Annotated in this window: 54 protein-coding genes, 1 tRNA gene, 1 pseudogene and 1 riboswitch (2 of these 57 only partly in view); of the genes and pseudogenes, 20 read left to right on the top strand and 36 right to left on the bottom strand. The window is 72.2% G+C overall.

Annotation, left to right across the window (positions count from 1 at the left end; all coding sequences use genetic code 11):
- From C1N71_RS03390 to C1N71_RS03350, 9 genes are all read left to right on the top strand, one after another.
- A protein-coding gene (locus C1N71_RS03390) for an exodeoxyribonuclease III (protein ID WP_137755127.1) crosses the window boundary here: on the top strand, positions 1–501 show its 3' portion. The gene continues 333 nt to the left of window position 1, outside the view; only the last 501 of its 834 coding nucleotides appear in the window; the start codon falls outside the window, past its left edge; the stop codon is at positions 499–501.
- Between the two features lie 38 nt (positions 502–539).
- On the top strand, positions 540–1,535 hold the full coding sequence (trpS, locus tag C1N71_RS03385; protein ID WP_137755126.1) for a tryptophan--tRNA ligase: 996 nt from the start codon (positions 540–542) through the stop codon (positions 1,533–1,535).
- Positions 1,536–1,986: 451 nt separating this feature from the next.
- Positions 1,987–2,111: riboswitch (FMN riboswitch) on the top strand.
- 48 nt (positions 2,112–2,159) lie between these two features.
- A complete protein-coding gene (gene ribD / locus C1N71_RS03380) occupies positions 2,160–3,248 on the top strand; it encodes a bifunctional diaminohydroxyphosphoribosylaminopyrimidine deaminase/5-amino-6-(5-phosphoribosylamino)uracil reductase RibD (protein ID WP_137755125.1) in 1,089 nt (362 codons plus the stop codon).
- A gap of 5 nt (positions 3,249–3,253) precedes the next feature.
- Positions 3,254–3,892: a riboflavin synthase gene (locus tag C1N71_RS03375; protein WP_137755124.1), complete on the top strand. Its 639-nt coding sequence runs from the start codon at positions 3,254–3,256 to the stop codon at positions 3,890–3,892.
- Positions 3,889–5,169 carry a 3,4-dihydroxy-2-butanone-4-phosphate synthase gene (ribB, locus tag C1N71_RS03370; RefSeq protein ID WP_137755123.1) on the top strand — a complete coding sequence of 427 codons (1,281 nt, stop codon included), beginning with the start codon at positions 3,889–3,891 and terminating at the stop codon, positions 5,167–5,169. Before C1N71_RS03375 ends, ribB begins: the two co-directional genes overlap by 4 nt.
- Position 5,170: 1 nt before the next feature.
- Positions 5,171–5,635, top strand: a complete 465-nt coding sequence (ribH, locus tag C1N71_RS03365; protein ID WP_137755122.1) for a 6,7-dimethyl-8-ribityllumazine synthase — start codon at positions 5,171–5,173, stop codon at positions 5,633–5,635.
- 211 nt (positions 5,636–5,846) lie between these two features.
- On the top strand, positions 5,847–6,599 hold the full coding sequence (locus C1N71_RS03360; RefSeq protein WP_137755121.1) for a hypothetical protein: 753 nt from the start codon (positions 5,847–5,849) through the stop codon (positions 6,597–6,599).
- 77 nt (positions 6,600–6,676) lie between these two features.
- Entirely contained in the window at positions 6,677–8,074 is a 1,398-nt protein-coding gene (locus C1N71_RS03355) for an MFS transporter (RefSeq protein WP_137755120.1), read from the top strand.
- Positions 8,075–8,214: 140 nt separating this feature from the next.
- Positions 8,215–8,667: a hypothetical protein gene (locus C1N71_RS03350; protein WP_137755119.1), complete on the top strand. Its 453-nt coding sequence runs from the start codon at positions 8,215–8,217 to the stop codon at positions 8,665–8,667.
- A gap of 10 nt (positions 8,668–8,677) precedes the next feature.
- Here C1N71_RS03350 and C1N71_RS03345 read toward each other — a convergent pair whose 3' ends face one another.
- Genes C1N71_RS03345 through C1N71_RS03330 form a run of 4 tightly spaced genes read right to left on the bottom strand, consistent with a single transcriptional unit; the run spans position 8,678 to position 12,247 of the window.
- Positions 8,678–9,604 (bottom strand): 1-phosphofructokinase family hexose kinase, encoded by a 927-nt coding sequence (locus tag C1N71_RS03345; RefSeq protein ID WP_137755118.1) that lies wholly within the window; start codon positions 9,602–9,604, stop codon positions 8,678–8,680.
- Positions 9,605–9,648: 44 nt separating this feature from the next.
- Positions 9,649–10,476: an ABC transporter permease gene (locus C1N71_RS03340; protein WP_254678081.1), complete on the bottom strand. Its 828-nt coding sequence runs from the start codon at positions 10,474–10,476 to the stop codon at positions 9,649–9,651.
- Positions 10,473–11,321, bottom strand: coding sequence for an ABC transporter permease (locus C1N71_RS03335; protein WP_137755117.1), 849 nt, complete (start codon positions 11,319–11,321; stop codon positions 10,473–10,475). Before C1N71_RS03335 ends, C1N71_RS03340 begins: the two co-directional genes overlap by 4 nt.
- Positions 11,318–12,247, bottom strand: a complete 930-nt coding sequence (locus C1N71_RS03330; protein ID WP_137755116.1) for an ABC transporter ATP-binding protein — start codon at positions 12,245–12,247, stop codon at positions 11,318–11,320. Before C1N71_RS03330 ends, C1N71_RS03335 begins: the two co-directional genes overlap by 4 nt.
- Positions 12,248–12,347: 100 nt before the next feature.
- Between C1N71_RS03330 and C1N71_RS03325 the strand changes: the two genes are divergently transcribed.
- Complete coding sequence (locus C1N71_RS03325) at positions 12,348–14,186, top strand: ABC transporter ATP-binding protein (protein ID WP_137755115.1); 1,839 nt, start codon at positions 12,348–12,350, stop codon at positions 14,184–14,186.
- Here C1N71_RS03325 and C1N71_RS03320 read toward each other — a convergent pair.
- Genes C1N71_RS03320 through gabT form a run of 3 tightly spaced genes read right to left on the bottom strand, consistent with a single transcriptional unit; the run spans position 14,183 to position 17,915 of the window.
- On the bottom strand, positions 14,183–15,016 hold the full coding sequence (locus C1N71_RS03320; RefSeq protein WP_254678080.1) for a DUF4111 domain-containing protein: 834 nt from the start codon (positions 15,014–15,016) through the stop codon (positions 14,183–14,185). The genes C1N71_RS03325 and C1N71_RS03320 overlap by 4 nt on opposite strands.
- 14 nt (positions 15,017–15,030) lie before the next feature.
- Entirely contained in the window at positions 15,031–16,500 is a 1,470-nt protein-coding gene (locus tag C1N71_RS03315) for an NAD-dependent succinate-semialdehyde dehydrogenase (protein WP_137755113.1), read from the bottom strand.
- Positions 16,501–16,553: 53 nt separating this feature from the next.
- Positions 16,554–17,915, bottom strand: coding sequence for a 4-aminobutyrate--2-oxoglutarate transaminase (gene gabT, locus C1N71_RS03310; RefSeq protein WP_254678079.1), 1,362 nt, complete (start codon positions 17,913–17,915; stop codon positions 16,554–16,556).
- 119 nt (positions 17,916–18,034) lie between these two features.
- Here gabT and C1N71_RS03305 point away from each other — a divergent pair, with 119 nt between their 5' ends.
- Positions 18,035–19,501, top strand: a complete 1,467-nt coding sequence (locus C1N71_RS03305; RefSeq protein WP_175414077.1) for a PucR family transcriptional regulator ligand-binding domain-containing protein — start codon at positions 18,035–18,037, stop codon at positions 19,499–19,501.
- A gap of 70 nt (positions 19,502–19,571) precedes the next feature.
- On the opposite strand, the gene C1N71_RS03300 is transcribed toward C1N71_RS03305, so the two are convergent.
- Genes C1N71_RS03300 through C1N71_RS03290 form a run of 3 tightly spaced genes read right to left on the bottom strand, consistent with a single transcriptional unit; the run spans position 19,572 to position 22,818 of the window.
- Positions 19,572–21,776 carry an MMPL family transporter gene (locus C1N71_RS03300; protein ID WP_137755110.1) on the bottom strand — a complete coding sequence of 735 codons (2,205 nt, stop codon included), beginning with the start codon at positions 21,774–21,776 and terminating at the stop codon, positions 19,572–19,574.
- A complete protein-coding gene (locus C1N71_RS03295) occupies positions 21,773–22,336 on the bottom strand; it encodes an isochorismatase family protein (protein ID WP_137755109.1) in 564 nt (187 codons plus the stop codon). The genes C1N71_RS03300 and C1N71_RS03295 overlap by 4 nt, the downstream gene beginning before the upstream one ends.
- A 53-nt stretch (positions 22,337–22,389) precedes the next feature.
- On the bottom strand, positions 22,390–22,818 hold the full coding sequence (locus C1N71_RS03290) for a MarR family winged helix-turn-helix transcriptional regulator (protein WP_254678078.1): 429 nt from the start codon (positions 22,816–22,818) through the stop codon (positions 22,390–22,392).
- A gap of 43 nt (positions 22,819–22,861) precedes the next feature.
- Here C1N71_RS03290 and C1N71_RS03285 point away from each other — a divergent pair, with 43 nt between their 5' ends.
- On the top strand, positions 22,862–23,098 hold the full coding sequence (locus C1N71_RS03285) for a hypothetical protein (protein ID WP_137755108.1): 237 nt from the start codon (positions 22,862–22,864) through the stop codon (positions 23,096–23,098).
- A gap of 42 nt (positions 23,099–23,140) precedes the next feature.
- Here the strand turns inward: C1N71_RS03285 and C1N71_RS03280 are convergent.
- Positions 23,141–23,216 (bottom strand) — tRNA-Thr (locus tag C1N71_RS03280).
- A 152-nt stretch (positions 23,217–23,368) separates the two neighbouring features.
- On the opposite strand from C1N71_RS03280, the gene C1N71_RS03275 reads away from it, so the two are divergent.
- Positions 23,369–25,084 carry an ABC transporter ATP-binding protein gene (locus tag C1N71_RS03275; protein ID WP_137755107.1) on the top strand — a complete coding sequence of 572 codons (1,716 nt, stop codon included), beginning with the start codon at positions 23,369–23,371 and terminating at the stop codon, positions 25,082–25,084.
- 97 nt (positions 25,085–25,181) lie between these two features.
- Here the strand turns inward: C1N71_RS03275 and C1N71_RS03270 are convergent, their stop codons facing one another.
- The 11 genes and pseudogenes from C1N71_RS03270 to C1N71_RS15245 form a co-directional block, all read right to left on the bottom strand.
- Positions 25,182–26,138 (bottom strand): ABC transporter permease, encoded by a 957-nt coding sequence (locus C1N71_RS03270; protein WP_137755106.1) that lies wholly within the window; start codon positions 26,136–26,138, stop codon positions 25,182–25,184.
- Positions 26,135–27,139 (bottom strand): ABC transporter permease, encoded by a 1,005-nt coding sequence (locus tag C1N71_RS03265; protein ID WP_137755105.1) that lies wholly within the window; start codon positions 27,137–27,139, stop codon positions 26,135–26,137. Before C1N71_RS03265 ends, C1N71_RS03270 begins: the two co-directional genes overlap by 4 nt.
- A 77-nt stretch (positions 27,140–27,216) precedes the next feature.
- Positions 27,217–28,887: an ABC transporter substrate-binding protein gene (locus C1N71_RS03260; protein WP_137755104.1), complete on the bottom strand. Its 1,671-nt coding sequence runs from the start codon at positions 28,885–28,887 to the stop codon at positions 27,217–27,219.
- 178 nt (positions 28,888–29,065) lie between these two features.
- The gene (locus tag C1N71_RS03255; protein ID WP_137755103.1) at positions 29,066–29,662 is read right to left on the bottom strand and encodes a TetR/AcrR family transcriptional regulator; all 597 of its coding nucleotides are present in this window, start codon (positions 29,660–29,662) and stop codon (positions 29,066–29,068) included.
- 43 nt (positions 29,663–29,705) lie between these two features.
- Positions 29,706–31,301 carry an alpha/beta hydrolase gene (locus C1N71_RS03250; RefSeq protein WP_137755102.1) on the bottom strand — a complete coding sequence of 532 codons (1,596 nt, stop codon included), beginning with the start codon at positions 31,299–31,301 and terminating at the stop codon, positions 29,706–29,708.
- 54 nt (positions 31,302–31,355) lie between these two features.
- Positions 31,356–32,507: a DNA polymerase III subunit delta' gene (locus C1N71_RS03245; protein ID WP_137755101.1), complete on the bottom strand. Its 1,152-nt coding sequence runs from the start codon at positions 32,505–32,507 to the stop codon at positions 31,356–31,358.
- 1 nt (position 32,508) lies between these two features.
- Positions 32,509–33,138, bottom strand: coding sequence for a dTMP kinase (tmk, locus tag C1N71_RS03240; protein ID WP_137755100.1), 630 nt, complete (start codon positions 33,136–33,138; stop codon positions 32,509–32,511).
- On the bottom strand, positions 33,138–35,852 hold the full coding sequence (gene topA / locus C1N71_RS03235) for a type I DNA topoisomerase (protein WP_175414076.1): 2,715 nt from the start codon (positions 35,850–35,852) through the stop codon (positions 33,138–33,140). Before topA ends, tmk begins: the two co-directional genes overlap by 1 nt.
- Positions 35,853–35,921: 69 nt before the next feature.
- Positions 35,922–36,302 (bottom strand): helicase, encoded by a 381-nt coding sequence (locus tag C1N71_RS03230; RefSeq protein WP_137755098.1) that lies wholly within the window; start codon positions 36,300–36,302, stop codon positions 35,922–35,924.
- Positions 36,299–36,622: a TadE family type IV pilus minor pilin gene (locus C1N71_RS03225; RefSeq protein ID WP_137755097.1), complete on the bottom strand. Its 324-nt coding sequence runs from the start codon at positions 36,620–36,622 to the stop codon at positions 36,299–36,301. The genes C1N71_RS03230 and C1N71_RS03225 overlap by 4 nt, the downstream gene beginning before the upstream one ends.
- Positions 36,619–36,729: pseudogene (locus C1N71_RS15245) on the bottom strand (DUF4244 domain-containing protein); the annotation flags it as partial. The pseudogene C1N71_RS15245 and the gene C1N71_RS03225, both read right to left, overlap by 4 nt.
- A 24-nt stretch (positions 36,730–36,753) precedes the next feature.
- On the opposite strand from C1N71_RS15245, the gene C1N71_RS03215 reads away from it, so the two are divergent.
- Positions 36,754–38,505, top strand: a complete 1,752-nt coding sequence (locus C1N71_RS03215; protein WP_137755096.1) for a recombinase family protein — start codon at positions 36,754–36,756, stop codon at positions 38,503–38,505.
- Positions 38,506–38,605: 100 nt separating this feature from the next.
- On the opposite strand, the gene C1N71_RS03210 is transcribed toward C1N71_RS03215, so the two are convergent.
- Positions 38,606–39,088 (bottom strand): hypothetical protein, encoded by a 483-nt coding sequence (locus tag C1N71_RS03210; RefSeq protein WP_137755095.1) that lies wholly within the window; start codon positions 39,086–39,088, stop codon positions 38,606–38,608.
- An 84-nt stretch (positions 39,089–39,172) separates the two neighbouring features.
- Complete coding sequence (locus C1N71_RS03205) at positions 39,173–40,378, bottom strand: DGQHR domain-containing protein (protein ID WP_137755094.1); 1,206 nt, start codon at positions 40,376–40,378, stop codon at positions 39,173–39,175.
- 140 nt (positions 40,379–40,518) lie between these two features.
- On the opposite strand from C1N71_RS03205, the gene C1N71_RS03200 reads away from it, so the two are divergent.
- Positions 40,519–40,911 carry a (deoxy)nucleoside triphosphate pyrophosphohydrolase gene (locus C1N71_RS03200; protein WP_137755093.1) on the top strand — a complete coding sequence of 131 codons (393 nt, stop codon included), beginning with the start codon at positions 40,519–40,521 and terminating at the stop codon, positions 40,909–40,911.
- Here the strand turns inward: C1N71_RS03200 and C1N71_RS03195 are convergent.
- Positions 40,904–41,986, bottom strand: a complete 1,083-nt coding sequence (locus tag C1N71_RS03195) for a hypothetical protein (protein ID WP_137755092.1) — start codon at positions 41,984–41,986, stop codon at positions 40,904–40,906. The two genes, C1N71_RS03200 and C1N71_RS03195, sit on opposite strands and share 8 nt — an antisense overlap.
- 172 nt (positions 41,987–42,158) lie before the next feature.
- On the opposite strand from C1N71_RS03195, the gene C1N71_RS03190 reads away from it, so the two are divergent.
- Positions 42,159–42,854: a hypothetical protein gene (locus C1N71_RS03190; RefSeq protein WP_137755091.1), complete on the top strand. Its 696-nt coding sequence runs from the start codon at positions 42,159–42,161 to the stop codon at positions 42,852–42,854.
- 119 nt (positions 42,855–42,973) lie between these two features.
- Here C1N71_RS03190 and C1N71_RS03185 read toward each other — a convergent pair whose 3' ends face one another.
- The 7 genes from C1N71_RS03185 to C1N71_RS14865 all read right to left on the bottom strand — a co-directional run bounded on the left by C1N71_RS03185 (position 42,974) and on the right by C1N71_RS14865 (position 47,203).
- On the bottom strand, positions 42,974–43,654 hold the full coding sequence (locus tag C1N71_RS03185; protein ID WP_137755090.1) for a recombinase family protein: 681 nt from the start codon (positions 43,652–43,654) through the stop codon (positions 42,974–42,976).
- Between the two features lie 41 nt (positions 43,655–43,695).
- Positions 43,696–43,857: a hypothetical protein gene (locus tag C1N71_RS14870; protein WP_175414075.1), complete on the bottom strand. Its 162-nt coding sequence runs from the start codon at positions 43,855–43,857 to the stop codon at positions 43,696–43,698.
- 455 nt (positions 43,858–44,312) lie between these two features.
- Positions 44,313–44,660, bottom strand: coding sequence for a hypothetical protein (locus tag C1N71_RS03180; protein WP_137755089.1), 348 nt, complete (start codon positions 44,658–44,660; stop codon positions 44,313–44,315).
- A complete protein-coding gene (locus tag C1N71_RS03175) occupies positions 44,657–45,220 on the bottom strand; it encodes a hypothetical protein (RefSeq protein ID WP_137755088.1) in 564 nt (187 codons plus the stop codon). The genes C1N71_RS03180 and C1N71_RS03175 overlap by 4 nt, the downstream gene beginning before the upstream one ends.
- A gap of 14 nt (positions 45,221–45,234) precedes the next feature.
- On the bottom strand, positions 45,235–45,816 hold the full coding sequence (locus tag C1N71_RS03170; protein ID WP_137755087.1) for a hypothetical protein: 582 nt from the start codon (positions 45,814–45,816) through the stop codon (positions 45,235–45,237).
- A 104-nt stretch (positions 45,817–45,920) separates the two neighbouring features.
- A complete protein-coding gene (locus tag C1N71_RS03165; protein WP_137755086.1) occupies positions 45,921–46,790 on the bottom strand; it encodes a hypothetical protein in 870 nt (289 codons plus the stop codon).
- 257 nt (positions 46,791–47,047) lie between these two features.
- Entirely contained in the window at positions 47,048–47,203 is a 156-nt protein-coding gene (locus tag C1N71_RS14865) for a hypothetical protein (RefSeq protein WP_175414074.1), read from the bottom strand.
- 161 nt (positions 47,204–47,364) lie between these two features.
- Between C1N71_RS14865 and C1N71_RS03160 the strand changes: the two genes are divergently transcribed.
- Complete coding sequence (locus C1N71_RS03160; RefSeq protein ID WP_137755085.1) at positions 47,365–48,000, top strand: DUF805 domain-containing protein; 636 nt, start codon at positions 47,365–47,367, stop codon at positions 47,998–48,000.
- 40 nt (positions 48,001–48,040) lie between these two features.
- Here C1N71_RS03160 and C1N71_RS03155 read toward each other — a convergent pair whose 3' ends face one another.
- Together C1N71_RS03155 and C1N71_RS03150 are read right to left on the bottom strand one after the other, a co-directional pair.
- Positions 48,041–48,883 (bottom strand): pilus assembly protein TadB, encoded by an 843-nt coding sequence (locus tag C1N71_RS03155; protein WP_137755084.1) that lies wholly within the window; start codon positions 48,881–48,883, stop codon positions 48,041–48,043.
- Positions 48,870–49,856 carry a TadA family conjugal transfer-associated ATPase gene (locus C1N71_RS03150; RefSeq protein ID WP_137755083.1) on the bottom strand — a complete coding sequence of 329 codons (987 nt, stop codon included), beginning with the start codon at positions 49,854–49,856 and terminating at the stop codon, positions 48,870–48,872. The genes C1N71_RS03155 and C1N71_RS03150 overlap by 14 nt, the downstream gene beginning before the upstream one ends.
- 337 nt (positions 49,857–50,193) lie before the next feature.
- Here C1N71_RS03150 and acs point away from each other — a divergent pair, with 337 nt between their 5' ends.
- Positions 50,194–52,140, top strand: a complete 1,947-nt coding sequence (acs, locus tag C1N71_RS03145; RefSeq protein WP_137755082.1) for an acetate--CoA ligase — start codon at positions 50,194–50,196, stop codon at positions 52,138–52,140.
- 75 nt (positions 52,141–52,215) lie between these two features.
- Here acs and C1N71_RS03140 read toward each other — a convergent pair whose 3' ends face one another.
- Positions 52,216–52,674, bottom strand: coding sequence for a RidA family protein (locus C1N71_RS03140; RefSeq protein WP_137755081.1), 459 nt, complete (start codon positions 52,672–52,674; stop codon positions 52,216–52,218).
- Positions 52,671–52,823 (bottom strand): DUF4177 domain-containing protein, encoded by a 153-nt coding sequence (locus tag C1N71_RS15240; protein WP_254678077.1) that lies wholly within the window; start codon positions 52,821–52,823, stop codon positions 52,671–52,673. Before C1N71_RS15240 ends, C1N71_RS03140 begins: the two co-directional genes overlap by 4 nt.
- 53 nt (positions 52,824–52,876) lie before the next feature.
- On the opposite strand from C1N71_RS15240, the gene C1N71_RS03135 reads away from it, so the two are divergent.
- Positions 52,877–55,450, top strand: coding sequence for a transglycosylase domain-containing protein (locus C1N71_RS03135; protein WP_137755080.1), 2,574 nt, complete (start codon positions 52,877–52,879; stop codon positions 55,448–55,450).
- 55 nt (positions 55,451–55,505) lie between these two features.
- A protein-coding gene (locus C1N71_RS03130; protein WP_254678076.1) for a metallophosphoesterase crosses the window boundary here: on the top strand, positions 55,506–56,159 show its 5' portion. Its footprint extends 243 nt past the window's final position; only the first 654 of its 897 coding nucleotides appear in the window; it begins with the start codon at positions 55,506–55,508; its stop codon lies off the right edge, out of view.

Here is a 56,159-nt window from a genome sequence, read left to right as displayed (position 1 = left end):
CACTCGGGCGAGGCGGGCACGCCGAAGCAGGAGGACAAGATGCGCTTCCTCGGCTCGATGCTGAAGCGCCTCCCGCAGGTGCGCGCCACGACCGACCTCGCCGTCGTCATGGGCGACCTCAACGTCGGGCACACGGAGCGCGACATCCGCAACTGGAAGGGCAACCGGAGGAACGCCGGCTTCCTGCCCGAGGAGCGCTCGCACCTCGACCGCATCCTCGGCCCCGAGGGGAAGATCGTCACGGGCGCCGACGGCGTGCGGGGCAAGGGCCAGGGATGGGTCGACGTCGGCCGCGCGTTCGCCGGCGACGTCGACGGCCCGTACACGTGGTGGTCGCAGCGCGGCCGCGCGTTCGACACCGACACCGGCTGGCGCATCGACTACCAGCTCGCGACCCCTGCGCTCGCCGCCACCGTCACGCACTACGAGGTGGCGAAGGCGAGCGCGTGGGACGCGCGATGGTCCGACCACGCCCCCGTCGTCGTCGACTACGCGCTCTGAGCCGCTGCGCTCGCGCCCGAGAGATCCAAGGAACCACCATGACCAAGCCCCGTCTGTACTCGGGCATGCAGCCCTCGTCGGGCTCGCTGCACGTCGGCAACCTCATCGGCGCGATCTTCCAGTGGCGGAGGATGCAGGAGGAGTACGACGCGTACTTCTCCGTCGTCGACCTGCACGCCATCACCGTGCCGCAAGACCCGACGGTGCTGCGCGAGCAGGTGCGCACCGTCGCCGCGCAGTACATCGCCGCGGGCATCGACCCTGCGCGCTCATGCCTCTACGTGCAGTCGGCCGTGCCCGCGCACGCGCAGCTCGCCTGGGTGCTCTCGACGATCACCGGCTTCGGCGAGGCCAGCCGCATGACGCAGTTCAAGGACAAGTCGGCACGCCAGGGCGCGGACGCCGCGTCGGTGGGCCTCTTCACCTACCCCATCCTCATGGCCGCCGACATCCTGCTCTTCGACGCCGACGTCGTGCCCGTCGGCGACGACCAGAAGCAGCACGTCGAGCTCACGCGCGACCTCGCCACCCGCTTCAACGCTCGCTTCGGCGACACGTTCGTCGTGCCGAAGCCCGTGATCCAGGGCGAGGCGGCGCGCATTTACGACCTGCAGGAGCCGACGTCGAAGATGTCGAAGTCCGCGGCGACCGACAAGGGTCTGCTGTCGCTGCTCGACGAGCCCACGAAGGTCGCGAAGAAGATCCGCTCGGCCGTCACCGACATGGAAGGCGTCGTGCGCGCCGACCGCGAGCAGAAGCCCGGCGTCACGAACCTGCTCACGATCCTCTCGTCCATCACGGGCACGTCGATCGCCGACCTCGAGCAGCGGTTCGAGGGGCAGCAGTACGGCGCGTTCAAGGCGGAGGTCGCGGATGCGGTCGTCGCCGAGCTCGCCCCGATCCGCGAGCGCGCGCTCGGGCTGCTCGCGGATCCGGCGGAGCTCGACCGCATCCTCGCCGGCAACGCGGCGCGGGCGACGGAGGTCGCCGAGGCGACGCTCGATCGCGCGTACCGGGCGATCGGGCTGCGCTAGCGCGGTCGCGTCGCGGGCACGCTGCTTCGCGTCGGCCGACGCCTCGCATGCCACTCGGCGCGACTGCGGCGGCTGGCTCCGCCGCCGGCACACGAGAGGTCACGGGCCCCGCTGATCGACGACCTCCCTGCGAGCCGGTCGAGGAGGCCCCGAGCGCAGCGAGGAGCCGTCACGAGACCACGCGACGTGCACGCCCGACGCCACCACGCGCACGGCTGGGCAGGAGCGGCCGTCGCGTGGTCTCGTGACGCGGAGGCGCTGCGCGCCTGCGCTCCTCGACCAGCTGGAGGGGACGGCAGAGGTGCAGCGCGCCTACGCTCCTCGGCCGGTCGGAGGAGACGCCGCGCTCCTCGAGCAGCCGGGGCGCGCGCTCGCACGGGCGAGGGTTGCGTCGCGAGACGCTCGGGAATGAAGACCGACGGAGCCGAGTTGTAGGCTCTCGATACACGTCGAGTGCTCACGGGGTCGGTGCAAGTCCGAACCGGCGGTCATAGTCCGCGAACCTCCCATCCCGGGAGGCCGAGCAGGTGGAACTCCTGCACCGACGGTGAGAGTCCGGATGGAAGTGACGCTCCGAGGTGGGACGCCGTCGCGCGCGCCCACGGCCTCGACGCCGGAGGGATCGTGACAACAGGACAGGCGGCAGCGGCAGCGCCGACGCGCGCAGAGCGCGACGCGCTCGACCGCGCGCTCGCCATCGCCGCCCGGGGTCCGCGCGGCCTCAACCCGCAGGTCGGCTGCGTGATCCTCGCCGCCGACGGCACCGTGCTCGCCGAGGGCTGGCACCGCGGAGCGGGCACGCCCCACGCGGAGGTCGACGCGCTCTCGCACCTCTCCGCCGGTGCCGCGCACGGCGCGACGGCCGTCGTGACGCTCGAGCCCTGCAACCACACCGGTCGCACCGGCCCGTGCGCCGTCGCGATCGTGGACGCCGGCATCGCCCGCGTCGTCTACGCCGTCGCCGATCCCGGCGAGGCCTCGTCGGGCGGCGCGGATCGGCTGCGCGCCGGCGGCGTCGACGTCGTGCATGCCGCGGACGACCGCGCGGACGCCCTCGTCGACGACTGGCGATTCGCGATGCGGCACGGCCGCCCGCGCGTGACGGTGAAGTGGGCGCAGTCGCTCGACGGTCGCGCGGCCGCCGCCGACGGCACGAGCCAGTGGATCACGGGACCCGAGGCGCGCGCCCACGTGCACCGGCAGCGCTCGCTGCACGACGCCATCGCGGTCGGGACGGGCACGGTGCTCGCCGACGACCCGCAGCTCACGGCGCGCGTGCCGCTCGTCGACGGCAGCGACGACCCGGGCGCGCCCCAGCCGCTGCCCGTCGTCGTCGGGCACCGCGACGTGCCGCCGTCCGCGCGCCTCCGCGACCACCCGAGGCGGTACGTGCAGGTGCACGGCCTGCCCGGCGAGTGGCTCGCGACGCTCTGGCGGGAGCACGGCATCCAGGCGCTCTACGTCGAGGGCGGGCCGACGCTCGCCTCCGCCGTCGTCGCCGCGGGGCTCGCCGACCGCATCCACTGCTACGTCGCGCCGACCCTGCTGGGCGGACCGCGCACCGCGATGGCCGACGTGGGCGTCGCCACGATCGACGAGCAGCTGCTGCTCGACGACGTGCGGGTGGAGCCGCTCGGCCGCGACCTGCTCGTCATCGCCGTCCCACGACCCGCCACCATCCGACCGGCCGCGACCGCGGCGAAGGAGGGCTGATCCCCATGTTCACCGGGCTCATCGAGGAGATCGGCGAGGTCGTCGCGCTGACGCGCGACGGCGACTCCGCCAGGCTCACCGTACGCGGACCGCTCGCCGTCTCCGACGCGGCGCACGGCGCATCGATCGCCGTCAACGGCCTGTGCCTCACCGTCGTCGAGCAGACCGCCGACGCCTTCACGGCCGACGTGATGGAGGTGAGCCTGCGCATGTCGCAGCTCGGCGACCTCGCCGTCGGCGACCGCGTGAACCTCGAGCGCGCCGCGCAGGTCGGCGACCGGCTCGGCGGGCACATCGTGCAGGGCCACGTCGACGGCACCGCCACGGTCGTCGAGACGGAGGACGGCGACGCGTGGCGTCGCGTGCGCCTCACCCTCGACGGCGACCTCGCGCCCTTCGTGGCGCGCAAGGGATCCATCACGCTGCAGGGCGTGAGCCTCACGGTGTCGGGGCTGAGCGACGAGGACGAGCCCGAGCAGTGGCTCGAGGTCTCGCTCATCCCCGAGACCCTCGAGGCGACGACGCTCGGTGCCCTCGCGCCGGGCGACCGCGTCAACGTCGAGACCGACGTCGTCGCCCGGCACGTCGCGCGCATGCTGCGACTCGAGCGCGCAGGACGCATCCAGACGGGAGCACAGGCATGATCGGCACCATCGAGCAGGCGGTGCAGGCGCTGCGCGCCGGCCGCCCCGTCATCGTCGTCGACGACGAGGGCCGCGAGAACGAGGGCGACCTCGTGCTCGCGGCCGAGCTCGCGACGGCGGAGCAGGTCGCCTTCCTCGTGCGGCACTCGTCGGGCTTCCTCTGCGCTCCCCTCACGGGCGAGATCGCGGACCGGCTCGACCTGCCGCTCATGGTCGAGGCGAACGAGGACCCGCGGCAGACGGCGTACACCGTGACGGTCGACGCCGCCGATCGCACGACGACCGGCATCTCCGCGGACGACCGCGCCCACACGCTGCGGGTGCTCGCCGATCCCGCCTCCGGCCCCGGCGACCTGCGTCGACCCGGCCACGTCGTCCCGCTGCGCGCCGTCGACGGCGGCGTCCGCGTGCGCGCGGGCCACACGGAGGCGACCGTCGACCTCCTCGCGCTCGCGGGCCTGCAGCCCGTCGGCGTCATCGGCGAGCTGGTCGAGGACTCCGGCGAGATGCGCCGCCTGCCCTCCCTCATCGCCTTCGGCGAGGAGCACGACCTCGTCGTCGTGACGATCGAGGACCTCGTCGCGCACCTCGACGGCGGCGCGATCGCGTCGATCGCCGCCGTCGACCCGACCCTCACGCCGCGCGTGCGCTATGAGGTGTGCACGACGGTGCCGACGACGCACGGCGACTTCCGCGTCTTCGCGTACCGCGACCTCGTCACGGGCGCCGACCACGTCGCGATCGTCGCCGGCCACCCCGTCGCCGACGGCGCGCTCGTGCGCATCCACTCGGAGTGCCTCACGGGCGAGGCGTTCGGCTCGCTGAAGTGCGAGTGCGGCCCCCAGCTCGACGCGGCGCTCGACCGCATCCAGGCGGCCGGCTCCGGCGTCGTCGTCTACCTGCGGGGGCAGGAGGGGCGCGGCATCGGCCTCATCAACAAGCTGAAGGCATACCGCCTGCAGGAGGACGGCCTCGACACCCTCGACGCCAACCTCGCCCTCGGCCTGCCCGCCGACGCTCGCGAGTACGGCGCGGCCGCGGCGATCCTCGCCGAGCTCGGCCTCACGCGCATCCGCCTGCTGTCGAACAACCCCGAGAAGGCGGCCCAGCTCGAGCGGCACGGCATCGAGATCGAGGCGCGCGAGCCGCTCGTCGTCGGCGTCGGCGACTTCAACGAGGGCTACCTCGAGACCAAGCGCGACCGCATGGGGCACCTGCTGCCGCAGCGGATCGGCACGGATGCGGCGACCGCGCTGCCGACCGGGACGGGAGACTGACATGGCCGGATCCGGCGCACCCCACCTCCAGCACGACGCGAGCGGGCTGGCGGTGACGATCGTCTACGGGCAGTGGCACGACGTCATCGCCGGCGGCCTGCTGGGCGGCGCGCGCCGCTCGCTCGCCGCGATGGGCGCGACCGTGACCGAGATCCCCGTCGCCGGCGCCTTCGAGCTGTCGGTCGTGTCGCAGGCGGCGCTCGAGCGCGGCGCCGACGCCGTCGTGGCGCTCGGCGTCATCCTGCGCGGCGGCACGCCCCACTTCGACTACATCGCCCACGCGGCGACGGCTGGGCTCACCGACGTCGCTATCCGCACGGGCAAGCCCGTCGGCTTCGGCGTGCTGACGATCGACGACGAGCAGCAGGGCATCGACCGCGCGGGCCTGCCCGGCTCGAAGGAGGACACGGGCGCGAAGGCGGCCGAGGCCGCCGTCGGCGCCGCGCTGGCGATCCGCGCGCTCTGACCCGACGTCCCTCGCGGCGAATCTGCACGTGAGCGCGGCCTCGGGTGCATCCTGCACCTCAGGTGCCGCTGACGAGCGGATTCGATGGACGCCCGGGCACGGTCCGCGGTTGGGGCGCGCTGCCCGATCCGCACGAGACTCGCACGCGACGCGGATGCGGCGCCCCGCCCCCTCCTCGAGCGCTCCCGGACGACGCGCGTAGCGTCGCGGCATGCCCCGCATCCGACCCGCCGTCGCCGTCGCGCTCGCCGTGCTCGTCGCCCCACTCGCCGCGTGCGTCGCAGGTCCGGAGCCCGAGACGACGCACGACGAGCCGTTCATCGACGACGCGCTCGTCTCGCAGGACGACGACCCCGACGACGATGCGGTGCCGACGACGTACCGCGTCGACCATCCCGACCACCTCGCCGCGCTCGAAGCGCTGATCGTCGAGCACGACGCTTTCGGCGACCAGGGCGACGAGCCGATCCACGCCGACGGTCGGCGCACGAGCCTCACCTACTGGTCGCGGCAGACCGGCGAGGCCGTGCACCTCCGGTTCCGCCTCGACGACGACTCGAGCGACTTCGAGCGCGAGGTGGATGCGCTCGTCGCCGGCTGGATCGCGGGCGACGAGCTCGACGTCGAGCACCCGCCGATCCCGCAACCCGGCACCGAGCCCGCGCTCGACCTCGACGCCGGCCTCACGCTCGCGACCGCCGTGCAGTCCGAGGGGCCGCTCGGCGACGGCACCGCCGGCCTGCAGCGCGCGGACGCGACCTCGCTCGCGGCCCTCGCCGACGTCCTCGCCCTCCCCGACACCGAGCGAGACGACATCGAGTGCGTGTGGACGACCACCACGACGGTCATCGCGACGGATGCGCACGCCACGACCGCGACGTTCGAGGCGTCGTCGTGCGGCGCGACGGGACGCGACCAGGCGCTCGGGCAGCTCGTCGCCGAGTGGGCGGCCCACGAAGGCTGACGACCGTTCCCCGCCCGCGTGCGCACCGCCGCACATCCGCGTGGCTAGGCTCTTCCCAGCACTTCTGAAGGAGCCTCATGGCTGACGCATCCCCCGCCACCACCGAGCAGCCCGCGAACACGCGCGGACGGGTCATCTTCGCGAGCCTCATCGGCACGTCGATCGAGTTCTACGACTTCTACATCTACGCGACCGCGGCCGTGCTCGTGTTCCCGGCGCTCTTCTTCCCCGCCGAGAACGAGACCGCGCAGCTGCTCTCGTCGCTCGCGACGTTCGGCGTCGCGTTCGTCGCGCGCCCGATCGGCTCGATCCTCTTCGGTCACTTCGGCGACCGCATCGGCCGGAAGACCACGCTCGTGGCGTCGCTGCTCACCATGGGCATCGCCACCGTGCTCATCGGCTGCCTGCCGACGGCGCTGACGCCCGGCTGGGAGATCCTCGCGCCCGCGCTCCTCGCGCTCATGCGCTTCTGCCAGGGCCTCGGCCTCGGCGGCGAGTGGTCGGGTGCCGCGCTGCTCGCGACCGAGAACGCACCCGCGGGCAAGCGCGCCATCTACGGCACGTTCCCGCAGCTGGGCGCGCCGATCGGCTTCATCCTCGCCAACACGATCTTCATCCTCATCACGTACACGCTCACGCCCGAGCAGTTCCAGGAGTTCGGCTGGCGCATCCCCTTCCTGCTCTCGGCGATCCTCGTCGCCGTCGGCCTGTACGTGCGACTCAAGCTCATCGAGACGCCGGCGTTCACGAAGGTCGTCGAGCGCAACGAGGTCGTGAAGGTGCCGCTCGGCACCGTGTTCCGCCACAACTGGGTGCAGATCATCCAGGGCACGCTCATCATGTTCGCGACGTACGTGCTCTTCTACCTCATGACGACGTTCACGCTGACGTTCGGCACCCGCGCCGCGACCGAGGAGCAGGCGGCCGCGGCGGCCGAGGCCGCCGGTCAGCCGTTCAACCCCGACACGTTCGTGCCGGGACTCGGCTTCCAGCGCATCGACTTCCTGTGGCTGCTCATCATCGGCGTGGTGTTCTTCGGCATCTTCACCCTCGTCGCCGGCCCGCTCGCCGAGCGCTTCGGGCGCAAGTGGATGCTCGCCGCCGTGTCGGCCGCGATCGTCGTCTTCGGCCTGCTGTGGGTGCCGCTGTTCGGCAGCGGCTTCGTCGGCATCATGACGGCCCTCATCCTCGGCTTCACGCTCATGGGCCTCACGTTCGGCCCCATGGCCGCCTACCTGCCGGAGCTCTTCCCGGCGAACGTCCGCTACACGGGCTCGGCGCTCGCGTACAACCTCTCGAGCGTGATCGGCGCCGCGCCGGCGTCGTTCGTCGCCGTCGCCCTGTGGGGTGCCGCGGGCGGCTCGCCGATCCTCGTGGGCATCTACCTGTCGGTCGCGGCCGCGATCACCCTCGTGGTGCTGCTGCTGTCGAAGGACACGCGCGACGCGGACTACGTGAACACGACGTCTGCCTGACGCGAGCGTCCTGCACGACGAACGGGCCCCGACCGCGGTTGGGGCCCGTTCGTCGTCTCGGAGGGGATCCGGATGGCACGCTCCGCGCACGCGCACCGCTCGCTGCGCCGGCGTCCGGACGAGCGGGCTACCGTCGCTGCATGGGCACCTCTCGCACGCGTCCCGCCGTCTCGGCACTGCTGCTCGTCGTGGGCGCCGCGCTCGCCGGCTGCGTCGCCACGCCTCCGAGCCCGCCGCCGTGCGGCGCCGTCTCGGTCGCACCGCTCGCGGCCTGCGACCAGCAGCCGACGATCGAGATCGCCTCGGCGGTCGTCTCGCAGTCGCAGGCGCTGCCGGACTTCGACACCTCGCGCTACCTCGTCGAGGACCCGGCCCAGCTCGATCGCCTCGAGGCGATCCTGAACCCGATGCATCCCGTCGAGGCGACGCAGTGCCCGCCCGGGTCTCGCACGACCGTCGTCGAGGTCGAGCCGGTGGACGCCGATCCCTTCGTGCTCACGACGTCGACGTGCACCGGCGATGCGACCTCCGAGGCGCTCGACGCGCTCGTGCTCGAGTGGCGCGAGAGCGGCACGTTCCCCGTCGCGCCCTGACCGACGCGTCTCAGCGCTCGACCCGCTCCACCTCCACGTGCTGCGCGACCGCGCGGATCGCGGCCGCGTCGCCGGTGCCGAGCCCGTGGTGCGTCACGTTGATGGCGCCGGCGGCGGCGCCGAGCCGGATCGCCTCCTCGACGTCGCGCCCGTCCGCGAGCGCGTACGCGAGGCCCGCCGCGTAGGAGTCGCCCGCCCCCGTGTGGTCGACGACCTGCAGCCGTGGCGCCGTGACGCGCAGCAGGCCGCCCTCGTGCAGCACGAGGGAGCCGACGTCGGCGCGCGACACCGCCACGATCTCCACGCCGCGCTCGCGCAGCGCCTGCATCGCGGCCGCAAGCTGCGCCTCGTCGTCGCCGTCGTCGACGAGCCCGTCGGCCACGAGCTCCTCGTGGCTCACCTTGACGACCGTGGCGCCGCCCTCGATCGCCGCGGCGAGGCGGTCGCCCGCGAGGTCGACGAGCACCCGCCGATCGAGCGCACCCAGGTCGCTCGCGAGCCTGCGATAGACGTCGGCGGGCAGCGTCGCGTCGTCGACGGGGCCGGAGAGGATGACGAGGTCCGCGTCTGCCGCTTCGCGCAGCACCATGGAGTAGAGCGCGTCGAGGTCGTGCCGATCGAGCGGGGTGCCGTCGGTCTCGACGATCGAGGTGCGCCGACCGGATCGGCGGTCGGTGATGCGGACGGGATTGACGCCTCCCACGCGATCGAGGTCGGCGACGGCGATGCCCTCGTCGCCCAGCAGCCGCTCGGCGACGCGTCCCGGCTCGCCGGCGAACGACGAGACGAGCGCCACGTCGGCGCCGAGCGCTCGGAGCATCCGCGCCTGCCACACCCCCTGGCCGCCGACGTGGATGTGCACGTCGGGCTCGTCGCCGTGGCTCTCGATCGCGATCGACAGCAGCGGCGCAGGCGCGAAGACGAGGATGCGGGGCATGCCTCGACGCTAGGCGACCGCGGCCGGGAGCGCCCGCGCTTGCGTCAGCGCAGGAAGAGCGCCTTGAGCCGCGACGTCGTGAAGACGATGCCGAGGAGCGACATGACCGCGAGGTAGCCGACGTGGACGGCGAGCGACCAGTCGAGCACCCCGAGCGTCAGCTGCCGCATCATGTCGACGCCGTGCCACAGCGGCATCGCCATGATCGCCCACTGGATGCCCTGTGGGTAGACCTCGATCGGGAAGAACGTCGCCGACAGCAGGAACATCGGCATCATGACGAAGTACACGTAGTCGAGGTGCTGGAACGTCTTCATGTAGCTCGTGATCGCCATGCCGAGGCTTGCGAACGCGAAGGCGATGAGCACGGCTGCCGGGATGGCGAGCAGGGCGGTCGGCGAGAGGTTGAGCCCCATGATCGTCGTGACCGCCATGAAGCCGCACGCGTAGAGGAAGCCGCGGAACAGCGCCATGAAGATCTCGCCGAGGGCGACGTCGAGCGGCCCGAGCGACGTCGAGAGCATGCCGTCGTAGAGCTTGCCGTAGTGCATCTTGAAGAAGACGTTCATCGTCGAGTCGAAGATGGCGCCGTTCATCGCCGACACCGCCATGAGCGCCGGCGCGATGTACGCCGCGTACGGCACGTCGACGCCCCGGTACTGCAGCGAGCCGATGAGCGTGCCGAGCCCGATGCCCATCGACAGCAGGTAGAACACCGGCTCGAAGAAGCCCGACACGACGACCGTGAGGTTGTTGCGGCGCATCACGTGCATGCCGCGGCCGATGACCGCGCGCGCGTTGCCGGCGTAGATGCCGGAGAGCGGGCCGCGCGGGCGCTGCGTGAGCAGCGGCTCGGATGCGTGGACGGTCACAGGTCGAGCCTCCTGACGAACACGCGCACGGCCAGGAGGAAGCCCACGACGGCGAAGCCCACGAGCACGGCCACGTGCACGACGACGAGCCAGCCCGGCACCGGCGCGCCGTAGACGGCCCAACGGCCGAGGTCGACCGCGTGCCACAGCGGCGAGATCCAGCCGATCCACTGGAGGAAGATCGGCAGCGTCTCGAGCGGGAAGTAGGTGCCCGAGAAGAGCATCAGGGGCAGCGTGACGAAGCGGTCGATGAAGTTCAGCTGGCCGCGGTCCTGCTCCTGATGCGCCGCCCACGCCGTGACGGGCAGGGCGACGGCGAGCACGAGGATCCACGCGATCGGCACGAGCCACAGCACGCGCGGCGACTCGGTGACGCCGAGCAGCCAGATCGCCGCGACGTACACGATCGAGAGCGGGATGACGCGCACGAGCGTGCCGATCGTGTAGCCGACGACCATCTGCGCGGGGCTCACGGGGCTCGAGCGCATCGCCATGAAGATCGGCACCCACTTGAAGCCGCCGAAGATGCCGTAGGTCGACTCCTGCGCCGCGGTCTGCATCGCCGAGCCGAGCACGAGGGCGGGGGCGAGGAAGAGCAGGAAGTCGGCGCCGCCGACGTCCTGGCCGCCCTGCGCGTCGTTCACGACGATCGCGAGGCCGAAGCCGAGACCCGCGACGTACAGGAACGGCGAGGCGAGCCCGAGGCCGATCCACGTGCCGACGTAGGCGCGCATGGCGCGGATGCGCTGCTCGGCGACGAACCACCATCCGAGGCGTCGCGTGCGACGCGCGGCGGCGATGCCGACGGCGACGGCGTCGGCCTGCTGCGTCGTGTCGGCGCTCATTCGATGAGCGATCGGCCGGTGAGCCTCAGGAACACGTCCTCGAGGCTCGAGCGTCGCACGAGGCTCGTGATGGGTCGCAGGTCCTTCGCATGGATGGCCTGCAGCGCGGCGTCGCCGTCGTGCGCGTAGACGAGGATGCGGTCGGGCAGCACCTCGAGCCGGTCGCCGATGCCGGCGATCTCGCGCGCCGCCTCCTCGTTGCGACTCGAGCCGAACCGCACCTCGAGCACCTCGCGCGACGAGTGCTCGCGGATGAGCGAGGCGGGGCTGCCCTCGGCGACGATGCGACCGTGGTCGACGACGACGAGGCGGTCGCACAGCTGCTCGGCCTCGTCCATGAAGTGCGTCGTGAGCACGAGGGTCGTGCCGCGCTCCTTGAGGCGGAAGAGGCGGTCCCACAGGATGTGGCGCGCCTGCGGGTCGAGGCCCGTCGTGGGCTCGTCGAGCAGGAGGATGCGCGGCTCGTTCATGAGACCGCGTGCGATGGTGAGGCGTCGCTTCATGCCGCCGGAGAGGTCGTCGACGCGCGCCTTCGCCTTCTCCTCGAGCTGGGCGAACGCCAGCAGCTCGTCGGCGCGCTGCTGCACGACGGCGCGCGGCAGGCCGAAGTAGCGGCCGTAGACGACGAGGTTGTCGCGTGCACGCAGCTCGGTGTCGAGCGTGTCCGCCTGCGGCACGACGCCCAGCTGCGCGCGGATCTCGGGGCCGTGCTCGTTCGTGTCGAGCCCGAGCACGTCGAGCGTGCCGCCCGTGCGCGTCGAGACGGCGGAGATCATGCGCATGGTCGTCGACTTGCCGGCGCCGTTGGGCCCGAGGAACCCGAACGACTCGCCCTGCTCGATGTCGAAGTCGATGCCATCGACGGCGGTGAAGTCGCCGTAGCGCTTGACGAGTCCTCTGGCGGCGATGACGGCGGGCACGAGCATCCACTGTAGCCACGGCCTCCGACAGCATTCTGAGTGCACGGCGGCCGCCGACGTCGCACGCGTGCTCGACCATCCAGGCGCGGTGGGAGGATGGAGGGCGATGAGCGAGAGACGAGGCTTCCTGCGCCGACCGAAGGACGACGGGCCGAAGGCATCCGTCCGCGAGCTCCTCCCCTACCTCTTCCCCAAGCGCGGACTCCTCGCGGGCGCGCTGGTGCTCTCGGTGCTGGGCGCGGCGACGAGCCTCGCGCAGCCGCTGCTCGTGCAGCAGATCATCACAGCGGTGCAGGAGTCGCAGCCGCTGCGCTGGCTGCCCTGGGTGCTCGTCGTCCTCGTGCTCGTCGACGCCGCGCTCGGCGGCTTCCAGCACTTCCTGCTGCAGATCCTCGGCGAGCACGTCGTGCTGCGCACGCGCACCCAGCTCGTCGCACGCCTCCTGCACCTGCCGATCGCGGAGTTCGACCAGCGGCGCACCGGCGACCTCGTCTCGCGCGTCGGCTCGGACACGACGCTGCTGCGCGCCGTGCTCACGCAGGGGCTCGTGGAGTCCGTCGGCGGGCTGCTGACGTTCGTCGGCGCGATCGTGGCGATGCTCGTGATCGACCCGGCGCTCTTCGGGCTCACGCTGCTCGTCGTCGTCGCCGCGTTCGCCGCGGTGCTCGTCGTCATGCCGATGCTCACGCGGGCCACCCGTGCCGCGCAGGAGCAGGTCGGACACCTCACGAGCGCCCTCGAGCGGGCGATCTCGGCCGTGCGCACCGTGCGCGCCTCGAACGCGACGGATCGCGAGATCGCCGTCGTGGGCGAGCGCAGCGCGGCCGCCTTCGACGCCGGCGTGCGCGTCGCGCGCATCTCGGCGCTCGTCGTGCCGATCGCGGGCGTGGCGGTGCAGGTCGCGTTCCTCGTCGTCATCGGCGTCGGCGGGCTGCGCGTCGCGACGGGCGACCTGTCGATCGCGGCGCTCGTCGGCTTCCTGATGTTCCTGTCGTACATGATCTTCCCGCTGGGCCAGATGATCGGCGCCGTCACCGCGGTCTCGACCGCGCTCGGCGCGCTCGGCCGCATCCAGGAGATCGTGCGCCTCGCGCCGGAGGATGCGGGCGACCTCGTCGTCGACGCGACGCCAACGGCCGACGCCGTCGCGTTCGAGGGCGTCTCGTTCCGGTACCCGGAGTCGGTGGTGCGCTCGCGCCTTGCTGTCGAGGGCTCGCTCGCCGACGACGCGGATGCGCCGATCGAGTCGCCGATCGTGCTCCACGACGTGTCGTTCACGGTCGCGCCCGGCACGCGCACGGCGATCGTCGGCCCCTCGGGCGCCGGCAAGTCGACCCTCTTCGCGCTCGTCGAGCGCTTCTACGACCCGACGGCCGGTCGCATCGTCGTGGGAGGTCGCGACGTGCGCTCCGTCGATCGACGCGCGCTGCGGGCCGGCATCGGCTACGTCGAGCAGGACGCGCCGGTGCTCGCGGGCACCATCCGCGACAACCTGCTGCTCGCCTCCCCCGACGCGACCGACGAGCGGCTCCTCGACGTGCTCGGACGCGTCAACCTCCGCGACGTCGTCGACCGCTCGCCGGAGGGGCTGGACGCCGTCGTCGGCGAGCGCGGCGTGCGACTCTCCGGCGGGGAGCGGCAGCGGCTCGCCATCGCGCGCGCCCTGCTCGCGGCGCCGGGCCTGCTGCTGCTCGACGAGTCGACGTCGAGCCTCGACGGCCGCAACGAGGCGCAGCTGCAGGCCGCGATCGACGAGGTCGCCGCGGGCCGCACGCTGCTCGTCATCGCGCATCGGCTCTCGACGGTCGTCGACGCCGACCAGATCGTCGTGCTCGACGCCGGTCGCGTCGTCGCGACCGGCACCCACGACGAGCTGCTCGCGACGAGCCCGCTCTACCGCGAGCTCGCCGAGCACCAGCTGCTCGTGCCCGCCGAGCAGGGCTAGGAGGCCGCGCCCCGGCGCACGGGGCCGCCCGCCGCGTCGAGGATCGCCGTCATGAGCGCGATCGTCCGATCGCGCCACTGTGCGCGCGGCGGCTCGGACGGCAGCGGCTCGTCGCGCAGGTGCGCGAGCGCGACGTCGACGACGCCCGCCGCCTCCGGGAAGCGTGCGAGCGCGACGACGCCCGCCTGATCCTTCGACAGGATGCGGTGCGTCACGAGCGTCGCGTCGAGTCGGGCGGGGCCGAGCACGCACCACTCGAGCGTCGCGGTCGACATCGGCAGCCGCCGTGCGGCGAGGGCGTCGCGCTGCGCGCGCCAGTACCCCTCGAGGTTCTCCCGGCACCATGCCTGGAGCGCTGCGGGCTCGGGGTCGAGCCCCCAGCCGGCGATGGGACCGCCGCGCAGCACGACGCCGCCGTCGACGAGCTCGCGCCACACCACAGGGTTCACGTCGAACGCCTCGCTCACCGCGAAGCGCTCGCCGACGTGGCTCGCGATGGGTCGGATGGCGCGCACGGGGCGCGTGAGCTCGCTGACGTGCACGAACGACGCGTTGCACGTCGCCGACAGCCCGTGCCCGCGCACGACCCGTGCTGCGATGCGCGGCAGCTGCGAGCGATGCAGGCGCCGCAGCCGCCGCATGTCGCGCCTGCGGATGGCGCCGCCGCCGAGCACCACGAGCAGATCGATGTCGCTCCTGCCCGGGCGGTAGGCGCGAAGGGCGATCGAGCCGGCGATCGCGCAGGCGACGACCCGGCCGGGCAGGAGACGGTCGGCGGCGCGCAGGTACGCCGCCACGGCTTGGACGACCGCGGGGTCGAGCTCGTCCACGCCCATCGTCGGGATCAGGCGTACGGGCTCGGCATGAGCGTGTACTTCGTCTCGAGGTACTCGTAGATGCCCTCGGCTCCTCCCTCGCGCCCGAGGCCGGACTGCTTCACGCCGCCGAACGGACCGGCGGCGTTCGAGACGACGCCGACGTTGAGGCCCATCATGCCCGTGTCGATGAGGTCGATCATGCGCTGGCCGCGCGCGGCGTCCTGCGTGAAGACGTAGCCGACGAGGCCGTACTCGGTGGCGTTCGCGAGCCGCACGGCATCCTCCTCCGTGGCGAAGCGCTGGATGCCCACGACGGGTCCGAAGATCTCCTCCACGGACACGGACATGTCGGCGGAGACGCGGTCGATGACCGTCGGCTCGAAGAACGAGCCCGCACCCTCGATGGCCTTCCCGCCCGTCGTGACGACGGCGCCCGCCGCGACCGCCTCCTCGACGAGGCGGACGGCGTTGTCCACGGCCTTCGGCTCGACGAGCGGGCCGATCTGCACGCCCTCCTCGGTGCCGCGGCCGACCTTCATGCCCTGCACCCTCTCGGTGATGCGAGCTGCGAACTCGTCGGCGATCGACTCGTGCACGATGAAGCGGTTCGCCGCCGTGCACGCCTGCCCGATGTTGCGGAACTTCGCGAGCATGGCGCCCTCGACGGCCTTGTCGAGGTCCGCATCCTCGAACACGACGAACGGCGCGTTGCCGCCGAGCTCCATCGACGCCTTGAGCACGGTGTCGGCCGCCTGCTTCAGCAGTCCCACGCCGACGGGCGTCGAGCCCGTGAACGAGACCTTGCGGAGGCGGTCGTCCGCCATGATCCGCTCGCTGAGCGCCCCCGTGCTGCGCGTCGTCACGACGTTGATGACGCCCTTGGGCAGCCCCGCGTCCTCGAGCAGCTGCGCGAACGCGAGCGTCGTCAGCGGCGTGAGCGTGGCCGGCTTCACGACGGCGGTGCAGCCCGCCGCGATCGCCGGGGCGATCTTGCGCGTCGCCATCGCGAGCGGGAAGTTCCAGGGCGTGATGAGGTAGCAAGGCCCCACGGGGCGGTGCGTGACGATCATCTGGCCCGTGCCCTCGGGGTTCGGCGAGTAGCGGCCCTCGATGCGCACGGCCTCCTCCGAGAACCAGCGCAGGAACTCGCCGCCGTAGGCGACCTCGCCGCGCGCCTCGGCGAGCGGCTTGCCCATCTCGAGGGTCATGAGCAGCGCGAAGTCCTCCTTGCGCTCCTGCAGCAGCTCCCACGCCTTGCGCAGGATCTCGCCGCGCACGCGCGCGGGCGTGCGCGCCCAGTCGTCCTGCGCCGCGACGGCGGCGTCGAGCGCACGCACGCCGTCCGCGACGGAGCCGTTCGCGATCGTCTTGATCGTCTCGCCCGTCGACGGGTCGATGACGTCGATGGTGCCGTCCTCGCCGGGCACCCACTCGCCGTCGATGTACAGCGCGCCGTGCACGCCCTCGAGCAGTGCGGTCTCGTCGTGGTGCGTCATGATGCTCCTTCGCGGATCTGGTCTCAGCCTAGGCGGATGGATGGGCGGCCTGGTCAGGCGTCGGCGATGGCGGCGCAGAGGACCTCGAGGCCCTCGCGCAGCAGCGCGTCGGTGATGGCGAGCGGTGGCAGCAGCCGCACGACGTTGCCGTCGGTGCCGCATGTCAGCAGCACGACGCCCCGAGCGTGGACGGCGGCCGCGACCCGCGCGGTGAGCGCGGCGTCGGGGCGGCCCGTGACCTGGTCGACGAGCTCGATCGCGAGCATGGCGCCGCGTCCGCGGACGTCGCCGATGCGGGGGTCGGATGCCTGCGCGGAGCGCAGCCGCTCGAGGGCGATCGCCTCGATCTCGCGGGCGCGCTCGACGAGCCCGCCCTCGAACGCGTCGATGGCTGCGAGCGCCGCGGCGCACGCGACGGGGTTGCCGCCATACGTGCCGCCGAGGCCACCGGGGTGCGCGGCATCCATGATCTCGGCGCGGCCGGTCACGGCCGACAGCGGCAGCCCGCCCGCGAGGCCCTTCGCCGTGACGACGAGGTCGGGCTCGAAGCCGAAGTGCTCGGAGGCGAACATCGCGCCGGTGCGCGCGAAGCCCGTCTGCACCTCGTCGGCGATGACGACGATGCCGTGGCCGCGCGCCCAGTCGGCGATCGCGGGCAGGAAGCCGTCGGCGGGCACCACGAAGCCGCCCTCGCCCTGGATGGGCTCGACGATGACGGCGGCGATCTCGTCGGTCTCGCACTGCCGCTCGATGCGCTCGATCGCGATGCGCGCCGCCTCGACGCCCGACAGGCCATCGCGGAAGGGATAGGACATCGGCGCGCGATGCACGTCGGCGCCGAACGGGCCGAAGCCGCGCTTGTACGGCATCGACTTGGCCGTGAGCGCCATCGTGAGGCTCGTGCGGCCGTGGTACGCGTGGTCGAAGGCGACGATCGTCGAGCGGCGGGTGGCCGAGCGGGCGATCTTCACGGCGTTCTCGACCGCCTCGGCGCCGGAGTTGAACAGGGCGGTGCGCTTGGCGAAGTCGCCGGGCGTGAGCCGGTTGAGCGCCTCGGCGACGGCGACGTATCCCTCGTAGCCGGTGACGGTGAAGCACGTGTGCGTGAACTGCTCGAGCTGGGCGGATGCGGCGGCGACGACGCCGGGGTTCGCGTTGCCCACGGAGGTCACGGCGATGCCGGAGCCGAGGTCGATGAGCGAGTTGCCGTCCACGTCGACGACGACGCCGCCACCGGCCGCGGCGACGAAGACGGGCATCGTCATGCCGACGCCGCGGGCGACGGCGTCCGCCTTCCGGGCCAGGAGCTCCTGCGAGCGCGGGCCGGGGATCGCCGTGACGAGCCTGCGTTCCTGCGGCAGCTCGGGCCCGCCGAGCGGGGCGGCGGGGGCGGTGGTCTCCTGCAGCGTGGTCACGGTGGGCTCCTCCTGGATGCGGTGCGGCTGCTGCTCACGCTAGGGACGCGCGCGACCGTCCGCGTCTGCCAGATCGGCAGATCGGTGATCGCTTCATGCCTTCATGGCACGATGGACACATGGCGTCCCGCATCCCGGTCCTCGGCACCGTCGAGGCGCTCGTCGCCGAGCCCTCCCTCGCGCTCCTTCCCCTCGTCGACGGCGACGAGCGCGCCACGCGTCCGATCTCATGGATCGCGAGCTCCGACCTGGCCGACCCGACCCCGTTCCTCGCTCCCGACCACGTGCTGCTCACGACCGGCAGGCAGCTCGTCGACGACGAGACCGCCGCCCCGCGCTACGTGCGCGCGCTCGTCGACGCCGGCGTGCTGGGCATCGGCTTCGGCACGGGCCTGCACGCCCGCTCGGTCCCGCCCACGCTCGTCGCCGCCGCGCGCGAGGCCGACCTGCCGCTCTTCGAGGTGCCCTACGACACCTCCTTCCTCGCGATCATCCGCTGGAACGCGGAGCGCGGCGCGGCGCGCGAGCGCTGGGCGTCCGAGGCGCAGCGCGCGGTCGGTGCGGCCGCGAGCCGCGCGGACGCGCCGGACGCCGTCGTGCGGACGCTCGCGCGCGAGCTGGGCGCCGACGTCGCGCTGCTGGATGCGCGCGCCCGCCTGCGCGTCGCCTCCGCCGCGACGATCGACGGCGCCCTCGCCGAGGAGGCGCGGGCCGCGCTGCGCACGGGACGGCGCACCGCGCGCACGACCGCGCGCGACGACGGCGGGTGGATGCTGGTGCAGTCGCTCGGCGCGGGCCTCGCGCACGGCGTCCTCGCCCTCACGGGCTCGACGGCGCTCGACGCCGCCGCCCGCTCGGTCGTGACGACGGCCGCGACGCTGCTCGACCTCGCGCTGTCCTCGGCGCAGCCGGCTCGCGATCGGCTCGCGGCGCTCGAGTCCGCCATCGTCGACGAGGCGCTCGCGGGCGACGCCGCGCGGGCCGGCGCGCTGCTCGCCCGCGCGGGCGAGGCGCTGCCGACCGCGCCCGTGGTCGTGGCGGCGGTCGACGGCAGGGTCGCGATCGACGCCGACGCGGCGGGACCCGTCCTCGTCACGACGCACCACGGCGGCACCGTCGTCGTCGCCGCCGACGCGGATCGGCCTGCGCTCGCGGCAGCGCTCGCCGATGCGACGGTCGGCTGGAGCGCGCCCGCGGGCTGGGACGGCGCGTCGGCGGCGCTCGCGCAGGCGACGACGGCCCTCGCTCGCGCCCGTCGCGACGGCCTGGGCTCGGCGACGTTCGCGCCCGGCGACGACGGCATCCTCGGCCTGCTCGCCGACGACGCGGCGCGCGCGGCGGCCATCGCGCACCTCGGCGACCTGCTCACGACCGACGAAGGGCGCGCGTCGCTCGCGCTGGCCCGCGTCTGGTTCGCGCACGACTGCGCGTGGGACGCGGCCGCCCGCGCGGCGGGCATGCACCGGCACTCGCTGCGCGACCGCATCCTCGCGCTCGGCCGCGAGCTCGGGCTCGACCTGCACGCCTTCGCCGATCGCGCGACCCTCTGGGCGTGGCTGCAGGCCACCGCGGAGCCCAGCGCCTGACGAGCTCCGAGGTGCGGTCGCTGCGCCGAGGTGCGGCCCCGATGGCGACCGCACCTCGCCGCCTGCGACGTCAGTCCTTCGGCGTCGACCGCGACAGCCGCGACGGCCACCACGTCGCACGCCCGATGTCGAGCGCGAGGGCGGGCACGAGCAGCGAGCGCACGAGCACGGTGTCGATGAGCACGCCGAGCGCCACGATGATCGCGATCTGCAGCAGGAAGAGCACGGGGATGACCCCGAGCGCCGCGAAGGTCGCCGCGAGCACGACGCCCGCCGAGGTGATGACGCTGCCCGTGACCCTGAGGCCGGTGAGCACGCCCTCGCGATGGCCGAGCCGCAGCGCCTCCTCGCGCACCCGCGTCATGAGGAAGATGTTGTAGTCGACGCCGAGCGCCACGAGGAACACGAACGAGAACAGCGGCACCGACGGGTCCATCGCCTCGCGCCCGATCGCGTGGAGGATGAGCGCGCCGACCCCGAGCGCGGTCCCGAACGACAGCACGGTCGTCAGGATGAGGAGGATCGGGGCGACGATCGCCCGCAGCAGCAGCGCGAGGATCACGAGGATGACACCGAGCACGATGGGGATGATGAGCGCCCGGTCGTGGATGGCGGTGTCGTTCGTGTCGACGGCCGTCGCGGTGGTGCCGCCGACGAGCGCGTCCGAGAGGTCGGCGTCCGCGAGCGCGGCGCGCAGGTCGCGCACCGTCTGCTGCGCCGCATCCGAGTCGGGGGCCGCGTCGAGCGTGAGCTGCAACAGCACCTGGCCGTCGACGACCTGCGGCTCGCCCATCGGCATCCCGGGCACGGGCTGCGCGTCCCCGACGGGCACCGTGCCGCCCGGCGCGTCCTCGCTCGTCGCCGCGACCGCGTCGACGCCGTCGACACCCGCAGCGACGCTCGCGACCGCGTCGAGGTCGCCCTCGGGCGCGAGCACGTAGGTGGGCGCGCCGGAGCCGCCGGGGAAGTGGTCGGAGAGCACCTGCTGGCCGTCGCGCGCCTGCGAGGCGCCGACGACGAACTCGCTCGAGGGCACGCCGTTCGCCTGCAGCTGCGTCATGCCGACGGCGCCGGCCGCGAGCACGACGGCGGTCACGATCCAGACGGGTCGCGGGCGACGGCCGACGAGGCCGGCGACGCGCGCCCAGAGGCCGACGCGCTCGCGGCGCGCGTGCGTCGGCGCGTGCTCGTGCGCACCGTGGTGCCGCGGCATGACGGGCCAGAACGCGACGCGGCCGACGGCGTAGAGCAGCGCCGGCAGCATCGTGAGGCCCGCGAGCAGCGCCATGGCGATGCCGATGGCGGCGACGGGACCCAGCTGCCGGTTCGACTGCAGATCCGACAGCAGCAGGCACAGCAGGCCGGCGATCACGGTGCCGCCCGAGGCGAGGATCGGCTCGAACGAGCCCTTCCACGCCGCGACCGTCGCATCCCATCGCCTGGCGTGCTGCGTGAGCGCCTCGCGGTAGCGCGCGGTGTAGAGCAGCGCGTAGTCGGTGGCCGCGCCGACGACGAGGATGAACAAGATGCCCTGCGTCTGCCCGCTGAGCTGCAGGATGCCCGCCTGCGCGAGCGCGAAGACCACGAGGATCGCGAGGCACAGCGCCGCAACCGACGTCAGCAGCACGAGGATCGGCAGCAGCGGCGAGCGGTAGACGACGATGAGGATGACGAGCACGGCGGCGAGCGCGACGAGCAGCAGGATGCCGTCGATGCCGCCGAAGGCCTCGGCGATGTCGGCGGCGAAGCCCGCCGGCCCCGTGACGGCGCCCGTGAGGCCGTCGGGCGCGTCGGCGACGAGCGCGCGGATGGCCTCGACGGCCGCGTCGACCGTCTCGGAGTCGCTCGAGTCGACGACGGCGACGATCTGCACCGCCTCGCCGTCCTCGCTCGGGATCGCGGGCGAGGCCTCGACGACGCCGTCGACGCCGGCGACGTCCTCCGCGAGCGTCTGCGCGTCGGCGAGCTGCGCGTCGCTGAGCGCGCCGTCGCCCTCGAGCACGACGATCGCGGGGATGCGGTCGGCCCCGAGGAAGCCGGGCAGCGCCTCCTGCACGGCCGTCGCGTCGGCCGACTGCGGCAGGAAGGCCGCCTGGTCGTTCTCGACGACCTCCTCGAGCCTGCCGAACGTCGGGCCGCCGACGCCGAGGGCCGCGAGCCAGCCGACGATGAGCACGGCGGGGATGAGGGCTCGCAGCCAGCGCGGCACGCGGGAGCGCGTGGGAGCGGGCGCCGGGCGGGCGTCGGATCGCTCGGCGGGGGCGGGGGCGCTCATCGGACGGCGACGCCGGCGTCGGCGAGCTCGGTGAGCGCGGCGGCGCGCGTGCCGGGGGCGACGGCGGCCGTCAGCGCGTCGACGACCGTGACGGTCGGCACGACGGGCAGGCCGTCGAGCGCGGAAGCCTTCACGCAGTGGTCGGTCGCGATGCCGACGACGACGAGCTCGTCGATGCCGCGCTCGTCGAGCACCGAGGCGAGCGTCGCGCCGTCCTCCGTCTCGCCCTCGAACGCCGAGTAGGCCGGCTCGCCCTGACCCTTGTAGACGTGCACGTCGACGAGGCTCGCGTCGAGCGCGGGGTGGTACTCCGCACCGGGCGTGCCCGCGACGCAGTGGACGGGCCAGGTGTCGATGAAGTCGGGCTCGCCGGTCGCGAAGTGCCCGCCGTTGTCGTCGTCGCCGTGGTGCCAGTCGCGGCTCGCGACGACGAGGTCGTAGTCGCTCTCGCGCACGTGCTCGGTGATCGCAGCCGCGACCGCGGCGCCGCCGGCGCACGCGAGGGCACCGCCTTCGGTGAAGTCGTTCTGGACGTCGACGATGAGGAGCGCTCTGGCCATGGAGCAGATACTACGCTGGCTGACGATCTTCCGCGACCCCGAGCACGGCCGGATCAGGACCAGCGCTCGGCGCTCAGCGCCCGCACGATCTGCAGGAGCTGCGCGCGCAGCAGGTCGGGGTCGTCGACGGCCGGCACGGCGCTCGTCTCGAGCGACCACGCGCGCGTCCACGCCGCCTCCCCGGCCGGCGTGCGCGTCACGAGCCGCGAGCGTCGATCCCTCGGGTCGGGCGTCCGCTCGACGTGCCCCTCGCGCTCGAGCCGCTCGAGGGTGCGGGACATCGTCTGCACCTCGACGCGCGCGCGGCGGGCGATCTCCGCCTGCGCGAGCGGACCGTCGGCGAGCAGGTCGAGCACGATGAGCCCCGCATGCGTGATCCCGACGCCCTGCAGCGTGTCGTGCCATGCGTGCTCGACCATGCGCGCCGCCGTCGCGAGCAGGCGACCCGTGGGCCAGTGCTGCATGTCGGGGGCGTCGGGCACGGCTCTCACCGTATCCCCGATCGCCGCGGGGAGCGTGCTCGGCATGGATCGCACTGCCCTGCGTCGCGCGCAGCGCGCCCTGCGTCGCCCGCGCCATGTCGGCAGCCTCGCCACGGCGGTCGTCGTCGGCGTCCTCGCGACGATCGCGCTGCCGTCCGCGGCACCCATCGCCGTGCCGATCGCCGTCGCGGGCGCCGCGATGCTCGCGCTCGTCGCGTGGCCGCTCGGCCCAGGCGGCACGACCGGCTCGCTCCGTCGCGAGCCCACGCTGCCGGAGTGATCGACGACGAAGGCCCCCGCTCACGCGGGGGCCTTCGTCCTGTGGAGCCACCTAAGGGAATCGAACCCTTGACCTATTCATTACGAGTGAATCGCTCTGCCGACTGAGCTAAGGTGGCGTGCGCCGCACGGCGGCACGATCAGCAATGCTAGCGCATCCTCGCGGCGCCGCGAACCGCATCCGGGTCCGCTCGGGGCGCGAAGGCTACGGTCGTGTGACGATCCGCGCTGCAGCGCCGCGCGGCACGATCCGCTGCGGCAGGATGGCGGGATGAGCGAGCCCGCCGCCGAGCCCGTCGAGCCCCACGTGGACGACGCCGCAGCCGCATCCGCCCCTGCCGCCTCCCCCGCGAACGCGGACGAGCACGTGCCGCTGCTGCGCGTGCGCGACCTGCAGGTGACGTTCCGCACGATGGCGGGGACGGTCGAGGCCGTGCAGCACGTCTCGTTCGACGTCGAGCAGGGCGAGACCGTCGCGATCGTCGGCGAGTCGGGCTCGGGCAAGTCGACCACGGCGATGGCGATCATCCGCCTGCTCGCCTCCAACGCCACCATCGCGGGCGGCTCGATCCAGCTCGACGGGCGCGAGCTCGTCGGACTGTCGGAGGCGCGGATGCGCAGCCTGCGCGGCGCGGAGATCGGCATGGTGCCGCAGGATCCGATGTCGAACCTCAACCCCGTCTCGAAGATCGGCACGCAGGTCGCCGAGACGCTGCTCGTGCACAGGAAGGCCACGCGCCGCGACGTGGGCACGAAGGTCGTCGAGGCGCTGTCGGCCGCGGGCCTGCCCGACGGCGAGCACCGCGCGAACCAGTACCCGCACGAGTTCTCGGGTGGCATGCGCCAGCGCGCGCTCATCGCGATCGGGCTCGCGTGCGCGCCGCGCCTGCTCATCGCCGACGAGCCGACGAGCGCCCTCGACGTCACCGTGCAGCGCACGATCCTCGACCAGATCGACGCGCTGACGCGCGAGCTCGGCACGAGCGTGCTGCTCATCACCCACGACCTCGGCCTCGCCGCCGAGCGCGCGTCGAAGGTCGTCGTCATGCACCGCGGCCGCGTCGTCGAGGCCGGCCCCGCATCCGAGATCCTCACGAACCCGCAGCACGAGTACACGAAGGCGCTCGTCGCCGCGGCGCCCTCCGTGGCGGCTGCGCGTGCCGAGGTCATCGAGCACGGCGCCGAGGGTGCCCAGGCCGCCGCCTCCGACGACCTCGTCGTCGTGCAGGGGCTCACGAAGGTCTACCCCGTGCGCGGTGGCGAGGACTTCACCGCCGCCAAGGACGTGTCGTTCACGATCCCCCGCGGTCGCACGGTCGCGATCGTCGGCGAGTCCGGCTCCGGCAAGACGACGACGGCGCGCATGCTGCTGAAGGCCGTCGAGCCCACCTCCGGCTCCATGCTGTTCGAGGGGCAGGAGATCGCGGACCTGAAGGGCGACGCGCTGCGCTCGTTCCGGCAGCGGGTGCAGCCCGTCTTCCAGGATCCGTACTCGTCGCTCAACCCGTCGTTCACGATCGGGCGCATCGTCGGCGAGCCGCTCGACGCGTACCGGCGTGGATCGCGCGCCGAGCGCCGCGCTCGCGTCGCCGAGCTCATGGATCAGGTGGCGCTGCCGCAGTCGATGCTGCGGCGCTACCCCGGCGAGCTCTCCGGCGGCCAGCGGCAGCGCGTCGCGATCGCGCGCGCGCTCGCGCTCAAGCCCGACCTCGTCGTGTGCGACGAGCCCGTCTCGGCGCTCGACGTGCTCGTGCAGTCGCAGATCCTGCATCTGCTCGGCGAGCTACAGCGCGAGCTCGGCCTGTCGTACCTCTTCATCTCGCACGACCTCGCCGTCGTGCGGCTCATCAGCGACCACGTCGCCGTGATGCAGCACGGCGAGATCGTCGAGCAGGCGCCGAGCGAGGAGCTCTTCCAGAACCCGCGGCATCCCTACACGCGGCAGCTGCTGGCATCGATCCCCGGCGCGGAGCTCGGCGCGGCCTGACGCGTCGCCGATTGGCCACTTCTGACGCTCGAGTGGGCAGTGCTGGTTTGCTCCACGGCGTGTCGCGAACCAGTACTGCCCAATCAGCGACGCAGCGCTATGCCTTCCGCTGACGCGGGTCGAGCGCCTCGCGCAGCGACTCGCCGAAGAGCGTGAACCCGAGCGCCGTGATCGCGATGCAGATGCCCGGCAGGAACGCCAGATGCGGCGCGATCGCGAGCTCGTTCTGCGCGTACGTGAGCATGCGACCCCACTCGGCCGTCTCGGGGCGACCGCCGCCGAGGCCGAGGAAGGACAGCGCCGCCGCGTCGATGACGGCCGTCGCGAGCGCGAGCGTCGCCTGCACGACGACGGGGCCGAGGGAGTTCGGCAGCACGTGGCTCATCGTGATCGTGCGTCGCGACAACCCGAGCGTCTGCGCAGCGAGCACGTAGTCCGCCGAGCGCTGCTGCAGCATCGACGATCGCAGCAGCCTGGCGAAGATCGGCACCTGGCTCGCGCCGATGGCGATCATGACGGCCGCAGGGGTCTGCCCGAGCACCGCCGCGATCGAGACGGCGAGGAGCAGGTTCGGCACCGACAGCAGGATGTCGACGACGCGCATGACGAGGTTGTCGACCCAGCCGCCGAACCCGGCGGCGACGAGGCCGAGCAGCATGCCGCCCACGAGGCCGAGCGCCGTGGAGACGAGGCCGATGAGCAGCGACGCCTGCGCGCCCCAGATGAGCTTCGACAGCACGTCGCCGCCGAAGCGGTCGAGGCCGAGCGGGAACTGCGCGAGCTCGCCCGGCACGGGGATGTGCGTGGGCGTGATGTCGGCTCGGCCCGGCAGCGCCGTGCCGGCGTACGGCGCGAGCACGGGGGCGAGGATCGCGACGAGCACGAAGAGCGCGACGATGGCGGCACCGGCGATCGCCTGCGGGTTGCGCCGCATCCTGGCGAACGCGGCGCCCCACACGCTCGTGCCGGCCTCGCGCGGCGCAGGACCGCCCTTCGGCTCCTGAGGCTCCGGCGCGATGCTCGCGTCGCTGGCGGGAGGGAGGACGGCGCTCACTGGACACGCACCCTTGGGTCGATGAACGAGTAGCTGACGTCGACGATCAGGTTGATGAGGGCGTAGCCGATCGCGATGAAGAGGATGAAGCCCTGCAGCACGGGGAAGTCGCGCGCGAAGATCGACGAGGCGAGGAACTGCCCGATGCCCGAGAACGCGAAGACGGTCTCGGTGAGCACGGCGCCCGAGATGAGCAGGCCGACCTGCAGGCCGATGGTCGTCACGACCGGCAGCATGGCGTTGCGCAGCACGAAGCGGTCGCGGATCGTCGACTCGAGGATGCCCTTCGCGCGCGCCGTGCGCACGTAGTCGGCGCCGAGCACGTCCAGCACGCTCGCGCGTGTGATGCGCACGATGATCGCGAGCGGGATGGTGCCGAGGGCGATGCCCGGCAGCACGAGGTGCAGGAAGGCATCCCACGCGGCGTCGAGCTCGCCCGTGAGCAAGCCGTCGAGCACCCAGAACCCCGTGAAGTGCGTGGCGTCGATGCGCGGATCCTGCCGGCCGTCGGGCGGGAACCAGCCGAGCTGCACCGCGAAGACGTACTTGAGGATGAAGGCCAGGAAGAACACCGGGATGACGATGCCCATGAGGCTCAGCACGACCGAGCCGTGGTCGACGAGCCGACCGTAGTGCTTCGCGGCGAAGTAGCCCAGCGGGATGCCGATGATCACCGCGAAGAGGATCGCGAAGGTCGCGAGCTCGAGCGTCGCCGGGAAGCGCCTGGCGAACTCCTCGAGCACGGGGCGCCCGGTCTCGATCGAGACGCCGAAGTCGCCCGTGAGCAGTCGCCCCATGTAGGTGACGTACTGCTCGAGCACGGGGCGGTCGAAGCCGTAGAGCGCGTTGATGCGCTCGACCGCCTCGGGGGTGGCGCGCTCGCCGAGGAGCGCGGTGGCGGGTCCGCCCGGGAGGGCGCGGACCCACAGGAAGAGCAGCAGGCTCAGGCCGACGAGGGTCGGGACGAGGAGCAGCAGCCGCTTGCCGATGACGCGGAGCACACGGGCCTTTCGTCAGGTGCGGCGGGAGGGGCGCTGCGCAGCGCCCCTCCCGCCGATGGTCGAGATGGACCTCGTGGCTACGAGTTCAGCTCGATCATGTTGAACACCTCGTCGTTCACCGGGCTCGTCGGGTACGAGTCGACGCGATCGGAGAACGCCAGCGACGGCGCGGGGTGCGCGAGCGGCACGCCCGGGATGAAGGTCGCGACCTCCTCGTTGATGGCCTCGTAGAGCGGGATCTGCTCGTCGAGGTCCGGGATGCCGCGCGCCTCGGCGAGGTCGGCGAACAGCTGCTCGTTGTCGAAGCCCCACTCGTTCGACTGACTGCCGAAGAAGACGCCGAGGAAGTTGTCGGTGTCGTTGTAGTCGCCGGTCCAGCCGAGCAGGTGCAGGCCGTGATCCGAGCCGCCCTGGATGCGGTCGAGGTAGTCGGGCGACCACGCGTTCGGCTGCGGGTCGACCGTGATGCCCACCTCCTCGAGCTGGGCGGAGATGTTCGTGAAGATCTCCTCCGGGTTCGGCATGTACGGACGCGACACGTTCGTCGGGTAGTTGAACTGGATCGTGAAGCCATCCGGGTAGCCCGCCTCGGCGAGCAGCTCGCGCGCGCCCTCGGGGTCGTACGGGTACTCGGTGACCTCGTCGTTGTAGCCCGCGACCGACGGCGGGATGAACTGGTTGGCGACCTCGGTGCCCTCGGGCAGCGTCTGCGACACGAGCTGGTCGCGGTCGATCGCCATCGTGATGGCCTGGCGCACGCGCACGTCCTGCAGCTCGGGCACCTGCTGGTTCATGCCGAGGTAGAGGATCGTGAAGGGGTCGCGCGACTCGATGAGGTAGCCGTCGTCCTCGAGCGCAGCCGCGTCGGCGGGGCTCACGAGGTCGTAGCCGTCGATGTCGCCGGCCTCGAGCGCCTGGCGGCGCGCGGTCGGGTCGTCGATCACGCGGAAGATGATCTCCTGCACGTCGCCCTGCTCGCCCCAGTAGTCGTCGTAGGCGCTCAGCTGCACCTGCGAGCCGACCTCCCACGAGTCGAACGCGAAGGGGCCGGTGCCCACGGGGTGGCCCTGCGCGTACTCCGAGAGCGTGGGAGCCTCCTCGGTGCCGCCGACGGCGTCGGCGTCGTACTCCTGCAGCGCCGTCGGCGACTGCATCGCGAAGGCGGGCAGCGACAGCGCCGCGATGAAGCCGGCGAACGGCTTGGCGAGCGTCACGGTCGCGACGAGGTCCTCGTCGGCCGAGCACGACGCGTAGACCGCGTCCTCGGGGCTGTCGGCGTAGCCCTTGAAGAGGCTCGTGTAGTAGTAGGCCATGCTCTCGGCCTGCGCGACGCCCTCGAAGTTGTACCAGCGGTCGAAGTTGAAGCAGACGGCCTCGGCGTCGAACGCGGTGCCGTCGTGGAAGGTCACGCCGTCCTGCAGCTGGAAGGTGTAGGACAGGCCGTCGTCCGACTGGTCCCACTCGGTCGCGAGCAGTGGCGCGGGGTCGGCGGTGCCGGGCTCGACGCCGACGAGGCCCTCGAAGATCTGCCGCGAGACGCGGAACGACTCGCCGTCGCTCGCGAAGGCGGGGTCGAGGCTCGCGGGGTCGCTCGACGCGGCGAAGACGAACGTCGAGTCGACGCCGTCCTCTCCGCCGGCGCCGGGCTCGTCGCGCTCGCTCTGCACGCAGCCGACGAGTGCGACGACTGCTGCGGTGCCGCCGGCGAGCGCCGCGATGGCGCGGCGCCGGGATGCGGGTCGGGACACGGTGACCTCCTGGGTCTGGTGCTGTGACGGGCGTACGGCGGAGCCGACCGGTCGGCGGCATCGCACGCGTTCCGACGTACGCTACCCGCGCTCGCGAGCCGTGATCGGCCGTATCGCCAGGTCGTGACCGGACCGTGACACGCGGAACGCCGGACGCCACGGCCCCGTCGCGTCGGCCTCAGACCTGCACGGCCTCCCGCACCATGCGCCGCACCTCGTCGAACGTCGCGCGCACGGCGTCGTCGAGCGACTCGGCGCCGGCGCGATCGACCCAGCGCATCCAGCCCGCACGCAGCGCGCCCATGGCGATGAGCGCGGCGATGCGACCGCGCTCATGGGGCCGATCCGAGCCGTCGAGCCGCGCCCGCCGCTCGGCGAGCCGCACGAGCTGCTGCTCGATCTCGTGGCTCTGCACCATGCGGCGCGCGAACAGCTCGGGGTGCTGCCGCATGACGTCGCGGCGCAGCAGGATGAGGTCGCGATCGAGCTCGCGGTCGCCCAGCACGCGCAGCGCCGTCGTCTCGAGCATGTCGAGCAGGTCGGCGCCGACGGCGGGATCGGCGTCCTCGGGGAAGCGCATGGGTTCGCCCACGAGCGCCTCGTCGCGGGTCGGGAAGTAGTTGAAGAAGGTGCGAGGGCTCACGTCGGCGCGCTCGGCGATCGCGTCGACGGGAGGGTGGAGGTCGCCGCGCTCGAGCGCGAGCTCGAGGGCGGCGCGCTGGATCGCCGCGCTCGTGCGGCGGCGCTTGCGTGCGCGCAGTCCGTCGTCCGTCATGCCTCCATTGTTGCAGTGCCTGCAACCTTGCAGCGAATCGGGCTCAGCAGTCCAGGTCGGCCGTCGGTGCCGTGCCCGTGAGGAAGTACTCGTTCACGGGGTCGTCGACGCACGCGTCGCCCTGGTTGTACTGCGAGTGCCCCTCGGCGTCGACCGTGATGAGCACGCCGCTCTCCAGCTGGTCGGCGAGCGAGACGGACTGCTCGTAGGGCGTCGCGGGGTCGTTGAGGCCGCCGATGACGATGATGGGCTCGGCGCCGGGGGCCGTGATGACGTGGGGCTCGCGCGTCGCCGCGAACGGCCAGGCGGCGCACGTCGACATGCCCGAGAACTGCCGCCACAGCGTCGGCGCCACCTGCTGGATCTCGGCGGCGTTCGCCCGCACCTCGTCGAAGTCGGTCACGGCCGGCGCGTCGAGGCAGTTGACGCCGATGAGCGCCTCGAACGAGTTGTCGGCGAAGGTGCCGTCGGGGTTCACGCCGTAGTAGCGATCCGCCTGCGCGAAGGCCGAGTCGGGGTCGCCGGCGAGCACGTCGGCGAACACGGTCCGCAGCGTGCCCCACTGCTGCTCGGCGTAGAGGTTCGCGGCGATCGCCGTGAACATCGCGCTCGAGCCGAGCCTGCGGCCGTCGGAGGCGTCGAGCGGCGACGCGTCGAGGTCCGACAGCAGCGTGCCCACCTGCTGCATGCCGCCGTCGACGTCGCCAGCCGTGAAGGGGCAGTCGCCGGAGCCGAGGCAGTCGGCCATCCAGTTGCGCAGGGCGAGCTCGAAGCCGCCCGCCTGGAAGCGCGTGCCGTCCGCGTCGGTCGCGTCGGGCGCGACCGCCGCGTCGAGCACGAACCGGCCCACGTGCTCGGGGAAGAGGTCGGCGTACGTCGCGCCGAGCAGCGTGCCGTACGAGACGCCCAGGTACTGCAGCTGCTCCTCGCCGAGCAGGGCGCGCATGAGGTCCATGTCGCTCGCGGCCTGCTCCGTGCCCATGAACTCCAGCGCCTCGCCCGTGAACTGCAGGCAGGCGTCGCCGAACGCGGCGGCGTCGTCGAGCTGCTGCTGCAGCGCCTCGTCCGAGAGCGGATCCGCCGGGCGGTCGTCGGGGATCTCCCACAGGTAGTCGTAGAGCGTGCGCGGGTCGTCGTAGCACGTGATGGGCGTCGAGCGGCTCACGCCGCGAGGGTCGAAGCCCACGAGGTTGTAGTGCTCGAGCACCGAGGGGGCCACGAGGTACTCCCCGTACTGCTCCACGTAGTCGAGGCCGGATGCGCCGGGGCCGCCGGGGTTGTAGAGCATCGAGCCCCAGACCTCGCCGTCCGCGGGTCGCACGATGAGGCTCACCTCGATCGAGCGGCCGTCCTCGGGCGTGAACCAGTCCATCGGGGCGTCGATCGTGCCGCACGTCATGCCGCCGGCGCACAGCGTCCAGTCCACGTCCTGCGTGTAGTACGGCGCGAGTGCCGCCTCCACGTCCTCGCCCGTGGGCGTGAAGTCGAGCGGCTGACCGGCCTGCGGGGTCGAGGGACCGGGCCCGCCGGACGCGCCCGGCGCGATCGGCGGCGGCAGCACGATGCATCCGGAGAGCGCGACCGCGACGGATGCCGCGAGCGCGATCACGCAGGTGCCGCGACGGAGCCTCGATGCCATGATGGTCCCTTCGTCCGCGCTCATGCTACGGCCGGACGCACAGGCTCGCGGTGCTCAGCGCGGATCCGGCGCGGCGACGACGACGAGCAGCGCCTCGAGCGCGAGGAGCGCCGGCACGTTCGCCTCGACGCGCTCGCGCGCGAGCTGGATCGCGTCGAGCACGGCGAGCGTGTCCTCGGGCCGTCGCCCGCCGGCGGCCTGCTCGATGCGGGGCCGCTGCGCCTCGTTGACGAGCTCGTGCGCGACGCCCAGCTGCGTGAGGAGGATGTCGCGGAAGAGCGAGAGCAGGTCGACGAGGATGCGGTCGACCCCGTCGCGCAGCCCGCGCTTGGCGCGCTCCTTCTGCACCGTCTCCAGCTCCCGCAGCTGCCTGCGCAGCTGCGGCGGCACGGTGCCGCCCGGCGCGATGCCCATCTGCCGCAGCGCCTGCTCGCGCTCGGCGGCATCCTGATCGGCGCCGAGCGCCTCCGCGTCGGCGCCGGCGATCTCGACGTAGCGTGCGGCGGCGAGCACGGCGTGCCCAGCGGTCTGCACGCGCAGCGCGATGTCGAGCGTCTCCGCTCGGCGAGCGCGCGCCTCGTCGTTCGTCGCGAGCCTGCGCGCCATGCCGATGTGGCTCTGCGCCTCGCGTGCGACCTGCGCGGCGAGCCCGGGGTCCACGCCGTCGCGCTCGACGAGCAGACGGGCGACGGCCTCGGGGTCGGGCACGCCGAGCGCGACGGTGCGCACGCGGGAGCGGATGGTGGGCAGCAGGTCGGACTCGCCGGGCGCGCAGAGGATCCAGACGGTGTCCTCCGGTGGCTCCTCGAGGGCCTTCAGCAGCGTGTTCGACGTGCGCTCGACCATGCGATCGGCGTCCTCGACCACGACGACCCGATGACGAGACGAGGCGGGCGACAGCGACGCGCGCTGCACGGCGTCGCGTGCGGCGTCGATCTTGATCGTGACGCCCTCGGTCGCGAGCACCACGAGGTCGGGATGCGTGCGCGCCGCCACCTGGATGGCGACGCGCTCGTCGATCGTGCCCGGCGGCGACAGCAGCGCCGTCGCGAACGCGAAGGCGAGGTTCGAGCGCCCCGAGCCGGGCGGCCCCGTGATGAGCCATGCGTGCGTCATCGCCGACGTGCCCGGCGACGCAGCGGCTCGGCGCAGCGTCGCGACGGCGTCGTCCTGACCGATGATCTCGCCCCAGGGATCCGCCGCCATCTCAGCGCTCCAGCAGGCTCGCGACGCGCTCGCGCACGACGGCGTGGATCGCGTCCGGCGCACCGGCCGCGTCGACGACGAGGAAGCGCTCGGGCTCGGCGGCCGCGAGCGCGAGGTACTGGTCGCGCACGCGCACGTGGAAGTCGTCCGGCGCCTCCTCGAGGCGGTCGTACGGCGCATCCTCGCGTGCGGCCATGCGACGCCGACCCTCGGCGGGGTCGAGGTCGAGCAGGATCGTGAGGTCCGGCAGCAGGTCGTCGACGGCCCACAGCGACAGGTCGCGCACCTCGTCGGCGCCGAGCACGCGCCCCGCGCCCTGATAGGCGACGGACGAGTCGAGGTAGCGGTCCTGCAGCACCACGTCGCCGCGCTCGAGGGCCGGGCGCACGAGCGTCGCGACGTGATGCGCGCGGTCGGCGGCGTACAGCAGCGCCTCCGCGCGCGGCGCGACGTGGCCGCGCCGATGCTGCACGAGGTGCCGGATCTCGACGCCCAGGTCGGTGCCGCCGGGCTCGCGCGTCGTCACGACCGTGCGACCCGCATCCCGCAGCCACGCCGCGAGCAGCGCCGACTGCGTCGACTTGCCCGCGCCGTCGCCGCCCTCGAGCGTGAGGAAGAGCCCGCGCGCCACTACTGCTTCTTGGCGGGCGTGCGGCGCTTCGCGGGCGCCTTGCGCGCCGGCTTCTTCGCAGGGCCCTTCTCGCGCTTGATCTGCAGCAGCTCGACCGCACGCTCGAACGTGACCGCCGCGACGTCCTCGCCGCGCGGGATGGTCGCGTTCGTCTCGCCGTCCGTCACATACGGGCCGAAGCGGCCGTCCTTCACCTTGATCGGCTTGCCGCTGACCGGATCCGCGTCGAACTCGGCGAGCGCCGACGACTGCCGCCGGCCGCCGTACTTCGGCTGCGCGAGCCGCTCGATCGCCTGCTCGAGCGTGATCGTGAAGATCTCGTCCTCGCTGTCGAGCGAGCGCGTCTCGGTGCCCTTCGTGATGAAGGGGCCGTAGCGGCCGTTGCGCACCGTGATGGGCGTCTCGGTCTCGTCGGCGGGGTCGACGCCGATCGTGCGCGGCAGCGACAACAGCTGCACGGCCGTGTCGAGGTCGATCGTCTCCGGCGACATGCTCTGGAAGAGGGATGCCGTGCGCGGCTTCGGCGGCTTGGGCGCCTTCTTCGGCTTGCCGGTCTTCGTGAGCTCGGGCTCGGCCGGGGTCTCGGGCTCCGGCTCGAGCTCCTGCACGTAGGGACCGAAGCGACCGTCCTTCACGACGATCGTCTTGCCGGTCTCGGGGTGCACGCCGAGCACGCGCTCCTCGACGGGCGGCGCGTCGAGCAGCTCCTTCGCGCGAGCGAGCGTCAGCTCGTCGGGCGTGAGCTCATCCGGCACGTTGGCGCGCTGGATCGTGCCCTGCTCGTCGATGCGCTCGAGGTACGGCCCGTACTGGCCGACGCGCAGCGTGATGCCCTCGCCGAGGTCGATGGAGTTGACGGCGCGCGCGTCGATCTCGCCGAGGTTGCCGACGACGTCGCGCAGCCCCGGCTTGCCGTCGTGGCCGCGGTAGAAGCGCTCGAGCCACTCGACACGGTCGGCCTCGCCATCGGCGATGCGATCGAGGTCGGCGAGCATCTCGGCCGTGAAGTCGTAGTCCACGTACTGGCCCAGGTGCTCCTCGAGCAGGTTCATCGTCGCGAACGCGATCCACTCGGGCACGAGCGCGCCGCCGCGCACCGACACGAACCCGCGCCGCACGATCGTGTCGATGATCGACGCGTACGTCGACGGGCGGCCGATCTCGAGCTCCTCGAGCGCCTTGACGAGGCTCGCCTCCGTGTAGCGCGGCGGCGGCGTCGTGACGTGGTCCTTGCGCTCGAGGCTCGTCAGCCCCAGGCGGTCCTTCGCCTGCACGTCGGGCAGCGTCGCATCCTGCTCGGCGTCGTCGGCGTAGCGATCGACGTCCTTGCCCTCCTCGTACGCCTGCAGGAAGCCCGGCTCGGTGATGACGGTGCCGGATGCCGTGAACTCGGCGACGCCGCGGCTCGTCCTGCCCGAGGCGATCGTGATGGTCGCGGTCTGCCCGGTCGCATCGATCATCTGGCTCGCGACGGTGCGCTTCCAGATGAGGTCGTAGAGCCGCTGCTCGTTGTCGGTGAGCCTGCCAGCGAGCGACTTCGGCGTCTGGAAGGCGTCGCCGGCGGGCCGGATGGCCTCGTGCGCCTCCTGCGCCGACTTCGACTTGCCCGAGTAGAGCCGCGGGGCCTGGGGCACGGCGCCGTCGCCGTACAGCGAGACGGCCTGCGCCCGCGCGGCCGAGATGGCCTGCGCCGAGAGCGACGGCGAGTCGGTGCGCATGTAGGTGATGTAGCCGTTCTCGTAGAGCGACTGCGCGACCGACATCGTCTGCTTCGCCGAGAAGCGCAGCTTGCGCCCGGCCTCCTGCTGCAGCGTCGACGTCGTGAAGGGCGCCGACGGGCGGCGGCGGTAGGGCTTCGACTCGACGCTCGCGACCTCGAAGGTCGACGCCTCGAGCTCGGTGGCGAGCGCCTCGGCGCCCTCCGCGTCGAGCACGGTGCGCACGCCCTTCACCTGGCCGCGGTCGTCGAAGTCGGAGCCGGTGGCGACGCGCGCCCCGTCGAGGCGCACGAGCCGCGCCGGGAAGTGCTTGCCGTCGGCGTCGAACGTCGCGGCGAGGCTCCAGTAGGCGGCGGGCACGAACGCCATGCGCTCGCGCTCGCGGTCGACGATCAGGCGCGCCGTGGGCGACTGCACGCGGCCGGCCGACAGCCCCTGCCGCACCTTGCGCCACAGCACGGGGCTCACCTCGTAGCCGTAGAGGCGGTCGAGGATGCGGCGGGTCTCCTGCGCGTCGACGAGGTCCATGTCGAGCTCGCGCGTGTTGTCGCGGGCGTGCTCGATGGCCTCCTTCGTGATCTCGTGGAAGACCATGCGCTGCACCGGCACCTTGGGCTGCAGCACCTCGAGGAGGTGCCATGCGATGGCCTCGCCCTCGCGGTCCTCATCCGTCGCGAGGATGAGCTCGTCGGCGTCCTTGAGGGCGCGCTTCAGCTCGGTGACCGTCTTGCGCTTGTCGTCGTTGACGACGTAGTAGGGCTCGAAGCCAGCATCGACGTCGACCGCGAACTTGCCGAACGGCCCCTTCTTCATGTCCGCCGGGAGGTCGCGAGGGCTCACCAGGTCGCGGATGTGCCCGACGGAGGCCATGACCTTGTAGCCCTCGCCGAGGTAGCGCTCGATCGTCTTGCCCTTCGCAGGGCTCTCGACGATGACGAGCTTCGTGCCGTCTGCCAACGCTCTTGTCCTTCCCGCTGACGCGCCCTCACCATACATGCGCCGTCGGACGGGCTCCCGCACCGGGCGGGCGGCGTTCGCCGCTGGCGTGCGACGCGCGGCGCCCGGTCACGGGGCAGCATCCGCGCCGGGCGCCGGACCCGCGACGGCCGTCGCGCGCAGCGGAGCGCCGGACGCGTCGGCGACGACGACCCTCGCGGTGAGCCCGTCGAGCGCGCACGCGGCGAGCACGGCGCCGTTCGCCTCGGCGACGAGCGCGGCACGACCGCACGGGTCGGCAGCGACCCAGCCGGCTGCGGCGTCGGCCGCGGCGAGCGCCGCCGCGTCGGCCGCGCCGTCGAGCCGCGCCGACGCCACGACGAGGGCGCACGCCGCGAGCGCAGCCCCGGCCGCCACGACGGCGGCGGCGACGATCGCGAGCGCCAGCACGGCACCCGCGCCACGCTCGTCGGCGAGCCTGTCGCGCCGGTCGCCGACCGCCCGCGTCACCGGCCGCCCGCGTCCGCGCAGCTCGAGGCGGCGAGCGGCAGGACCCCGCCGAGCGCGCTGCCCCGCAGGGTGACGCAGACGACCTCGCCCGACGCCGCGACCTCGAGCGCGACGTCGCCGACGAAGGGCTCGGGTGCATCGCCGCGCGCGACCGCGCGCGCCGCATCCGCCGCCGCGTCCTGCAGCGCGACCTGCCTCGCGGCCGCGCCGACGCCGCCGATCGCGAGCGCCGCGACGACGACGACCGCGGGCAGCGCGACAGCGAGCTCGGCGGTGACCGCGCCGCGCTCGTCGCGCACGCCGCCCGCGCGCCGCGTCACTGCTGCACGGTCAGCGCGCGCTGCACCATGTCCGTGAGGATCTGGCGCACCTCCTCGCTGCGCAGGATCACGACGAGCAATCCCGCGAAGCCGACCGCCGCGACGGTGGGTGACGGTGGCACACTTAGTGCATGAGCCCTAGGCCGCGCCGCGCATTCGCATACGCCCGCCAGTCTGTCGGGAGTGACGAGGGGATCAAGCAGCAGCGGAAGGCGCTTCGCAAGTACGCCAAACGCAACCGTTGGGAGATCGTCGCGGAGTACGCCGACAACGATGTGAGCGCCAGCCGCGACCGTGGGGACGGCACCGGTTGGGCTCAGATGCTGGCCGGGCTCGCGGCGGGCGAGGCGTCCGCCGTCCTCTGCACGGAGCCCTCGCGCTTGATGCGGCGACTCCGAGACCTTGTGGACCTCCGCGACACGGGCGCGCGGCTCATCGCGACTCGGAAGGGCCTCGACTCGGGTACGTCCGGCGGTGGCTGGATGTGGAGCCAGTTGGTCGTCATGGCCGAGCATGAGATCGAACAGAAGGAGGAGCGCCGAGTGCCGTTCGCTCGCGAGCGTCACAAGGCCGGGCACCCGACGCCGGGCGAGCCGCCCTATGGGTACGCGTGGATCTCAGCGAAGGATCGAGGCAAGAAGGGCCGACGCTGGCGGGTGGTTCCGTCCGAGGCTGCGGTCGTGCGGTGGGCGTTTCTGCGCGCGGCGTGGGAGGTCGAGCGCGGCCCGGTTGATGGGGCTCCCGTGCCAAACCTCGCCGCCATGTGCCGAGCCCTGAACGCGAAGGATCGCCACACTCGCTCGGGAGCCGTCTGGCGCTCGGCGACGCTCCGCCGCATGCTCGTCAATCCCGTCTACGCCGGGCTCTTGCAGCCGCGCCGAGAGGACCGCCTGACGCTGGAGACCTCGACGGGCCGTGAGCGTCGCGGGGCGGAGACATTCGACCCTGCCGACGGCACGCCGGGGCTCTGGGATGCGCTCGTGACGGTCGAGACCGTCACGGCGCTGCGGTCGGCGCTGCTCGATCCCCGGCGTACACGCAACGGCGGCAACGTCGCCCGCCGCTGGCCGCTCTCCGGACTCGCGACGTGCTCCACGTGCTCGGTACCCGTGCGCTCGGGCGTCGACCGGCAGCGGAAGCGCGTGTACCGGTGCCCCGCCGGGCACCTGACTCGATCGGGCCCGCTGCTCGACGAGTTCGCTCGGGCGCTTGCGATCTGGAGACTGTCTCAGCCCGACGCGCACGGACTCGTCAGGCCCGCCGACGGTACCGACCTCGACGCCCTTGACCGGGAGCGAGTCGACCTCACGGGCCGCCGGGATCGACTCGTCGATGCGCTCGCCGAGGGAGTGTTGACGCGCGAGGAGATCGGGCCCCGCTTGGACGACGTGCGGGCTCGGCTCGCCGACCTAGAGGAGCGCTGGGGCCGCGCCGTCAAGCCCTCCCCGCTCTCCGGACTGCTCGGCGCGGATGACGTCGCCGCACGCTGGGACGCGCTGCCCGCGACGGCTCAGCATGCCGCGCTGGGAGCCCTCCTGCGAGTCCAGCTGGAGCCCGTCGGCAAGGGCGTTAGGGCTCGCACATTCGACGATCTGGCGGGCTCCGTGCTAGTCGAATGGGTCGAGAGCGATGCCGTCGAGCAAGCGGCCCGGGCGCATCATGAGCGCGCGCAAGCGGCATGGCTGGCCGGCGAGTTCCCGACGCTCAGCGACGCGCTCGACGCGACGGAAGATGACTGGCAGACGTACCCGACCCGCCTGCCGGTGCCCACGCCCGCCGATCTCGCGAGCATCGTGCCTCGGTTCGTCGGCGGGCTCGGCGACGATACCCGCGGCACGCTCGGCGCTGCGCTCAGCCGTGCGGAGCCAACCACCGAGCCCTAGCCGGCGATCCCGATCGAGACACGCCGCGCAGTGGCTTCGGAAAGCAAGCAAACCCCGCCGCGGCGAGTGTGGAGCCGCCGCGCTCGCGATGCCGACGCTTTCACTGCTGCAGCCGGTGGAAGCTCTGGCACGCTTTCGACCACGTTTGCAGCGGCGTCAGCACGTCCACGATCAGTTGCCCGGCTAGCCGGGTCTCGTAGCCCTCGACGTACGGCTCCCACTGTCTGCGGAGCACGCCCCAGGCGTCCACGTCCGACCATGGCAGCCACCGCCGCTCTCCCCAGTCGATCGGGAAGACGATCGGGAACTGCAGCCCGCCGGGCGTCGCGAGCGGCACCATGCCGTGCATGACGGCGTTGCGGATGATGAACGCACCGTCGAGGAGCACGCGGAGATCGGACAGCCCCATGTCGTCGAGGTAGGCGTCGTGGTTGATCTTGCGCATGCGCTCGTCCAGCGCCGCTGCCCAGACGCACGCCGTCAGCACGTGATGGATCTCGACCTCGCGCTCGTAGCCGTAGTGCCGCTGGAACGCTTCGTCGATCGCCTGCGCGGCGAAGTCGACGGCGGGAGGGGCGAGCATTGATGCACGCTACAGCGAGCTCGGTGAGACGGCCGAAGGCCGGCTCAGAGAGCCGGCCTTCGTGGACGTTGCAGTCGTGTCTGCCTAGAGGTTCAGGTCGTCCGTGGCGCGAGGGATGAGCGCCTGGATCCTGATTGCCAGACGCTTGCGACCGGCGTCGCCAGTCCACTGGGACGCGACGCCCTGGGGACCCGACAGCCAGAAGTCGGCCCCGGTCACGTCGCGTGCGCCGTCCTCGTCCACGACCTCGCCGGTCAGCGTGGGCAGTTCGCGAAGGATCTCTGCGTAGGCCTCGGCGTCGCCGAGACGCTTGCTACGGGCTCGCAGGACCTCGATGATCTGCGGCAGGACCCGATGGAACGCGATGGCGCCCGGACCCTTCTGGAGGACGTAGTCCTTCGGCTGCTCGAACGGCTCGGGCAGGACCTGCTTGATGCCCGCCCAGTATGCATCGAGGATCACAGCGATCTGATCGGCATCAGCCTTCTTGAGGATCGGCATGGCGAGCACGGGCTGCAGCGAGCGGATGAACTGCGACAGGTTGAGGGTGAGGTTGTCTCCCGGCATCTTGCGCACGTTCGCGCGCTGGATCTTGTCAGACCACGCGCCCCCGGAGGCGGCGAGGGCGTCAGCGACGTCCGCACCCTTGATCTTCCAGTCCTGGTTCTTGACCTCGAGGAGTTCAGCCAGTTCGGAGTCCTGATCGGCCATCTTCCGCAGCAGTTCCCACGCGAGGTCGACCTTGACCGACTTCGCGTTGTTGTTGACCTCGTAGAACTCCTTCATCTCCTGGACACTGTCCAGACCGATCGTGAGGGAGATCGGGACAGGGAACTCTGCGAAGTCCTCAGCGTGCGTCTCGACCAGCTGGCCGATCGCGCCGCTGCGGTGCTGCCCGTCGTAGACGTAGAGGCTGGGCCCGTCCGCGGGGATCTCCAGCGTCCCGACTCCGATCCAGTGCTCGCCGGACTTGACCGCCCTGTTGTAGGCGGCTTCGTCCTCGATTGCGAAGGTCACCTTGTCGAGATCTCCCTCTCGCAGGTTGAGGAGGAGCGGATTCGGCATGCGCCCACCGCGGTCCCGGTAGTACTCAGCGGCCTGGCGGATGCGGAACGCCTGCGGCTCGCGCTGGTATCCCTCTCCCGACTTCGAGTCGTAGCCATCCACGGCCGCAGAGGCCGTGAGCGGCGCCGCCGAAGCGAAGCCGAGCAGCATCGGCACGCCGTGCTGGACGGCGATCGAGCCGCTGATCTTGAGTGCGCCGACCTCGGCGCTAGTCGTGTTTCCCACTGTGTGCTCCTTGCTCTCGGGGATCGATAGCTCGACTATGACAGATCTGCGATTGGAGCGCAAGTCAGATCTGCAGACAGCCGCACGAGCAGATCTGTGTCACAGATCTGTCGTTCGGCGGGCGGCGCTACGTTGTTCGAATGAGAGTCGTAGGCGCGGTGGCGGTCCGGGCGGGCAAGGTCATGGCATGCCGCCGCTCGCTCAACCGCGCGTCAGGCGGACTATGGGAGTTCCCGGGCGGCAAAGTCGAGCCAGGCGAGACTGATGCAAGCGCGCTCGTGCGGGAGCTCCGCGAGGAGTTGTCGATCGTTGGCGCCGACATCGGGGTACTCCTCGATCGCTCGACAACGCTCGTCGGGGAGCTAGCCGTCGACCTCGCCTGCTACCGGGTCGAGTTCGATGGCGAGCCGACGCTCGGTCCCGATCACGATGCGTTGGTTTGGGTCCCAGCGGCCGAGATTGGATCCCTCAACTGGGCCGCCCCCGACTTGCCGGCAGTTGCCGCGATCGTTCGCGGAGACCTGCCTACATAGGTTCGCGAACCTCAAACGACTCGGCGTCGCGGTAGGCCAGCTTGATTCCAACGCTCGCAATGAGGCTGGTGAGATCAGCGGACGGGCGTGACGGAAGCAGGATCACGGGTGATGCTTCCAGCCCGAGTGCCCGAGCACTGTGCACGTAATCGAGCACTTGGCCTATCGCCTGGCGCACGTACGCCCGAGCTGTCGACTTCTTGGCCTCGACCACCCAGCCCCGAGACTCGACGTACAGGTCAGGCTCAATCACGCCGGACTCGACGGGTAGCCGCAATCGCGACGGCAGGGTTCCTGCCCTCGTGAGCCAGCGACCGAAGTCGGCTTGGAGCTGAAACTCGACACGTGAAACAACACGCTCGCCGTAGTGCTGAGGCTCGTCCTGAGAGATCACTACGTCGGAGGCTTCGGGCGGTGTCCAGTCGAGGACGCTGACCTCTGCCGGTGCAACGCCCCCATAGCTCGGCAGAAGCTCCGACCGTGCGTCGAGCGGCACGAGATTGAAGATGATCCCCTCGCGTGGCCGGCCGTCCAAATCGGGGATCTCCTCGATCCGGTACGTGGGATCCCCCGTCGTGAATGCGCCCACGTACGTGGCCGTAACCCCGCGAGTCGTAAACATTCGGATCGTGCGACCGTTGCGCGCCGAATCTCTGATCGCGAGGTTGCCCCGCACAAACGGCTGGTCGCCGTACTGCCCCTCGCCCGTGTACGAGTACGAGCCGTCCTCTCGCAGACCCTCGAACTTGTCGTAGCCGTAGCGAGCGCCGGCCACTGGGTCAGTGAAGATCAGAATGTCCCTGATGCCGCGCGGCGTCGAAATCCCGCCCTGGCGCTGACCGCCGTACGCATAGTGCAGCTCTCGGCGCCGCACTGCATCGCCGACCTGCAAGACCCACTCGCGCGGGCCCTGTACTGGTCCGAAACGGGCAACGAGCTCCGCCGACTGCGCATCGTCGAACTCCCAGCGCGAGACACCCTCCGAAAGTCGGCCATAGAGCTCCCGCGCCACCTCTCGCACTCGCTTCTGCGATCGATTGACCTCAAGGGCGATGCTGGCCGGCGTTCTGGGCATGCTGCAGGCTAACCCGGCAGGTGGCGCAAGAGCTGGGACGCTGATGCCTAGCTGAGAAACGCCGGGCAGTGGCTCCGGAAACGGAGCGAACCACGCTGCCGCGGGCATGGAGCCGCCGCGCTCGCGATTGGCCCTCGGATGACTGCGAGCGGCGGGCCCCTACAGTGACCGCATGCGCACTCTCGCCAGCCTCGCGACAGCCTCCGCCGAGCCCGTCCCACCGGCCTCGGTGGCGGATGGCAGCGGTGACGCCTGGATTGTGCCGCTGCTCGCGTTCGTTGGTTCGATCATCGGCAGCGCGATCGTGCCCCTCTTCATCGAGTGGTGGCGCACCAAGCGAGCAGATCGAACGGCGAGCGTCGAGCAGCAGCGGAGCGATGCGATCGAAGCGCGCGAAGCACGCCAGTCTCGCCACGACGCGGCGCGTGCGCTCATCGCCAACATCGCCGAGCGTATCGAGTGCTACAGGCGCGGCGAACAGCCGCCGACCAACGCCATCGCTGAGGAGTTGAGCATCCTCGGCGACATGCGCCTACTGAGCCATCCCCACGGCTCTCAGTTCGTCAACGCTGTCGGCCTCCTCACCACCTTCCACGACGGGCCGGATCTCGTGCAGAGGATGGCGAACCGGCTGTCGATGCTCGAGGAGTATCTACCCGAATGGGTCGAGGATCCTGCGCCGAGCGATGTCCTGGCACTCGCGTTGCTCAAGCAAGCCATCCCCGCCGAACCCATTCTGCGCGCTCACTATGAGGCGATCCTGGCGTCGAGCGCCACGCTGCTGGGCGGCAAGGCGCAGGCGCGCGAGGAAGCCGAAGCGGAGCGGGCGCGAGAGGCAAGCGCAGACGGGGCCCCACCGGCCACGTAGGGCCCTCGCTGCCCGACGCGACTAGTCAGATGGGACCCGTGAGCAGTCTCATGCGTCTCTCGCGATCGGAGTCCAGCTGGATCCCTACCCGGCCCCTCCCGGGGGCCTCTGCGGCCGTCCTACGCGCGCTTGGAGCGAATGCGCTGGGCAGTCGTGGAGCGGAGCACGGCCTGCACGCTCGATGCGGCCCACGATGCGCCGCCGCGGGCCGTGGGGATGCCCTCAGCGGTGAGCGTGCGGGCGATGGCGGAGAGGCCGGTGCCACCGTCGTACATGTCGACGATGCGCTCGACGAGATCGGCGCTCAGCGTGGGCTTGCGGCCCACGTGGACGCCCTCAGCCTTGCGCTGCGCCATGCCCTCGCGGGTGCGGGCTCCGATCAACTCGCGCTCGTACTGCGCCGCGCTCGCGAGCACGTTTGCCGTGAACCGGCCAGCCGGGTCCGACGTGTCCATGTTCGGGGAGAGGAGCACCATGCCCCAGCCGCGTCGTGCTGCGCGGTCGAGGAGCCCGGCGAAGTCAGCGACCGAGCGCGACACGCGGTCCAGGCGAGTGCTGAGGAGGTAGGCGGCCTCGCCGCGGTCGAGGCGGTCGAGGGCGCTGGCGAGGCCGTCACGGCCCTTGAGGCTCTTGGCGCTCTTGCCCGCGTCCTCGACGATCTCGACGTCCCAGCCGCGGCGCTCGCCCTCGGCGGTGAGCATCGCGCGCTGCGCTGCCAGCGATGCGCCCTCGTCGGCCTGTTCGGATGTCGAGACACGGACGTACGCGAGGGCGAGGGGGCGGGCGGTGCGGCTGCTCACACCTCGATGTTACGCAAAGGGTTCCCTTTGCGCAAGCGAGGCTAGCGAGTGTCGCCGTCGGGCTCGTCGGCGAGGGTGAGCCCGCGAGCGATCCCAGCGAGGTACGCGTCTTCCGTCGGCGTGGAGATCCCCTGCTCGGCGAGGTCGGCGCGAGCAGCCTCGATGCGCTCGGCTCGGTCGGCACGCTGGGCTCTCGTCGTCATGCGGGCAGCGTAGCCGGGAGTCGCAGCAGCACGGCGGCCCACTGTTCCAGCGCCGCGAGGGCGTCGAGGTCGGCGTGTTGGCGAGCGGCGAGATCGAGCAGCGTGGCGGGCATGTCGGCTCCTGACGTGTTGGTGATGGTCGGCGGGCCCGTTCACACCCGGCTCACGGGCCCGCCGATCCTGCGGCACAGGGTCCGCAACCTCGCGTACGGACAGACAACCGACGCGAGGGGGCATGTGGGGCGGGGCCGCTGGTGTCAGCCCCAGCGGCCCCGCGAATCGACCGGCCCGAACCCCGAATGTGCGGGGCCGGTCGATGGTGGCGGCGTGGAGTCCGGGGACGATTCGGACTCGTCGGCCGCCGTTGGCCGGATCGTGGACCGCGACACCCAATCAACGGGCGACGATCCGGCGGATGATGCCGTGCAGCGGAGGAGCGGACCGCTGCACGGCGGCTAGTGCTGCCGTGCTCGTGCGAGCAGTCGGCAGAAGTCGTTGAGATCCATGAACACGTGCGTTCCCGCGTCCACGTCGTAGGAGGAGCGCTGGACGATGGCAGCGTGGATACGCGGCCCCTTGCCGGGCACGGCGTGCGCCGCTCGCAGCATCTCCGAGTGCCGGGCGCTGAGCCGCGACGAGACCGTGATGGCGACGCCCGGGATGTCGAGGATGTCGCCGATCTCGGCGGGCTCCTCACGGCTGCGGGCTCGGGCGTTCTTAAACCCGGCTGCGCGGAGGTGGTCGGCGATCTCGGTACGGAACGCGACGCCCTGGCGCACGCCGCGCTCGCCGACGCCGCTCACTTGGCAGCCTTCGTGCTCGCGCTCGCGACCTGCTCGTGCGCGTGGGCCGTCTCCCAGTCCCGACGGCGGGCGTAGAGGCGGTCGTAGAACGTCTTGTAGTCGCTCGGCGTCGGGTTCGTGGCGCGGTGGCCGTAGCGCTCGCTGAGTGCGTCGAGAGCAGCGCCGCGCTCGTCCTCGTCGGCGATCTTGAGCGCGTCGGCGCGGGCCGCCTGGCGGGCCTCTCGCCACTCGTCGGAGCCGTAGACCCACACGGGCTCCCACGACGGCCAGGGGCCCCGGCGGAAGCGCACTCCGGCGTCCAGCTGGGCCGTGAACGTGTTGTTCCCGTCGCGGTCGGTCCACATCTCGGAGGTGACGCGCTCGGGCGTGATGGTGACGTGCTCGCCCGGCTGGTAGTACCGGCCGCCGCTCTCGAAGCGGACGTAGGGCGCGCGGATGTGGATCTGGATCGGCTCGTCGAATCCCGGGTCGGCGACGGGTGCGGGCTTGGCAGCGTCGGCCGCCTCGACCATCTTGCGCGCGGCGTCGAGCAGCGCGTCGGTGGGTGCGGTGGGGCTCATGGTGTGTTCCTTCGTCAGGCGGTGATGGCGGCGAGCGGCGCACGCTCGGCGGTGGCGGTGAGGGGACGGGCTGCAGCCTCGGCACGGTCGGCGTGCTCGGCGAGCGGTCCGGCGAGATCGTCGCGGCCCTGCTCGGCGAGCGAGGCGGCGAGGGCGTGCCCGATCTCCGGGTGCTCCCACGACGTCGAGGCGATGGCCTCGAACACGGCGTCGAAGTCTCGGAGCGTCGAGAGCGTTTCGCCGTCGTCGATCCCCAGGCGGTCGGAGATCATCGCCAGCGCTCGCAGTTCAGCATCCCCGGCGCGCACGGCATCGAGCGTCCGGCCAGCCGCGTGCGCGGCCTCACGGGCGGTGCGTGCGTCGTCTGCAATGGCGGCCACTCGATCGGCGATCGAGCCGAGATCCACGCTGCGCGCTTCACTCGCGGTGCTGCGCATCTCTGGCGCGAGATGACGGCGGAAGTGACGCCCGAGCGCGTCCGGCGATTGCGCGTATCGGCGCGCAATCCGGGCGATGGGCTGCCCCTCCACGTAGGCGTGCTCGACGGCCACGCGCACGCTGGTATCCAGCGAGCAGATGGTGCAACTGCGTGCCATGTCGGGGGCTCCTAGGGCGTCTGTATTCGCGAGGCGTATGGGTGCCTGCCCCAGTACTATCGACCGCTCGAACCCGTTTCGTGCACGGCGCTCGCGATGCCCCGTCAGGCGGCCTGCGTGACTCCAGCTGGAGTGCTGGGGAGCATGGCGAGGAACGCGTCGAAGTCGTCTTCGTCGGCCTGTGCTGCCTCGGCCGCCTGCTCCCGCTCGTGCTGTCGACGCTGCTCGGCGTCTCGCTGCTGGCGGTGCTTCCGACGGAGATCGGCGATGCCCTTGGCCTCGCGCTTCCGGTACTGCGCGGCTGCCGTCAGGAAGGGCACGCCCGTCTCCCTCGCGAGTGCGGCGATGCGATCCCCCTCAGCCGGACGCGGCGTCTTCGACTGGCGCGCTCGGTCGTGCCCGACGATCTCGTGCAGACACGCACGGGCCCGCTGGACGGTCTTGTACGAGACGGGGCGGCCGGGGAGATCCACAGCCCGGTGCATCTCGGCCGTCGTCTTGCCGAGATGCCAGAGCAGTTCCTGCGGCCAGAACTTGCGCGACTGTGCGCCGCCGCGAGCAGCGCGCTTCCGCTGGCGCTCGCGATGGCGCGGGTCGAACTCGCGGAGCACGAACGCGGCTGCCCGCTCGGGGATCCCAGCGTGCTCGTCGTCGGGCTCGTCGCCGTCCGGCCCGTCCGCGTCGTAGTACGTCAGACCGTAGGCGTGCGAGCGGGGACCGCCGCCGCGGTCGTAGTCGTGCTCGATGCGGAGCGCGCCGGGCGCGAGCATGAGCGATCGAAACGCGGCTGCCAGCGTCGCAGCGTCCGGCCGCTCGACTCCCTCCCCCTCCAGCGCGAGGCCGACGGCGCGGAGCCCGGCGCTGTTGAGCCTGCGGAGGACGGCCAGCGAGTACGCCTCGTGCGTCTCCGCGTCGGAGCCCCACACCGGCCAGAGCGGGCCGTCGGCGGCGTAGTGCGCGAGGGCCGCATGCACGCGCTGCTCCCAGGCTGCGGCGGACTCTGCTGCGGGCCCACTCTCCGGGGGAGAGATAGGTGATGTCCTAGTTGCTCCAGGTGATGTCCTAGTGCTCGCTCCAGGTGATGTCCTAGCAGCGGGCCTAGGTGATGTCCTAGCGCGGGGATGGGTGTCGGTCATGCTCGGGGCTCCTGAGTCGGGCTCGCCCGGGTGCGGCGTGCTCTACCTATTACGATCGACCGCCGGGCGCTCTGATGTGCATTGGCGTGGCACCGCTACGCGCGCGCGAGGCTCTCGGCATGGCGTAGAGCGGCGCTCGCGATTCTGGACTGAGGTATGTCTAGCGTTGCGACAGCCGCCATGGTTGCGATGACGTACTCCGCCGTCGCCGCGCCGTCCTCCTCGTCCACGAGCCCCTTGAGCCTGTCCATGTCTTCCTCTCCCCCGCCCGCCCGGATGCGATGCACGGGCATCCAGGGTCCGGGTCGCCGCCGACCGGGCGGGCGCCGAGTCGCGAGCGTGGGGATGCGACGAGCCTGTGGAGCCGCGCTCGCCGAGGTTCCTCGCAGCGGCGCGCTGCTTGACTTGCGGCATGCACGTGCCCCTCGACCAGCCGCACTACGGCGTCGGCCCCGCCGGCATGGTGCGCTTCCTGCGGAAGTACGCGACGTTCCGCGGCCGTGCGAGCCGCAGCGAGTTCTGGTGGGCGCAGCTCACGCTCGCGATCGCCGGGCTCGTCCTGCTCGCGCCGGGAGTCGTCGCGTTCGTCGTCGTCTTCGGCGATCGCATGGCCTTCTACTCGTCGGATCCGGCGACGACGCCGGCGGCGCCGTTCGGCGCATTCGCCGACGCGCTGTGGGCGGTCGGCCTCATCGGCATCGGGGCGCTCGTCGACCTCGCCTTCCTCGTGCCGACGCTCGCGCTCGCGTGGCGCCGCGCGCAGGACGCGGGGCTGCCGGGCGGCATCGGCCTGCTCATCCAGCTCGGCGGAGGCCTGCTCGCCGGCGTCACGCTCGTCGCCGCCGTCGCGCCGCTCGTGCTCGGGTTCCTCGACTCGTCGGCGAAGGGGGCGCGCTTCGAGCCCTCGCCCTCGCCCGCCCTGCCGCCGGGCGTCGACCCGGCCGCATGGCACGCGGAGCGGCTCGCGGCAGCGTCGTCGGCTGCCGGATGGACGGGCGCGCAGGCACGGTCCGCCCCGCAGCCGGTCGCCTGGCCGACCGTGCGCTAGGCGCGAGCGCCGCGGCCGCTCGCTACCACGGTGCGCGGCCTCAGGCGATCGGCGCGATCGCCTGCTGCAGCATCGTGAGCACGAGCGGCACGATCGCCAGGAGCCCGAAGGCCGGCAGCACGCAGACGCCCAGCGGCACGACGAGCCGCACCGACGCGCGCTCGGCGCGCTCCTGCCCGGCCAGGCGCTCGCGCGTGCGCGCCGCATCGGCCTCCGCCTGCAGCAGCCCCGCCGCGGGCACGCCTGCCGCCTGGGCGATGCGCAGCGTCTCCTCGATCGCGGTGCCGTCGACGCCCGTCACGCCGTGCGCTCGGAGCGCGGCCGCGACGATCCCGCGCGCGCGATCCACCCCGACGCCGCCCGCGAGCGCCACGGCGACGAGCTCGAGCTCGAGCCCGGCCGTCGGCTCGCCGTGGGAGGCCACGCGGACGATGCGCCGCGTCCACGCCCACGCGGTCGCTCCGAGCGCGAGCCCGGTCGCGAGCGCGACGAGCCCGACGGGCGAGCCGAGCAGCGCACCGACCGGATCGAGCCCGAGGAGCATGCCGAAGGCGATGCCGACCAGGGGCAGCACCGCGACGACCTTCGCCGTCGAGCGCGGCGCGGCCAGCGCGACGTCGACGGCCCGCAGCGCGGCAGCACGGTCGCGCAGCGTGCTCGCGAGTCGCGCGAGGACGCCCGCCACGGGCGCGCCGGCCTCGGCGGCGACGTCGAGCGCGGCATCGCACAGGGACCACGCCTCGCCGTGCGCGGGATCGCGACCCGAGCGATCGGCGCCGATGCCGACGTAGCCCCACGCCGCGGCGAGCGGCACGCCGCCGGCAGTCACGGCGGCGACGCGCTGCACGAGCGTCGCGACCGCCTCCAGGTCAGCCGCCCGCATCGACGACCTCCAGCCGGTCGTCGCGCATGCCGAGCCTGCCGAGCGCGGCGACGCGCCTGCCTCTCGCCGTGCGCTCGACGTGCAGCACGGCGTCGAACGCGCTCACCGCCTGGCGTGCGAGGGCTGCCGGACCGAGGCCGGCCAGGGCGCCGAGCGCCTCGAGCCGCGCGGGCACGTCGCCGAGCGCGTTGGCGTGCAGCGTGCCCGCACCGCCGTCATGCCCTGTGTTCAGCGCCGCGAGCAGCTCGCGGATCTCGGCGCCGCGGCACTCGCCCAGCACGAGTCGATCCGGACGCATCCGCAGGGCCTCGCGCACGAGCCGTGCGAGATCCACGGCGCCCGCGCCCTCGAGGTTCGCCTGCCGCGTCTGCAGCGCGACGACGTGGTTGTGGCGGATGCGGAGCTCGGCGACGTCCTCGATGGTCACGATGCGCTCGTGCGCCGGCGCGGCCGAGAGCATCGCGGCGAGCAGCGTCGTCTTGCCCGAGCCTCCGGCACCGGTGACGAGCACGTTGGCGCGGGCCGCGACGAGCGCGTCGACGCGCTCCCTGGCGACGAGCGCGAACGCGTCCGACGCCTCGAGCGCGTCGAGGTCGAGGCGCTCGGCGCGCGGCAGTCGGATGGAGAGCTGCGTGCCGTCGACGGCGACCGGCGGCAGCGCCACGTGCACGCGGATGCCGTCGTGCAGCCGCACGTCCACGCACGGGGACGCCTCGTCGACGTGCCGCCCGCCCGCCTCGACGAGCCGGACGGCGAGCTCGCGCACGCGAGGCTCGCCCAACCGCACCCCGGTCGGCTCCGCACCCGCGCCGCGATCCGCCCAGACCCGCCCCGCCGTGACGAAGACGTCGGTGACCGCCGCATCGCCGACGAGCGCCGCGAGCTCGCCGAACTCGTGCATCGGCGCGCCGTCGACCCCGAGCCGGGCGGCGCCCGCGGCGCGCTGCCCTGCCACGAAGGGGATGCCGGCCATGCGACGAGGCTGCCTGCGGCGCCGACCCGACGGACGCGGTCCTGCGAGCGCTGTGGAGACGGCGGGGCTGTGGAGCGCGCCTCGACCGCGACGGGGCCGGACATGGAAGGCGGCGCCCATTGGGGGGAACGGGCGCCGCCGCAGGTGCACGGATCGGGGGAATCCGACGCAGGCCTGCCATGTCGACACGGGATCGACACCCCGGAGCATACTCCCGCGCCCTCCCGCAGCCCATCGGCGGCGGCCGCGCACGATGGGCCCCGGCCCGCCGCGACCGGGCCGACCTCGGTTCGCATAGGGTCGGGATGTCACGTCCGCATGCAAGGGAGCACTCGACATGACCGACCACCTCACGCACCTCGACGACGCGGCGCAGCGCACGTTCCCGCCCAGCGACGCGTTCCGCGCCCAAGCCGTCGCCGACGAGCGACTGCACGAGGAGGCGACCGAGGATCGGCTGGCGTTCTGGGCGGCGAGGGCGCGCGAGCTGCACTGGCACCGCGACTTCACCGAGGTGCTCGACTGGCAGCCTCCGCACGCGCGCTGGTTCGCCGACGGGCAGCTGAACGTGGCCTACAACTGCCTCGACCGGCACGTCGAGGCGGGGCTCGGCGACCGCGTGGCGCTGCACTGGGAGGGCGAGCCCGGCGACCGCCGTACCATCACCTACGCCGAGCTGACTGCCGAGGTCCAGCGGCTCGCGAACGTGCTGCTCGCGCACGGGGTGGGCGACGGCGACCGCGTCGCGATCTACCTGCCGATGCTGCCGGAGGCCGTCGCCGCGATGCTCGCGTGCGCACGCATCGGCGCCATCCACTCCGTCGTCTTCGGCGGCTTCAGCGCCTCCAACCTGCGCATGCGCATCGACGACGCGAAGGCGACGTTCGTCATCACGGCCGACGGCACGTGGCGCAAGGGCAAGGTCTTCCCGCTGAAGCCCGTCGTCGACGACGCGCTGCGCGAGCCCGGCCACGACGTGACCGGCGTGCTCGTCGTGCGTCGCGGCGAGAACGAGGTCGAGTGGGTCGAGGGCCGCGACCGCTGGTACCACGAGGCGATGGCGGAGGTGGACGCCGACCACGAGGCGCAGGGCTTCGACGCCGAGCACCCGCTCTTCATCCTCTACACCTCGGGCTCCACCGGGAAGCCGAAGGGCATCCTCCACACCTCCGGCGGCTACCTGACGCAGGCCTCCTTCACCCACCGCGTCGTCTTCGACCTGCACCCCGAGACCGACGTGTACTGGTGCACGGCCGACGTCGGCTGGATCACCGGCCACTCGTACGTCGTCTACGGCCCGCTCGCGAACGGCGCGACGCAGGTGCTCTACGAGGGCACGATGGACACGCCCGGACCCGAGCGACCCTGGCAGCTCATCGAGCGCTACGGCGTCACCATCTTCTACACGGCGCCGACGGCCATCCGCACGTTCATGAAGCTCGGCCGGCAGCACGTGCAGTCGTCGGACCTGTCGAGCCTGCGCGTGCTCGGCACCGTGGGCGAGCCCATCAACCCCGAGGCGTGGATGTGGTACCGCGAGGTGGTCGGCTCGGGCACGACGCCGATCGTCGACACGTGGTGGCAGACGGAGACGGGCGCGATGATGATCGCACCCCTGCCGGGCGTCACCGCGCTGAAGCCCGGCAGCGCGCAGGTGCCGCTGCCCGGCATCGCCATCGACGTCGTCGACGAGTCGGGTGCGCCGGTCGAGGACGGCTCGGGCGGCCTCCTCGTCGTGACCGAGCCGTGGCCGTCGATGCTCCGCACGATCTGGGGCGACGACGAGCGCTACCGCGAGACGTACTGGGAGAAGTTCGGCGACCGCTACTTCGCCGGCGACGGCGCGCGAAAGGACGAGGACGGCGACATCTGGCTGCTCGGCCGCGTCGACGACGTCATGAACGTGTCCGGACACCGGCTCTCGACCGCCGAGATCGAGTCGTCGCTCGTCGCACACGAGTCGACGGCCGAGGCCGCGGTCGTCGGCGCATCCGACGAGACGACGGGCCAGGCGGTCGTCGCCTTCGTCATCCTCAAGGCGCGGTTCGCGGATGCGCAGTCGGTCGAGGAGTCGGAGGCGGCGCTGCGCGAGCACGTCGCGAACGACATCGGCAAGATCGCCAGGCCGCGTCAGGTGTTCATCGTGCCGGACCTGCCGAAGACGCGCTCGGGCAAGATCATGCGGCGCCTGCTGCGCGACCTCGCCGAGGGACGCGACCTCGGCGACACGACGACGCTCGCCGACCAGGGGGTCGTCGAGGCGATCCGCTCGCAGCTCCGCTGACGCAACACAACTGATCTGAGGTTCTCGGCCCTTTCTGACATCAGAAAGGGCCGAAAACCTCAGATCGAACTGCGGCTAGGCGAACTCGGCGATGAGCTCGACCTCGACGGGCGCGCCGAGGGGCAGCTCCGCGACGCCGACGGCCGAGCGCGCGTGCACGCCGGCGTCGCCCAGCAGCTCGCCGAGCAGCTCGGAGGCGCCGTTCACGACGCCCGGCTGCCCCGTGAAGCCGGGGGCGCTCGCCACGAAGCCCGTGACCTTGACGATGCGCGTGACGCGGTCGAGCGAGCCGATCTGCGCCTCGACCGCCGCGAGGGCGTTGAGGATGCACGTCGCGGCGTAGCCCTTCGCATCCTCGGGCGAGACCTCGGCGCCGACCTTGCCGATCGCGGGCAGCGCGCCGTCGACGAACGGCAGCTGCCCCGACGTGAAGACGTGGTGGCCGGAGACGACGGCGGGCACGTAGGCCGCGACGGGCGGCGCGACGGCGGGGAGGGAGAGGCCCAGCTGCGCGAGCCGGTCGGCGACGCTCACGCCTTCGGCCGCTTCAGGAAGGCGACCATGCCGCCCTCGGCGCCCGTCGCGATGTGCACGAGCTCCCAGCCGTCGGCGCCCCAGTTGTTGAGGATCGCCGTCTCCTTGTGGATGAGGAGCGGGGTCGTCGCGTACTCCCAGGTCGTCATGGGGCCTCCTCGCCTCGCGGGCGCTCATAGGGTGGTGCCGTACCCTCGCTAGCATGCCAGCCCGCTCGACCGCCAAGCATGCGCCCGGGTCCCTGCTCGGGAGCCTCCTCGGCCTCATCGGCTTCTCCGTCGTCGCCGGCCTCCTCGTGAGCGCCACGGTGACGCCCGCCGTGGCCGTCGCATCCAGCACCGCGAACAGCGGGCTCGACATCTTCGAGAACCTGCCGGAGTTCGCGCAGATCGAGGAGCAGTCCGAGGTCTCGACGATCTACGGCACCCTCGATGGCAACCCCGTGCCCATCGCCGAGTTCTACAGCCAGAACCGCGAGATCGTCACGCTCGCGCAGGCCGGCCAGTGGGCGCCGCTCGCCGCGATCGCCGGCGAGGACCGTCGCTTCTACGACCATGGCGGCGTCGACGCGCCCTCGATCGTGCGCGCCGCGCTCGGTCAGGTCACGGGCGGCTCCGGCGGCGCCTCGAGCCTCACGATGCAGCTCGTGCGCCAGCAGATCGTCGAGGTCGCGTGCCAGATCGTGGATCCCGAGACGGACGAGCGGTTCGACCCCGAGCTGTGCGCCGACCAGACCACCGACTCGTACGGCCGCAAGCTGCAGGAGATGCGCTTCGCCATCGGCCTCGAGCAGCGGTACACGAAGAACGAGATCCTCGCGGCGTACCTCAACATCGCGAACTTCGGCAACGCGACGTACGGCATCCAGGCCGCCGCGCAGCGGTACTTCGGCCTCGATGCGTGGCAGCTGAGCATCGCCCAGGCCGCGTCGATCATGACGATCGTGCAGAACCCGTCGACGCTCAACCTCTTCTCGCCCGACAACTACGAGCGCAACGAGGTGCGACGGAACTACATCATCGACGCGATGCTCGACGTCGGCTACATCACCCAGGAGCAGCACGACGAGGCCGTCGCCACGCCCGTCGACGACGCGTTCGTCAACATCCAGCCCGCCGCGTCGGGCTGCATCGCCTCCTACTACGGCTCGACCGGCTTCTTCTGCGACTACGTGCAGGAGCTCCTGAAGCAGCCGCAGAGCGACGGCACGTACATCCTCGGCGACGACGTCGAGTCGGCCACGCGCGCCCTCAACCTCGGCGGCCTGCAGATCTACACGTCGATCGACGTGGGGCTCAACGAGGAGGTCCAGGCGAACCTCGACACCTACGCGCCCAACACCGAGACGAGGCTCGAGCTCGGCGCCGCGGTGACGATGCTCGAGGTCGGCACCGGCCGCGTGCTCGCGATGGCGCAGAACAAGGACTACGCGAACGTCGACGACGCCCCGTACACGGCCACGGGCATCAACTACAACGTCGACAACCGGTACGGCGGCGGCGGCGGCTTCCAGCCGGGATCCGGCTACAAGATCTTCACGCTCGCCGCGTGGATCGAGGCCGGGTACTCGGTGAACACGTCGCTCGACACCTCGCGCCACCCCCGCACCGTGCAGACGTGCGACGGCGCCGTCGAGCGCAACTACGACCCGCAGAACAACGAGGGCTTCTCCTCGCCGCGGCAGGACGTCACCGGCATCTTCGTCAACTCGATGAACACGGGCGTCGCCGAGATGGGCACCCGCGTCCCCGTCTGCGCCGTCCACGACGTCGCGACGCGGATGGGCACGACGCCCGCCAACCAGGACGCGTACACCGACAACTACGCGTCGTGGTTCATCGGAACGGCGGGCAACGTGACGCCGATGTCGATGGCGGAGGCCTTCCAGACCATCGCGAACGGCGGCGTGCACTGCGAGCCGCGTGCGATCGACCGCATCGTCGCGCGCGACGGATCGGAGATCGCCGTGCCCGCGCAGGACTGCGAGCAGGCCATCACCCCCGAGGTCGCCTCGGTCATGCAGTTCGTGCTGCAGGAGGTCACGAACCGCAACCCCGCGAACAACCCGCCGGGCAACGCCCCCGTGATCTCCAAGACCGGCACGAGCGACAACGTCGTGCAGACGTGGACGAACGGCGCCTCGTCCTCGGTGGCGACGAGCGTCTGGGTCGGCAACATCCGCGGCAACGTCGGCCTGCTCGACGCCGCCGGCGGCAGTCGCGCGCTGTGGAACATCCGATCGCAGGTCTTCACGAGCTCGATGGCCGACGCGCTCGCCCGCTACCCCGGCGGCGCCTTCCTGCAGCCCGATCCCGAGACGCTGCAGGGCAACGCCATCGCGCTGCCGAACGTCGCGGGCCAGACGCCCGACGAGGCACGCGCCACGCTCGAGGGCGCCGGCTTCTCGGTCGTGGTCGGCGCCACCGTGCCGGGCGCGCAGGAGGCGGGCCGCGTCGAGTACACCTCCCCCGGCGCCGGCTCGCTCGTGCTGCCCGAGGCGTCGGTCACGCTGCTCGTCAGCGACGGCTCGCAGTACGCGCCACCGGAGTCGGCGATCCCCGACCTCGAGGGGCAGTCGCTCGGGGACGCGAGATCCACGATGAGCGCCGCGGGCTTCGACCCCGCCAACCTGCAGATCACGTGGGCGCAGGCGCCGGGTGGCCAGCGCTGCGAGGTGCTCGACCAGAACCCCGACCCCGGCACGAACGGTCCGCCGTCGTCGCCGGTGTCGATCGTCGTCGGCTCCGACCGCGCCGGCCAGGATCCTGGCTGCTGAGTCGGGCGGGCGCGCCCTCGGCATCGCCGCGGGCGCGCTCGTCGGCGCCGGCGTGGTGACGGCGGCGTACGCGACCCTCGTCGAGCGCACGGCGTTCCGCGTGCGGCACGAGACCGTGCGCGTGCTGCCGCCCGGCAGCGCGCCGATCCGCGTGCTGCACCTGTCCGATCAGCACCTCGCGCCCTGGCAGCGCGGCAAGGTCGAGTGGCTGCGCTCGCTCGCGTCGCTCGAGCCCGACCTCGTCGTCTCGACCGGAGATGCGCTCGGCCATCGCGACGCGATCCCGGCGCTCGCGCGGTCGCTCGAGCCGCTGCGGGGCATCCCGGGCGTCTTCGTGCACGGCTCGAACGACCTGTACGGGCCCGTGATGAAGAACCCGACGCGCTACCTGCTCGGCCCGTCGTCCAAGCGGCTCGCACCCCGCGAGCCCGACCTCGACACGGCGGCGCTCGAGGCCGTCTACGCCGACCTCGGCTGGCTCGACCTCGACAACCACGCGCGGGCGCTCGAGATCGCCGGCACGCGGCTCGAGCTGTTCGGCACGCACGACGCCCATCACGGCTGGGATCGCCTCGGCGACATGCGCGACGAGCTCGCCGCGCTGCGCGAGCGCGCCGACTGGTCGCCGACGACGCGCGGACCCGTCGCCATCGGCGTCACCCACGCACCGTACCGCCGCATCCTCGACGCCCTCGTCGCGGGCGGGGCG

This window comes from Agrococcus sp. SGAir0287, assembly GCF_005484985.1.
In the GTDB taxonomy this organism is placed as follows: Bacteria; Actinomycetota; Actinomycetes; order Actinomycetales; family Microbacteriaceae; genus Agrococcus.
Note: the sequence above shows the minus strand (reverse complement) of the source record. Positions and strands in the feature narration are given on the sequence as shown.

Coding starts and splice junctions, on each gene's coding strand:
- C1N71_RS03170 (WP_137755087.1), bottom strand. CDS start 45,816: ATGGCACGCAGTTGCACCATCTGCTCGCTGGATACCAGCGTGCGCGTG.
- C1N71_RS03135 (WP_137755080.1), top strand. CDS start 52,877: ATGCCAGCCCGCTCGACCGCCAAGCATGCGCCCGGGTCCCTGCTCGGG.
- C1N71_RS03275 (WP_137755107.1), top strand. CDS start 23,369: ATGAGCGAGCCCGCCGCCGAGCCCGTCGAGCCCCACGTGGACGACGCC.
- C1N71_RS03345 (WP_137755118.1), bottom strand. CDS start 9,604: ATGCCCCGCATCCTCGTCTTCGCGCCTGCGCCGCTGCTGTCGATCGCG.
- C1N71_RS03300 (WP_137755110.1), bottom strand. CDS start 21,776: ATGAGCGCCCCCGCCCCCGCCGAGCGATCCGACGCCCGCCCGGCGCCC.
- ribH (WP_137755122.1), top strand. CDS start 5,171: ATGGCCGGATCCGGCGCACCCCACCTCCAGCACGACGCGAGCGGGCTG.
- C1N71_RS03335 (WP_137755117.1), bottom strand. CDS start 11,321: ATGAGCGCCGACACGACGCAGCAGGCCGACGCCGTCGCCGTCGGCATC.
- C1N71_RS15240 (WP_254678077.1), bottom strand. CDS start 52,823: ATGACGACCTGGGAGTACGCGACGACCCCGCTCCTCATCCACAAGGAG.
- C1N71_RS03325 (WP_137755115.1), top strand. CDS start 12,348: ATGAGCGAGAGACGAGGCTTCCTGCGCCGACCGAAGGACGACGGGCCG.
- C1N71_RS03250 (WP_137755102.1), bottom strand. CDS start 31,301: ATGGCATCGAGGCTCCGTCGCGGCACCTGCGTGATCGCGCTCGCGGCA.
- C1N71_RS03330 (WP_137755116.1), bottom strand. CDS start 12,247: ATGCTCGTGCCCGCCGTCATCGCCGCCAGAGGACTCGTCAAGCGCTAC.
- C1N71_RS03295 (WP_137755109.1), bottom strand. CDS start 22,336: ATGGCCAGAGCGCTCCTCATCGTCGACGTCCAGAACGACTTCACCGAA.
- C1N71_RS03255 (WP_137755103.1), bottom strand. CDS start 29,662: ATGACGGACGACGGACTGCGCGCACGCAAGCGCCGCCGCACGAGCGCG.
- C1N71_RS03315 (WP_137755113.1), bottom strand. CDS start 16,500: ATGACGCACCACGACGAGACCGCACTGCTCGAGGGCGTGCACGGCGCG.
- C1N71_RS14870 (WP_175414075.1), bottom strand. CDS start 43,857: ATGACGACGAGAGCCCAGCGTGCCGACCGAGCCGAGCGCATCGAGGCT.
- ribB (WP_137755123.1), top strand. CDS start 3,889: ATGATCGGCACCATCGAGCAGGCGGTGCAGGCGCTGCGCGCCGGCCGC.
- C1N71_RS03305 (WP_175414077.1), top strand. CDS start 18,035: ATGGCGTCCCGCATCCCGGTCCTCGGCACCGTCGAGGCGCTCGTCGCC.
- C1N71_RS03175 (WP_137755088.1), bottom strand. CDS start 45,220: ATGAGCCCCACCGCACCCACCGACGCGCTGCTCGACGCCGCGCGCAAG.
- C1N71_RS03210 (WP_137755095.1), bottom strand. CDS start 39,088: ATGCTCGCCCCTCCCGCCGTCGACTTCGCCGCGCAGGCGATCGACGAA.
- C1N71_RS03190 (WP_137755091.1), top strand. CDS start 42,159: ATGCGCACTCTCGCCAGCCTCGCGACAGCCTCCGCCGAGCCCGTCCCA.
- C1N71_RS03155 (WP_137755084.1), bottom strand. CDS start 48,883: ATGCGGGCGGCTGACCTGGAGGCGGTCGCGACGCTCGTGCAGCGCGTC.
- C1N71_RS03375 (WP_137755124.1), top strand. CDS start 3,254: ATGTTCACCGGGCTCATCGAGGAGATCGGCGAGGTCGTCGCGCTGACG.
- C1N71_RS03200 (WP_137755093.1), top strand. CDS start 40,519: ATGAGAGTCGTAGGCGCGGTGGCGGTCCGGGCGGGCAAGGTCATGGCA.
- C1N71_RS03215 (WP_137755096.1), top strand. CDS start 36,754: ATGAGCCCTAGGCCGCGCCGCGCATTCGCATACGCCCGCCAGTCTGTC.
- C1N71_RS03150 (WP_137755083.1), bottom strand. CDS start 49,856: ATGGCCGGCATCCCCTTCGTGGCAGGGCAGCGCGCCGCGGGCGCCGCC.
- acs (WP_137755082.1), top strand. CDS start 50,194: ATGACCGACCACCTCACGCACCTCGACGACGCGGCGCAGCGCACGTTC.
- trpS (WP_137755126.1), top strand. CDS start 540: ATGACCAAGCCCCGTCTGTACTCGGGCATGCAGCCCTCGTCGGGCTCG.
- C1N71_RS03160 (WP_137755085.1), top strand. CDS start 47,365: ATGCACGTGCCCCTCGACCAGCCGCACTACGGCGTCGGCCCCGCCGGC.
- C1N71_RS03285 (WP_137755108.1), top strand. CDS start 22,862: ATGGATCGCACTGCCCTGCGTCGCGCGCAGCGCGCCCTGCGTCGCCCG.
- C1N71_RS03360 (WP_137755121.1), top strand. CDS start 5,847: ATGCCCCGCATCCGACCCGCCGTCGCCGTCGCGCTCGCCGTGCTCGTC.
- topA (WP_175414076.1), bottom strand. CDS start 35,852: ATGTATGGTGAGGGCGCGTCAGCGGGAAGGACAAGAGCGTTGGCAGAC.
- C1N71_RS03195 (WP_137755092.1), bottom strand. CDS start 41,986: ATGCCCAGAACGCCGGCCAGCATCGCCCTTGAGGTCAATCGATCGCAG.
- C1N71_RS14865 (WP_175414074.1), bottom strand. CDS start 47,203: ATGGACAGGCTCAAGGGGCTCGTGGACGAGGAGGACGGCGCGGCGACG.
- C1N71_RS03350 (WP_137755119.1), top strand. CDS start 8,215: ATGGGCACCTCTCGCACGCGTCCCGCCGTCTCGGCACTGCTGCTCGTC.
- C1N71_RS03245 (WP_137755101.1), bottom strand. CDS start 32,507: ATGGCGGCGGATCCCTGGGGCGAGATCATCGGTCAGGACGACGCCGTC.
- C1N71_RS03355 (WP_137755120.1), top strand. CDS start 6,677: ATGGCTGACGCATCCCCCGCCACCACCGAGCAGCCCGCGAACACGCGC.